Annotated in this window: 45 protein-coding genes; 13 read left to right on the top strand and 32 right to left on the bottom strand. The window is 59.3% G+C overall.

The genetic code is table 11. The features are described from left to right. Window positions 1-47: 47 nt before the first annotated feature. Genes H6F58_RS17375 through H6F58_RS17365 form a run of 3 tightly spaced genes read right to left on the bottom strand, consistent with a single transcriptional unit; the run spans window position 48 to window position 2,943 of the window. Window positions 48-920 (bottom strand): 3-hydroxyacyl-CoA dehydrogenase family protein, encoded by an 873-nt coding sequence (locus H6F58_RS17375; protein ID WP_195182235.1) that lies wholly within the window; start codon window positions 918-920, stop codon window positions 48-50. 2 nt (window positions 921-922) lie between these two features. Beyond that, on the bottom strand, window positions 923-1,717 hold the full coding sequence (locus tag H6F58_RS17370; protein WP_060702323.1) for an enoyl-CoA hydratase/isomerase family protein: 795 nt from the start codon (window positions 1,715-1,717) through the stop codon (window positions 923-925). Between the two features lie 2 nt (window positions 1,718-1,719). Continuing rightward, window positions 1,720-2,943 (bottom strand): acetyl-CoA C-acyltransferase, encoded by a 1,224-nt coding sequence (locus tag H6F58_RS17365; RefSeq protein ID WP_195182234.1) that lies wholly within the window; start codon window positions 2,941-2,943, stop codon window positions 1,720-1,722. Between the two features lie 137 nt (window positions 2,944-3,080). Here H6F58_RS17365 and H6F58_RS17360 point away from each other — a divergent pair, with 137 nt between their 5' ends. The 3 genes from H6F58_RS17360 to H6F58_RS17350 all read left to right on the top strand — a co-directional run bounded on the left by H6F58_RS17360 (window position 3,081) and on the right by H6F58_RS17350 (window position 6,160). Then, window positions 3,081-4,043 (top strand): 1,4-dihydroxy-2-naphthoyl-CoA synthase, encoded by a 963-nt coding sequence (locus H6F58_RS17360; RefSeq protein ID WP_060702325.1) that lies wholly within the window; start codon window positions 3,081-3,083, stop codon window positions 4,041-4,043. Window positions 4,044-4,071: 28 nt separating this feature from the next. After that, on the top strand, window positions 4,072-5,199 hold the full coding sequence (locus H6F58_RS17355) for an AMP-binding protein (protein ID WP_146275840.1): 1,128 nt from the start codon (window positions 4,072-4,074) through the stop codon (window positions 5,197-5,199). 76 nt (window positions 5,200-5,275) lie between these two features. Next, the gene (locus H6F58_RS17350) at window positions 5,276-6,160 is read left to right on the top strand and encodes a 1,4-dihydroxy-2-naphthoate polyprenyltransferase (RefSeq protein WP_146275842.1); all 885 of its coding nucleotides are present in this window, start codon (window positions 5,276-5,278) and stop codon (window positions 6,158-6,160) included. A 108-nt stretch (window positions 6,161-6,268) separates the two neighbouring features. Here the strand turns inward: H6F58_RS17350 and H6F58_RS17345 are convergent, their stop codons facing one another. Further along, a complete protein-coding gene (locus H6F58_RS17345; RefSeq protein ID WP_060702328.1) occupies window positions 6,269-6,559 on the bottom strand; it encodes a DUF4229 domain-containing protein in 291 nt (96 codons plus the stop codon). 53 nt (window positions 6,560-6,612) lie between these two features. Between H6F58_RS17345 and H6F58_RS17340 the strand changes: the two genes are divergently transcribed. After that, a complete protein-coding gene (locus H6F58_RS17340; protein WP_146275844.1) occupies window positions 6,613-7,056 on the top strand; it encodes a PLD nuclease N-terminal domain-containing protein in 444 nt (147 codons plus the stop codon). A gap of 271 nt (window positions 7,057-7,327) precedes the next feature. Here the strand turns inward: H6F58_RS17340 and ccsB are convergent, their stop codons facing one another. Genes ccsB through H6F58_RS17315 form a run of 5 tightly spaced genes read right to left on the bottom strand, consistent with a single transcriptional unit; the run spans window position 7,328 to window position 12,067 of the window. After that, a complete protein-coding gene (gene ccsB, locus H6F58_RS17335) occupies window positions 7,328-8,392 on the bottom strand; it encodes a c-type cytochrome biogenesis protein CcsB (protein ID WP_146275846.1) in 1,065 nt (354 codons plus the stop codon). Beyond that, window positions 8,385-10,013 (bottom strand): cytochrome c biogenesis protein ResB, encoded by a 1,629-nt coding sequence (locus H6F58_RS17330; RefSeq protein ID WP_060702331.1) that lies wholly within the window; start codon window positions 10,011-10,013, stop codon window positions 8,385-8,387. The genes ccsB and H6F58_RS17330 overlap by 8 nt, the downstream gene beginning before the upstream one ends. Next, window positions 10,013-10,768 (bottom strand): cytochrome c biogenesis CcdA family protein, encoded by a 756-nt coding sequence (locus H6F58_RS17325; RefSeq protein ID WP_146275848.1) that lies wholly within the window; start codon window positions 10,766-10,768, stop codon window positions 10,013-10,015. Before H6F58_RS17325 ends, H6F58_RS17330 begins: the two co-directional genes overlap by 1 nt. Before the next feature lie 8 nt (window positions 10,769-10,776). Next, entirely contained in the window at window positions 10,777-11,400 is a 624-nt protein-coding gene (locus tag H6F58_RS17320; protein WP_146275850.1) for a TlpA disulfide reductase family protein, read from the bottom strand. Between the two features lie 4 nt (window positions 11,401-11,404). Next, window positions 11,405-12,067, bottom strand: coding sequence for a histidine phosphatase family protein (locus H6F58_RS17315; protein WP_146275852.1), 663 nt, complete (start codon window positions 12,065-12,067; stop codon window positions 11,405-11,407). Between the two features lie 176 nt (window positions 12,068-12,243). Between H6F58_RS17315 and H6F58_RS17310 the strand changes: the two genes are divergently transcribed. Beyond that, the gene (locus H6F58_RS17310) at window positions 12,244-13,002 is read left to right on the top strand and encodes a hypothetical protein (RefSeq protein ID WP_146275854.1); all 759 of its coding nucleotides are present in this window, start codon (window positions 12,244-12,246) and stop codon (window positions 13,000-13,002) included. Between the two features lie 91 nt (window positions 13,003-13,093). Here H6F58_RS17310 and H6F58_RS17305 read toward each other — a convergent pair whose 3' ends face one another. Then, entirely contained in the window at window positions 13,094-13,729 is a 636-nt protein-coding gene (locus H6F58_RS17305) for a redox-sensing transcriptional repressor Rex (protein WP_195182233.1), read from the bottom strand. 66 nt (window positions 13,730-13,795) lie between these two features. Next, window positions 13,796-14,041: a glutaredoxin family protein gene (locus H6F58_RS17300; RefSeq protein WP_308219399.1), complete on the bottom strand. Its 246-nt coding sequence runs from the start codon at window positions 14,039-14,041 to the stop codon at window positions 13,796-13,798. Window positions 14,042-14,103: 62 nt separating this feature from the next. On the opposite strand from H6F58_RS17300, the gene H6F58_RS17295 reads away from it, so the two are divergent. After that, window positions 14,104-14,910 (top strand): HAD-IB family hydrolase, encoded by an 807-nt coding sequence (locus H6F58_RS17295; protein ID WP_060702336.1) that lies wholly within the window; start codon window positions 14,104-14,106, stop codon window positions 14,908-14,910. A 100-nt stretch (window positions 14,911-15,010) separates the two neighbouring features. Here H6F58_RS17295 and H6F58_RS17290 read toward each other — a convergent pair whose 3' ends face one another. The 5 genes from H6F58_RS17290 to H6F58_RS17270 form a co-directional block, all read right to left on the bottom strand. Next, on the bottom strand, window positions 15,011-15,109 hold the full coding sequence (locus tag H6F58_RS17290) for an AURKAIP1/COX24 domain-containing protein (protein ID WP_005504750.1): 99 nt from the start codon (window positions 15,107-15,109) through the stop codon (window positions 15,011-15,013). A gap of 139 nt (window positions 15,110-15,248) precedes the next feature. After that, window positions 15,249-15,473 carry a helix-turn-helix domain-containing protein gene (locus tag H6F58_RS17285; protein ID WP_022874253.1) on the bottom strand — a complete coding sequence of 75 codons (225 nt, stop codon included), beginning with the start codon at window positions 15,471-15,473 and terminating at the stop codon, window positions 15,249-15,251. A gap of 254 nt (window positions 15,474-15,727) precedes the next feature. Further along, window positions 15,728-17,071 (bottom strand): NADP-specific glutamate dehydrogenase, encoded by a 1,344-nt coding sequence (gene gdhA, locus H6F58_RS17280; protein ID WP_060703453.1) that lies wholly within the window; start codon window positions 17,069-17,071, stop codon window positions 15,728-15,730. A 188-nt stretch (window positions 17,072-17,259) separates the two neighbouring features. Continuing rightward, window positions 17,260-17,691 carry a metalloregulator ArsR/SmtB family transcription factor gene (locus H6F58_RS17275; RefSeq protein WP_075972610.1) on the bottom strand — a complete coding sequence of 144 codons (432 nt, stop codon included), beginning with the start codon at window positions 17,689-17,691 and terminating at the stop codon, window positions 17,260-17,262. A 100-nt stretch (window positions 17,692-17,791) separates the two neighbouring features. Further along, a complete protein-coding gene (locus tag H6F58_RS17270; RefSeq protein WP_195182236.1) occupies window positions 17,792-18,961 on the bottom strand; it encodes an acetoin utilization protein AcuC in 1,170 nt (389 codons plus the stop codon). 207 nt (window positions 18,962-19,168) lie between these two features. On the opposite strand from H6F58_RS17270, the gene H6F58_RS17265 reads away from it, so the two are divergent. Both H6F58_RS17265 and H6F58_RS17260 read left to right on the top strand, forming a co-directional pair. Beyond that, window positions 19,169-20,602: a potassium transporter TrkG gene (locus tag H6F58_RS17265; protein ID WP_195182232.1), complete on the top strand. Its 1,434-nt coding sequence runs from the start codon at window positions 19,169-19,171 to the stop codon at window positions 20,600-20,602. Between the two features lie 7 nt (window positions 20,603-20,609). Beyond that, the gene (locus H6F58_RS17260; protein WP_060703454.1) at window positions 20,610-21,266 is read left to right on the top strand and encodes a TrkA family potassium uptake protein; all 657 of its coding nucleotides are present in this window, start codon (window positions 20,610-20,612) and stop codon (window positions 21,264-21,266) included. 83 nt (window positions 21,267-21,349) lie between these two features. Here H6F58_RS17260 and proC read toward each other — a convergent pair whose 3' ends face one another. The 6 genes from proC to H6F58_RS17230 form a co-directional block, all read right to left on the bottom strand. Beyond that, a complete protein-coding gene (gene proC, locus H6F58_RS17255; protein ID WP_195182231.1) occupies window positions 21,350-22,192 on the bottom strand; it encodes a pyrroline-5-carboxylate reductase in 843 nt (280 codons plus the stop codon). 4 nt (window positions 22,193-22,196) lie between these two features. After that, window positions 22,197-23,021, bottom strand: a complete 825-nt coding sequence (locus H6F58_RS17250) for a sugar phosphate isomerase/epimerase (protein ID WP_146275860.1) — start codon at window positions 23,019-23,021, stop codon at window positions 22,197-22,199. Window positions 23,022-23,080: 59 nt separating this feature from the next. Continuing rightward, complete coding sequence (locus tag H6F58_RS17245; protein WP_060702342.1) at window positions 23,081-24,100, bottom strand: Ppx/GppA phosphatase family protein; 1,020 nt, start codon at window positions 24,098-24,100, stop codon at window positions 23,081-23,083. Window positions 24,101-24,132: 32 nt separating this feature from the next. Next, window positions 24,133-26,922: a type I DNA topoisomerase gene (gene topA, locus H6F58_RS17240; protein ID WP_146275862.1), complete on the bottom strand. Its 2,790-nt coding sequence runs from the start codon at window positions 26,920-26,922 to the stop codon at window positions 24,133-24,135. Window positions 26,923-27,070: 148 nt separating this feature from the next. After that, entirely contained in the window at window positions 27,071-27,721 is a 651-nt protein-coding gene (locus tag H6F58_RS17235) for a helix-turn-helix domain-containing protein (RefSeq protein WP_060703455.1), read from the bottom strand. A 23-nt stretch (window positions 27,722-27,744) separates the two neighbouring features. Beyond that, window positions 27,745-29,334, bottom strand: coding sequence for a methyltransferase (locus H6F58_RS17230; protein ID WP_146275864.1), 1,590 nt, complete (start codon window positions 29,332-29,334; stop codon window positions 27,745-27,747). 73 nt (window positions 29,335-29,407) lie between these two features. Between H6F58_RS17230 and H6F58_RS17225 the strand changes: the two genes are divergently transcribed. Then, window positions 29,408-29,986, top strand: a complete 579-nt coding sequence (locus tag H6F58_RS17225) for a GNAT family N-acetyltransferase (RefSeq protein ID WP_146275866.1) — start codon at window positions 29,408-29,410, stop codon at window positions 29,984-29,986. A gap of 71 nt (window positions 29,987-30,057) precedes the next feature. Here H6F58_RS17225 and H6F58_RS17220 read toward each other — a convergent pair whose 3' ends face one another. Next, the gene (locus tag H6F58_RS17220) at window positions 30,058-30,957 is read right to left on the bottom strand and encodes a rhodanese-related sulfurtransferase (RefSeq protein WP_075972611.1); all 900 of its coding nucleotides are present in this window, start codon (window positions 30,955-30,957) and stop codon (window positions 30,058-30,060) included. A 156-nt stretch (window positions 30,958-31,113) separates the two neighbouring features. Here H6F58_RS17220 and H6F58_RS17215 point away from each other — a divergent pair, with 156 nt between their 5' ends. Continuing rightward, window positions 31,114-31,770 (top strand): GNAT family N-acetyltransferase, encoded by a 657-nt coding sequence (locus tag H6F58_RS17215; protein WP_060702347.1) that lies wholly within the window; start codon window positions 31,114-31,116, stop codon window positions 31,768-31,770. A 100-nt stretch (window positions 31,771-31,870) separates the two neighbouring features. Continuing rightward, entirely contained in the window at window positions 31,871-34,201 is a 2,331-nt protein-coding gene (locus H6F58_RS17210) for a DEAD/DEAH box helicase (protein WP_195182230.1), read from the top strand. 14 nt (window positions 34,202-34,215) lie between these two features. On the opposite strand, the gene H6F58_RS17205 is transcribed toward H6F58_RS17210, so the two are convergent. The 7 genes from H6F58_RS17205 to H6F58_RS17175 all read right to left on the bottom strand — a co-directional run bounded on the left by H6F58_RS17205 (window position 34,216) and on the right by H6F58_RS17175 (window position 38,846). Next, entirely contained in the window at window positions 34,216-34,611 is a 396-nt protein-coding gene (locus H6F58_RS17205; protein ID WP_195182229.1) for an Rv3654c family TadE-like protein, read from the bottom strand. Further along, entirely contained in the window at window positions 34,608-34,943 is a 336-nt protein-coding gene (locus H6F58_RS17200) for a TadE family type IV pilus minor pilin (protein WP_060702349.1), read from the bottom strand. Before H6F58_RS17200 ends, H6F58_RS17205 begins: the two co-directional genes overlap by 4 nt. Before the next feature lie 3 nt (window positions 34,944-34,946). After that, the gene (locus H6F58_RS17195; RefSeq protein ID WP_195182228.1) at window positions 34,947-35,129 is read right to left on the bottom strand and encodes a DUF4244 domain-containing protein; all 183 of its coding nucleotides are present in this window, start codon (window positions 35,127-35,129) and stop codon (window positions 34,947-34,949) included. A 141-nt stretch (window positions 35,130-35,270) separates the two neighbouring features. Then, complete coding sequence (locus tag H6F58_RS17190) at window positions 35,271-35,807, bottom strand: type II secretion system F family protein (protein WP_195182227.1); 537 nt, start codon at window positions 35,805-35,807, stop codon at window positions 35,271-35,273. Then, entirely contained in the window at window positions 35,804-36,484 is a 681-nt protein-coding gene (locus H6F58_RS17185) for a type II secretion system F family protein (RefSeq protein ID WP_195182226.1), read from the bottom strand. Before H6F58_RS17185 ends, H6F58_RS17190 begins: the two co-directional genes overlap by 4 nt. Then, window positions 36,478-37,728: a TadA family conjugal transfer-associated ATPase gene (locus tag H6F58_RS17180; protein ID WP_195182225.1), complete on the bottom strand. Its 1,251-nt coding sequence runs from the start codon at window positions 37,726-37,728 to the stop codon at window positions 36,478-36,480. The genes H6F58_RS17185 and H6F58_RS17180 overlap by 7 nt, the downstream gene beginning before the upstream one ends. Further along, on the bottom strand, window positions 37,725-38,846 hold the full coding sequence (locus tag H6F58_RS17175; RefSeq protein WP_195182224.1) for a hypothetical protein: 1,122 nt from the start codon (window positions 38,844-38,846) through the stop codon (window positions 37,725-37,727). The genes H6F58_RS17180 and H6F58_RS17175 overlap by 4 nt, the downstream gene beginning before the upstream one ends. Before the next feature lie 87 nt (window positions 38,847-38,933). On the opposite strand from H6F58_RS17175, the gene H6F58_RS17170 reads away from it, so the two are divergent. Beyond that, window positions 38,934-40,583, top strand: a complete 1,650-nt coding sequence (locus H6F58_RS17170; RefSeq protein WP_195182223.1) for a bifunctional 3'-5' exonuclease/DNA polymerase — start codon at window positions 38,934-38,936, stop codon at window positions 40,581-40,583. Between the two features lie 11 nt (window positions 40,584-40,594). Here H6F58_RS17170 and H6F58_RS17165 read toward each other — a convergent pair whose 3' ends face one another. Together H6F58_RS17165 and nth are read right to left on the bottom strand one after the other, a co-directional pair. Beyond that, a complete protein-coding gene (locus H6F58_RS17165; protein ID WP_195182222.1) occupies window positions 40,595-41,272 on the bottom strand; it encodes a CoA pyrophosphatase in 678 nt (225 codons plus the stop codon). Next, window positions 41,269-42,045, bottom strand: a complete 777-nt coding sequence (nth, locus tag H6F58_RS17160) for an endonuclease III (RefSeq protein WP_195182221.1) — start codon at window positions 42,043-42,045, stop codon at window positions 41,269-41,271. The genes H6F58_RS17165 and nth overlap by 4 nt, the downstream gene beginning before the upstream one ends. Window positions 42,046-42,238: 193 nt before the next feature. Here nth and acs point away from each other — a divergent pair, with 193 nt between their 5' ends. Beyond that, the gene (gene acs, locus H6F58_RS17155) at window positions 42,239-44,242 is read left to right on the top strand and encodes an acetate--CoA ligase (protein ID WP_146275888.1); all 2,004 of its coding nucleotides are present in this window, start codon (window positions 42,239-42,241) and stop codon (window positions 44,240-44,242) included. Window positions 44,243-44,286: the final 44 nt, after the last annotated feature.

Below are 44,286 nucleotides of genomic sequence, written 5' to 3'. Positions count from 1 at the left end.
CGTGACCGGCGGGGACTGCGGCGTTCAGCGGCTCGGCTTGGCGACGCCTACCAGGAATAGAATCCCTGGCCGCTCTTTCGACCCAGCTTGCCCTGGGCCACCATGTCCTTGAGGATCTGCGGTGGCGCAAAGCGCTCGCCCAGCGTTTCGTGCAGGTATTCAGCAATTCCCAGGCGCACATCCAGTCCGACAATGTCCGTGGTCATCAACGGGCCGGTCGGATGCTTGTAGCCCAGCACCATGGCGTTATCGATGTCCTCGGCGCTCGCCACGCCTTCTTCAACCATGCGCATGGCCTCCAACGCGATGGCCACGCCCAGGCGCGATGAAGCAAAACCTGGAGCGTCATTGACGACGACGGGGGTCTTGCCCAGGGCTTGCACCCAACCGCGGGATGCCTCGACCAGATCCTTGCCGGTTTCCAGCCCAATCACCACTTCGATCAGCGTTGAGGCCGGAACGGGGTTGAAGAAATGCAGCCCGAGGAACTTGGCTGGGCGTGCCAGCTCCTTGGCCAGCCCGCTCACCGACAAGGAGGAGGTGTTGGAGGCCAGCACTGCCTCCGCGTCCAGCACCCGCTCCACCGCCTGCAATGAAGATACCTTCAGCTCCCAGATTTCCGGCACCGCCTCGATCACCAATTGCGCCGTGGCGAACTGCTGGTAGTCGGTGCTGACCGAGAAGCGCTGCAGGATTTCGCCCCTGGCTTCGCTCGCCAGCCCGCGGGCGATGGAGCGATCCACTGATTCGGCGACCCGCTCATAGGCTGCCTGCGCCGAAGCCTCATCGCGCTCAACGACGACCACGGTGCTGCCGCCCATGAGCAGGGCGTGGGCAATGCCAGCGCCCATGCGCCCGCCGCCAAGCACTCCGCAGCGCTGCGGCAGGTGGCCGGTGGCGCTATTGCTAGTTGCACTCATAGTTAGTTCTTCTTTCGATCAAGGAAGGCTTGCATGCGATCAAACTTGGCTTGGGATTCAAAGAGCATTCCCTGGGCCAGGGTGTCAATGACCGGGTGCACTTCGCGCGGGGCATGGAACACGGATTTGGTGATGCGCACGGCCAGCGGGTCTTGGGCCGCAATGCGATCGGCCAGCGCGTTGGCCGCGGGCTCAAGTTCCGTGGCCGGATGCAGTTCGGTCACCAGCCCAGCGGCCAGGCATTGCTCGCCGGTGAGCACCTTGCCGGCCATCAGGATTTCCTTGGCCAGCGGCTCGCCGACCAGTTCCTTGAGCCTCCAGGTTGCGCCGGCGGCAGCCATGATGCCCAGATTGGTTTCGGGGTTCCCCATGCGCAGCTCGGGGGTGCCGATGCGGAAGTCAGCTGCGTAGGCCAGCTCGGCGCCACCGCCCAGGGCAAATCCGTCCAGGGCTGCGATCACGGGCATGGGCAGCTTGGAGATGCGATCGAAAATCCCGGAGTTGATCCCGGCGAGCGCGTCATCGCGCCGGCGTTCGCGCAATTGCGAGATATCGGCTCCCGAGGCGAAAATCCCCTTGCTGCCCTTGGGATGCTCTTGGCTCGGCGCCTGGCTGGCGGTTCCGGCCAGGATCAGGATCTTCGGGTTCCTCTCCAGATAGGCGCATACGGCATGCAGCTCGTCCACCATTTTCTGGTCGATGGCATTGCGCACTTCGGGGCGGTTCAGGCGCACCCAGAGCCGGTCGTCGCTCTCCACCACCTGCAGGGTGTCAAAGTGTTCAGCGGTGCTATCCATGCTTACGCGCCTTCCAGGAGAATTGCCGAGCCTTGGCCAACGCCGACGCACATGGTGGCCACCCCGAGCTTGCGCCCAGCTGTTGCCAGCTCGCGCTCCATGCGGCCCAGCAGCGTGATCACGATGCGCGAACCGCTTGATCCCAGCGGATGGCCCAGCGCGATGGCTCCACCATCGCGGTTGACGATCTGCGGGTCTACCCCGAGTTCGCGCATGCTGGCCAAGGACTGGCTGGCGAAGGCCTCGTTGATTTCCATGGCTCCGATCTCGCCGATCGAAAGTCCGGCACGGTCGAGCACCTTGCGGGTGGCTGGCACCGGCCCCATGCCCATGATCTCTGGTTCCAGTCCTGCGGATTGGCCATCGATGATGCGGGCCCGCGCAGTCAGCGCGTACTTCTCCAGGGCCCGTTCGGAAACCACCAAAATGGCAGAGGCGCCATCGTTGAGCGACGAGGCGTTTCCGGCGGTGACAACGTGGCCGCCTGCAACCACCGGGCGCAATCCGGAGAGAACGTCCATGCTGGTTCCCGGGCGCGGGCCCTCATCGGTATCCACGATGGTTTCGCCCTTGCGATGCTTGACCGCCACGGGCACAATTTCGTCGCGGAAGCGCCCCTCTTCGATGGCTGCCATGGCTTTGGCATGGGAGTCGACGGCAAATTGGTCGCAATCCTCGCGGGAGATGCCGTAGACGCGGGCTACTTCTTCTGCGGTCTCCGGCATGGAGAAGGTTGTTTTGCCATCCCGGGATAGTTCGCCGGAGAGGAATTGCGGGTTGGTGAAGCGCCAGCCGATGGAGGTGTCGAAGACGGCTCCGGGCTTGGCAAATGGCTTATCCGGCTTTTCCATCACCCATGGGGCTCGGGACATGGACTCGACGCCGCCGGCTATGACAACATCTGCGGCACCGGCTTTGACCATGTGGCTGGCCATGGTGATGGCGCTCATGCCCGAAGCGCACAAGCGGTTAACGGTAATACCGGGCACGCTCACTGGCAGCCCCGCCAGCAAGGCCGCCATGCGGGCCACATTGCGATTCTCTTCACCAGCGCCGTTGGCGTTTCCGAGGATCACTTCATCAACCGCAGCCGGGTCGATCCCAGAGTCCTGGATGAGGCTGCGAATGGCCAGGGCAGCCAGATCATCGGGGCGCACAGCGCTGAGCGCTCCCCCATAACGGCCCACCGGGGTACGTACCCCGCCGACGAGAAATGCTTCAGTCATTTGTACTCCTTGCGCCAAAACTGTTCAGTGATCCTCAACACCTAAACTTACCGACCATTCGTTCAATAATAAAGTCATCGGCCCCAGCAATTTCCAGATTCTTAGAGATCGGAAGGAAACCGACTAGCATTCATAGGGTGAGTAGCCAGAATAAATCCGCATTGCCCCAGAAGGTTTCCGACGTATTCGATCCCACGCGTTGGCGAGTGATTGAGGGATTCGACTTCACCGACATCACCTACCATCGCCAGGTGGAACGCGATGAACTGGGCAACATCGTGCGCGATCTGCCAACGGTGCGCATCGCCTTTGACCGCCCCGAGGTGCGCAACGCTTTCCGGCCGCACACCGTGGACGAGCTCTACCGCGCCATGGATCACGCACGCATGACCAGCAATGTCGCCACGGTCCTGCTCACCGGCAACGGCCCTTCGCCCAAGGATGGCGGCCATGCGTTCTGCTCCGGCGGAGACCAGCGCATCCGCGGCCGCGACGGCTACCGCTATGCAGAGGGCGAGACCCGCGAATCCATCGACCCCGCCCGCGCCGGACGACTGCACATTCTTGAGGTGCAGCGGTTGATGCGCACCATGCCAAAGGTCGTCCTCTGCGTTGTCAACGGCTGGGCTGCCGGCGGCGGACACTCGCTGCACGTCGTGTCGGACCTGACCATCGCGTCGAAGGAAAACGGCAAGTTCAAGCAGACTGATGCCACCGTTGGTTCCTTCGATGCCGGGTATGGTTCGGCCTTGCTCGCCCGCCAGGTTGGCCAGAAGACCGCACGCGAAATTTTCTTCCTCGCCCGCGAATACTCCGCAGACGACATGGTTCGCATGGGTGCGGTCAACGAATCCGTAGAACATGAGCGCTTGGAAGAAGTGGCCCTGGAATACGCGGCAGACATTGCCAAGCAGTCCCCGCAGGCCATTCGCATGCTCAAGTTCGCCTTCAACCTGGCCGATGATGGCCTGGCCGGCCAGCAGGTCTTCGCCGGCGAAGCCACCCGCATGGCCTACATGACCGATGAAGCAGTGGAAGGACGCGACGCGTTCTTGGGCAAGCGCGACCCTGACTGGTCCGATTACCCCTACTACTTCTAAGCGGCGGCACCGGCAAAAGGACTACTACATGGACGCACTGCATCAGGAACTGCTCACGGCCTTGGCTGGCGCTGCCAATGACAATGGTCCGGCGGTCGAGGTCATCGCCGATGACACCAGCAGCGCTGGCTGGCGCATCGAGTACCTCGAGGCAGAAGATCTGCCAGGATTCGAGCAGCCCATGGCCGTGGTGCGCACTTCTGGATCAACCGGGCGGGCCAAGCGCACGGTGCTCAGCGTCGAAGCCCTGGCTTCCAGCGCCCAAGCGACCGCCGAGTATCTCGGTTTCGAAGGCCAATGGCTGTTGGCCCTTCCGGTTCACTATGTCGCCGGGCTCAGCGTGTTGACCAGGTCCCTCTTCGCTGGCACCAAACCGGTGATCATGGACTTGGATGGCAGCTTTTCGGCTACCGCGTTCACTCAGGCCGCCGGCCAGATGGTGGAAACCCATCGGCTCACCTCCCTGGTGCCTACCCAGCTGGCGCGATTGCTTGATAATCCGGACCCTGCCACCTTGCAGGCGCTCAAGCGGTTTGATGCCATCTTGCTGGGCGGGGCGCGAGCCAGCAAGGACTTGCTGGTGCGTTCCCGCCACCACGGGCTGAAGATCTTCCAAACCTATGGTTCCTCGGAAACCTCGGGCGGACTGGTCTATAACGGCACAGCCCTTCCAGGAGTTCAGCTGGCCGAGCATGATTCCCGCATCTGGGTTTCTGGCCCGATGCTGGCCGATGGCTATGCCAATGCTCCTGAGGCCACGGCAGAACACTTCGTCGAGCGCGATGGCCGCCGCTGGTACGTCACCGATGATTTGGGCAGCGTCCAGGGGCAACGGCTGAGCATTGTCGGCCGCGTTGACGACGTGATCAACACCGGGGGAATCAAGCTTTCAGCATCAAAAATCGAGGGCCTGCTCGAGGAATTCTTCACCCAGACCTTGGTTGTTTCGGTGCCGGATTCGCAGTGGGGCCAAAGCGTTGGCCTGGCCTATTCTGGCCCCACCAAGACCGACGAAGCCTTTGACGCGGTACGCCGTACGCTAGGCAAGGAAGCGGTTCCAAAGCATGTGCGCCACTACCCGCAGGGCCTGCCGTTGCTGCCCAACGGCAAGTTCAACCGTCGCTTGATCATTGATGAATTGGCGGTTCGGGACTAGCCCCGATTCGCCATGCCCGCATAATCGCGGGAAACTAGAGGGTACGAGTTTTTCTCTTGCCCTGAAAGGACTGAAAGTGGCCACACTTTCCCAATGGGTTTCCGGTGCCCGTCTGCGCACCTTGCCTATCGTCATTGCCCCGGTAGTCATCGGCACTGCGGCTGCACTGGGCGAAACCGGAACCATTCATTGGTTCCGTTTTGTCCTGGCCTTGCTCGTTGGCTTGTTGCTGCAAGTTGGCGTGAACTACTCCAACGACTATTCCGACGGCATCCGAGGCACTGATGATGACCGGGTTGGACCGTTGCGCCTCACCGGTTCCAAGCTCACCGATCCGAAGAATGTGCGCAATGTTGCCTTCGGCTGCTTTGGCCTGGCAGCAATCTGCGGATTGATTCTTGTCATCGTCTCGTCTTCATGGCCGTTGCTGCTTGTCGGTGTCGCCGCGATCTTTGCCGCGTGGGGCTACACCGGTGGCAAAAATCCCTACGGCTACCGTGGACTGGGAGATATTTACGTCTTCATCTTCTTCGGCTTGGTCGCGACCTTGGGTACGACCTTCACACAGATCAACGAACTGACCCTGACCTCGTTGTGGGGTGCAATTGGCACGGGATTGATTGGCTGCGCGCTGCTCATGGCCAATAACGTCCGTGATATTCCCACCGATAAAGAGGTCGGGAAAATTACTCTTGCGGTACGCCTGGGCGAAAGCAATGCACGGCTGAGCTACGTCCTGATGTTGGCCATAGCGATCTTGTTGCCGCTTTTGGCAACCGGAACGTTCCCGTGGCTGTGGCTGGTGCTGATCACGTTCATTCCGGCGATTGCACCTTCCATGCTCATGCTGCGCGAACACGAGCTTCCCAAACTGGTTCAGGTCCTGAAGCAGACGGGCATGCTGAACATGGTGTATGCCGTGTTGTTTGCCCTGGCGATCATTCTTGGCGTTTGGTTCTAAGCAACACAGAAGGCCATAGATCATAGAAAAAGCCTTGGCTTGTCAGTCCATTGAATTGGTACTGGCAAGCCAAGGCTTTTTCGTTGCAGGCAGTAGCACTCGGTGATTTTACTCGGCAGGTGGCTGCGTCTTGCGCCGGGACTCATCGAATTCGTCCTCGATGGCTTCTTCCGCCAGCTGCTTGCTGGTCTTGTTCGCAGAGGTCTTATTAAAAGCATTGCGCACATCTTCGTTGGCTTTGAGCCGAAGATTGTTGAAGAAAAGATAGGCAATGGCAAAGGCGAAAATCAGGCCAATAATTCCGGCGATGAAGATTGGCCAGCTCAGGCCAAGCCACAAGCCCAGGAACACTGCGCAGAATATGCCCAGACGAAGAACTGTATATTTCAGAAACTGCATAACTTCAAGTCTACCGATGAAGCTGTGAGCCGGATTATCACTAGAATGGAATCATGGTCCGCCTCCTTATATTCGCAGCAGTAGTTTCGGTCGCCTTGATGATTTACACGTTGATTGAATGCAGCCGTGCGCAGAAGCATCTCGTGCGGTCTTTGCCGAAGACAGCTTGGTTCGTGGTGATCATCATCCTTCCACTGATCGGTGCCATTTTGTGGTTCGTTTTGGGGCGTCCCGTGAACACCGGCAACCAGCCATCGGCACACCAGACGGCACCGGATGACGATGAGGATTTCTTGCGCCAACTCGAAGTCTGGCGACGACAGCAGCAGCGAGAAGAAGAGTCGAAGGCCCGTGAGCAAGAACTCAAATCCCAGGCCAAGGATCCGAAGAGGTCCGATTCGCCATCGAAGCCAGAGGACACAGGCTCAGCAGCTCCTGAGAAGCCCGAGCACAAGCCCGAGGACACCGACAGCGACGCTCCTGATTCCAAGGCCTAGAAGCTGGCTCCAGCCGCTTCCCAGCACAACCAGCCTCAAGCCCCGTGCCGATCTCCCCGCTCACCGATCTTGTGAGGGGGAACGCCGGGGCTTTCATGTACCCACGAGCGATGGATGCTTGACGGCCGTGGCACAGCCGCTTTGCGCCTAGTGGCCACGCGCTGCAGGAATTCCGATAGTGCACTAGCTCGCGTCCAAGCCATCCGCTTAAACGCAGGAAGCGATACCCCATCAGGGGTATCGCTTCCTGCTTGTCGAAGTTTTCTAGGCCTTAGACACCAGCGTAGGAGTGCAGACCATTGAAGAAGATATTCACAATAGTGAAGTTGAAGACCACGCACAGGAATCCGACAATGGACAACCATGCCGAACGTGGACCAGTCCAACCACCGGTAGCACGCGCGTGCAGGTAGCCTGCATACACAACCCAGATCACGAAGGACCAAACTTCCTTTGGATCCCAGCCCCAGTAGCGTCCCCATGCAGCTTCAGCCCAGATAGCGCCGGCCATCACGGTGAAGGTCCACATCACGAATGCAATGGTGTTGATGCGGTAGGCGAAGTTTTCCAAGGCGCCTGCACCCGGGACAACGCGCATGAAAGGCAGCTTGTCGCTCTGGCCGGTTGCCAAGCGGTTCATGCGGGAGTGCTGCAAAAGCTGAAGCACATTCATGGCAAAGCTGATGGCGAAGAGCGAGGAAGCCAAGACGGCGATGGACACGTGAATGACGATCCATGGCGACTGCAGCGCTGGAACCAGGTGGCCAACCGGAGTCGGGAATCCAATGGTTGCTGCGCACAGCATCAGGGTGACCAAGCCAGAGATGAATGAACCCATGAAGCGCAGATCCTTGATGATCAGCACTACCAGGTACACCAGGGCCACAACGAAGGCGCCGGTGGTCAGGAACTCATACATGTTGCCCCACGGCACGCGGTGGGCAGCTAGTGCGCGGGAGACCACGGCGAAGCCGTGCAGAGCAACTGCCAGCCACATCAGCACCACAGCCATGCGGGCCATTGGGCGCTTGGACGAGAACTCGGTGTAGTTCATCTTGTCGGTGACAATATCGTCGCTTATGTTGTCCGCACGCTCGCTCGCGCCGCGGCGCTTACGTCCGGTTCCGGCGACAGCGCCGTTGGCGCCAACCAGCATCTCTGCATCGCGCTTGAGGGCCGCGGAATCCATTTCCGTAATGGACTTGTTGGTCTTCGCCAAGTCGAGGGCGAAGATGATGAAGACAACCCCATAGACCATGGCTGCCAGCAGCATGAACAACTGGCTGTATTCACCGAGCGATTCATTAATTGGTGCTAATGCCCCAGCGTTACCCATTTACTGCTCCTTGGTTTTGCTCCTGGCTTGCCAGTGGCCAAGCCTTGTCAAAGATCTTCTGTAGTTCTGCCGCTTCGCGTTCCAGTCGCGGATCTTCGCCACGAGCCAACAATGCGTATTCGATACTACGCTTGCCATCCTGATGCTTCAGCTTGATCCAGACTCGGCGACGAGGAGTGAACAATGAAACTCCCAAGCCGAGCAGTGCCAAGGCCGCGAAGATGCCGATGGGAAGCTTTCCCGGATCGTAGTTCACGTCCAGTGCAACATAGCGCTTGAGGTCATCAAAGCTGATGCTTCCCTTGCCGTCGGGCAGCTGGTAGGTCTGTCCGGCTTCGAGGATGATGCCGCCGGCGTCAAGCTCGCGGCTATTGAGCGCCTTCATCTTCTCGGTGTCCAGAACAAAAACGTTCTGCGGATTACCGTTATCCAGCCCCAAATTCCCGTAGAAGGAATTCAAGTGCAGCTGCGGGTTGATGGCATTGGGGTCACCTGAAATGCCAAATCCATTTTCATCAACCAACGCGGTAGGAAGCAAGAATCCCTGGAAACCCAGCTGATCCGGGACAGCGTCAGGAACCTTCAGAACGAACATCGAGGTGTAGACCGAGTCCTGCGGGACCGATACTGCCGGGCCCGAGTAGGCGACGTTGCCCTTGCCATCGCGCACAGTGATCACCGGAGCATAGCCGTTGCCAACCAGATAGACGTCGGCGCCATTGATTCGCAGTGGGTGGTTCACCTTCAGATCCTGCTTGACCGGATCCGATTGGGCATCCTTGCGCACCTGGACGTGTGCGGTGAAGTCCAGCGGCTGCCCGAAGTGCGACTCGGATTCACGGTCAAAAATAATGTCGAATTTGTCGAGCTTGACAGAATATCCAGGCAGTTTATCCGCGTTGAAAGTCGTGCCCGGGGTGAAGGAATCATAGGCGACCAGCGAGTTGACGAAGGTCTCCCCCTCAACCAGCACACGCTGTCCGGTGTAGCCGAAGGCCCCGCCAATTGCCGCAGATACAAGGACTCCGATCAAGGAGATGTGGAAGAGCAGGTTGCCAATTTCGCGAGTGTATCCGCGTTCTGCCGAGACCGAGCGGACGCCGGCATCATTGCGCCGTTCCACGCGGTAACCGCGTTTCTTCAGAATCTTGAACGAGTCATCAATGACCTGATCCTCATCTGGGGTGTCCGCTTCGCCTTCCAGAATTTCATGCGACGCATACTGCGGCAGGCGATCTAGCCGGGCCGGGGTGCGCGGTGGAGGCGTGCGCAATGCCTGGGCATGCTTCTTCACACGCGGAACGATGCAGCCAACCAGGGAAACAAACAACAGGATGTAGATGGCAGAGAACCATACGGAGGAATACACCTCGAACATCTGGAAGCGGTCAAGCCATGGACCGGCAACTGGATGCTGGTCCAGATACTGCACAACCGTCTCTGGATTTGAAGCGCGCTGCGGGAAAATCGAGCCTGGCACTGCGGCGACGGCCAGCAGCAACAGCAAGAATAGTGCCGTAGACATGGACGTCAGCTGAGTCCAGATCCAGCGCATGAACCCTACAAATCCCAGCGCCGGAGCGTCCTGGGACCCTTTGAGTTTCCGTTGTTGTTTCGCCATTAAATTGGCAACCTCACTTCATTGGCAAACCAGTTTTGCAGTTCTGAAACCCATGTTCCCCATAGCCCGGTCACCATGACCAGGCCCAGGGCAATGAGCAGAGCGCCGCCAAAACGCATGATGAAAACCTGATGCTTCCGGAAAAACGCCAGAGCCTGCATTCCGCGCTGCAGTCCCAGCGCAATCAGGATGAAGGGCAAGCCCAGCCCAAGGCAATAAAACACAGTGAGCAAAGTTCCCCGGGCGACGTTGGCATCGGAACCGGTGGACATGATCAACACGGCGCTCAGGGTTGGCCCGATGCACGGCGCCCAGCCCAGGCCAAAGGTCAGGCCAAGGACAGGGGCGCCCCATAAACCGGCAGGTGGCTTCTTGTGGATCTTTCGATCACGCTGCATCCAGGAGAATCCGCCCATGAAGACGATGCCCATGAAAACAACGACAATTCCCAAAGCCTGGGTGACCCATGAACCGTTGAACCTCAGCCACGCGGTTGCCTGGCTGAAGAGAACCCCAGCGGCAATGAAGACAATGGAGAACCCCAGGACAAAGAGCAAGATGCCCAGAATTACTCGTCCACGGCGATGATCTTTCAGATCTGCGCCGGTCAAGCCGGTGACGTACCCAAGGTAGCCGGGAACCAATGGCAGAACACAGGGAGAGAGGAAGGAAACCAATCCCGCCAACATGGCCACGGGCGCGGCAAGCAGTAAAGACCCGTCCAGGACGATGTCAGCAAATGGGTTTGAGGTCACCGCCTGGATCACAGTTCTTCGGTCAAGGCGGTGTCGATCAGCGACTTCAAGGTGCTCGGGTCGACGGCGCCGATAACTCGGGCGCGGACGCGTCCCTTGCGATCGAGCACCAGAGTCGAGGGCACGGCTTGAAGCGGCACGTACTTGGTCATCGCCAGCTGCACGTCGCCGTTGGTGTCCTGAATGGATTCGTACGGCAGGTCAAAGGTACGCTCGAACGCCTTCGCGGCTTCTGCTTCGTCGCGAACGTTAACACCAATGAATTCGACCTTGTCGCCAAAGTTATTGGCGAGCTTTTTCAAGTCTGGTGCCTCGATGCGGCATGGTGCGCAGGCGGCGTACCAGAAGTTCATTACCACTGGCTTGCCCTGCCACTGGCTGAAATCAACGGCGGTCCCGTGGTAGGTCTCTGACTTGATTTCCACGGGTTCGCTGCGTTGGGAAACTTCGTATTCCTGTACGGCTCCGTCGCCGGCGATGTAGTTTTTCCCGTCACCGCTATTGGCTTGGGCGGTCAAGGAATCCTCCTTGCCGCTGCAAGCCGCCAAGGGAACAATGGCAGCAGCCACCATCAGGGAACGCAACATCGTGCGACGGCTCAGATTGCGAGGATTAGGCACAGGATCAGTCATTTCCTTAGGCTCCCGGAATATTTGCGGCACCGGCCAACAGCTCGGGGCATGGTTCGGTGTATCGCACGGAGACTAATTCGTCCCCTTCAAAATCAAAGCTGGTGATGGATGCCAGGGTGCACTCCCGCTGGCGAGGGTCATGCCATAGGGGCTTCTTCTCAGCTGCGCGGCGGGTTACCCAGATAGGCAACTGGTGGCTGACGATAATGACTTCGGCACCTTCGCCGTGTTCGGCAACAGCCGCCCGACGGTGGTCATCCATGGCTTCGCGCATGCGCTGCACCTGATCCGCATAAGGCTCGCCCCATGAAGGCTTCAGCGGGTTGACCAGCAGGGGCCAGTACTTCGGCTGGCGGAGGTGGTCTGCGACCTTGGACAGGCCCTGGAGCTTGTTGCCCGCTTCGATGACACGATCTTCAGTGTGAATCGGAAGGTCCAGGACGCGGCTTGTCGGTGCAGCGGTCTGCTGTGCACGGATCAGCGGAGAGGCTACAAGCCGGACCACATTGGCCCCGTCGGCTTGGCGCTGCGCGAAGAATTCGCCAGCAGCATCAGCCATCTTGAAACCGAGGTCCGAAAGCCCGAAACCGGGGATCCGTCCGTAGAGAATACGGTCAGGGTTGAAAACTTCCCCGTGGCGCAACAAATGGACGGTCGATAAAGGCATGCTTCCAGTGTCTCAAAAATTCAGTGCGAAATAGACATATTGTGTCCACCGTCAACTATTCACAGCGCATGCATGGGATTCCCATATGGAAAAACCATCCTTTCGGAGGGCTCGCTCACAAAGTTGTCCCACTAGGCTTGGGTATAAAGTCAAGACGAACCAAAGGACGATGAACCATGAGCAACTACGATCCAAATCAACCGGGCCAACCCTACAACCCGGAATCTGGGGCTCAGAACCCGAATCCGAACCCGTATGGCGAAAACCCCTACACGCAGCCGCAGCCGCAGTACGGGCAGAACCCCTATGGCCAGTCCCCCGTGGCACCTGGTTTCAACCAATACCCGGACCAGGGTGGCTATGCCGCCGTGCAGCCACCAGCTGAGCGGCCGAAGACCCTGCAGATTTCATTCCTGCTGATTCTGCTCTCAGGCATCGTCGGGGCAATTTCCAGCTGGATGATTTCCACCTCCAACATGTTTGGCAACATGGTTTCTTCCCAGTGGTCGATGGTTGAGCAAGAATTGCAGACCCAGATGCAGTCGACTCCTGAGATGGCCCAGGATCCCACCTTGCAGCAGATGATGAGCAGCCCAGAAGCGTTCATTTCCCAGGCCAACACCATGATGACCAGCTTTGCCCTGGTGGGTGCGGTCATTTCGGTGATTTTGTACTTCCTCGTCGGATTCTTTGTTGGCCGTGGTGTTGGCGCCATGCGCATCATCGCCACCATCCTGGCAGCCTTGTCATTGTTGGGCCTGTTCACGTCCGTGCCAATGATCAGCATGTTTGCCGATAGCCAGGCCGGGGCCTTGAACGCCGTCTATATTATCGGCATCCTCCTCGGCATCGCTGGCGTGGTCTTCGCGTGGTTGCGTCCTTCATCGGAATACATCGCGCAGCGCCGCATGGCGCGTCGAGCAGGCTACCGGTAAACGGAAGCTCAGCCCGAATCTTTAAGCAGCAAGCGGTGCCATTTCGTCAGCTTTGACGAAATGGCACCGCTTTTTGCGTACCGCCGCGGTCCTAGCCTTGGACCGCCAAGTAGGCCAAAATCTGGAGTTCCGTAGAAAGGTCGACCCGGCGCAGGTTCATGCCGGCTGGAACTTTCAATGGCTTTGGCGCAAATGAAAGCACCGAGCGCACAGATAATTCAGAAAGCGCATAGACCAGGTCTTGGGCAGCATCGCCGGGCACTGCGAGAACGACGATGTTGATTTCTTCACGGTCGATGACTGAGGCAAGGTCGCTAATGGATTCCACCCGCAGCTCACCGACTGGCTCGCCAATGAGTGCAGGATCAACATCAAAAATGGCCTTGACGTTGAAACCTCGCGAAGTGAATCCTGCATACCCGCTCAAGGCCCGGCCAAGGTTACCGGCGCCTACAATGGCGACTTTCCAATCCTGGTTCAGCCCAAGGGTCCTGCTGATGTGCTCTGCCAGCTCGCGTACGACGTAGCCGACGCCACGAGTACCGTAGGATCCAAGCCAAGAAAGGTCTTTGCGCAGGATCGAAGGGTTCACGCCCGCTTCCTTGGCCAGCACCCCGGAGCTGGTTCGTTCCAGCCCTTGGGCCTCCAGCGCATTCAGTGCCCGCAAATACTGTGTGAGTCGCGCCAAGGTGGCTTCAGGCAGGACACGAGCTTCAAGCTCAGACATCTTTGTACTCCTGCACTTTCCAATGGGCTAATCGAGCACAATGCGTAGTCAGCTTTGCCACCGCGGCTAGTTGCTGAGCAGACGCTCTAGCCGTTGCGGGTCGATAGTCCAGAAGTCTTTGACCTGCCCATCGATAAATAGCACCGGTACTTCCTCATGGTGCTTGGCCAGAAGTACTGGGTGCTCGTCAATGTCAAGTTCAGAAAATTCCATGTTCAAGCGGCTCGTTACCTCAGCAACTGTTGCTCGTGCCGCGTGGCAAAGATGGCAGTCCTTACGAACCAACAGCTGAATCTGATGCAATGTACTCACCTGACTATAATCTCACGAGCCGTAACCGCGCTTGAACTTTACGATGAAATAAACTGGATCAAATGCCTTCCACCGATAACGCCTCCGCTGGCACCGAAGCCCAAGCCCCTGGAACTGTTGCCGCATTTTTTGATGTGGATAACACCTTGGTTCGTGGTGCCTCGCTGTATTTGCTGGCCCGCAAGCTCCGTGAGCATCGCTTCTTCCAGCTTCGTGAGATCCTCTGGTTCGCGTTGAAGCAATTGCGCTTCGCCGCACGCGGCGAGCATCTGGGAGACATCCACCAGATTCGTGACCGGGCGCTGATGATGGTTCGCGGCATCCCCGTAGCCGAGATTGAACAAATCGGCAACGAGATATACGACGAATACATCGAGCCGAAGTTGTGGTCGGGCACGGTGGCGATTGCCCGCCAGCACTTGCGCGTCGGCCGTGAAGTTTGGCTGGTCACCGCTACTCCCCTGGAAGTGGCGAATGTCATTGCAGATCGCCTCGAACTTTCCGGTGCATTGGGCACCGTCGTGGAGAGCCGCGATGGTTTGTATACAGGAGCTCTGGCTAGCCCGATCTTGCATGCGGCCGAAAAGGCGCAGGCTGTCAGGTCCTTGGCCAAGGCGCGTGGCATCTCGCTGTCGCGATCTTGGGCATACTCGGATTCCTACAACGACGTGCCACTGCTGGAAGCTGTAGGGCATCCCGTCTGCATCAATCCCGATGCCCGGTTGCGCGCCTATGCCAAGCGTCGCGGCTGGCAGGTCTATGATTTCCGCACCGGTCAGCGGGCCGCAAAATTCGGTCTGCGCGCCGCTGGCGTGCTCGGTGCCTTGTGGGCTGCCAGGCGCTCAATTCTGCGTCGTTCCGGCTCGTAGCGGGCCCTGGAGCCTTTTGGATAAAGCAATCGCCACCGTTTGCAGGTGACCTGCGAATCGGTGGCGATGATTGCCTAGCGGCAAAATGCTCGAAGTAGATTTACTTCTTATTGCGACGCTGGTGGCGAGTCTTACGAAGCAATTTGCGGTGCTTCTTCTTGGACATACGCTTGCGGCGCTTCTTGATAACAGAGCCCATAGTGGTTCCTCACAAACTAATTAAATGCGTCAACCTAAAGCATCTGCTTGCAAGCAAGCAAAAAGACAAGGTTGACCGGACGTTAAACGTTCCTTAATAGATTACCCGCTTTTCGGCCATGCTCTGACCATCGCGCGGACTATCGACCGTAAGAACCGGTACCGTGCTGCGGATCAATAGCCGCAGCACTGAGGTAGGATTCCACAGCGTTCTCTGGAACGCGATAGGAGCGGCCGAACTGAACGGCAGGCAGATCGCCTGCGTGAATCAGCCGATAAACCGTCATTTTGGAAACGCGCATCATGTCAGCCACTTCGGCCACCGTCATGAAACGGGCTCCTGCAAAATTCTGTTTATCCGTCATGCGGGATATTCTCCTGACGCTGATCTCTATTTCGTCGCGTTACTAGCGAAGGTGAACTTACACGACTTTGGATCAACATCGGCGATCTGGTTCACGTTCGCTTTGTCCTAGTCTAATCGCACTTTAGTAACTTTTGCATCACGAAACACTTCAGGACTCTTCAGAATCAAAATTTTGTTGCCTAAACGAGACAATCCGCACGGCAAGTCCCAGCTCAACGAGGGATACCGTGCGGATCGCAACAAACTGTTTTCTTAGATCACGCCCTGCGCAAGCATGGCATCGGCAACCTTCACGAATCCGGCGATGTTTGCGCCAGCGACGTAATTGCCGGGAATGCCGTACTCGTCGGCGGTGGCGGCACAGCTGTCGTGAATACCGACCATGATTTCGCTGAGTCGGCGTTCGGTGTGTTCGAAGCTCCACGAATCACGGCTGGCATTCTGCTGCATCTCCAACGCGGAGGTGGCCACGCCACCGGCGTTGGCGGCTTTGCCTGGGCCAAAGAGCACGCCGGCACCCTGGAAGATAGCGGTGGCTTCGGCCGTGGTCGGCATGTTGGCGCCTTCTGCAACAGCGATGGTGCCAGCGGCGACCATCTTCTTGGCCGCTTCTTCGCCGAGCTCGTTCTGGGTGGCGCATGGCAACGCCACGGTGCCCGCTACGTCCCATACGCTGCCTCCAGAAACGTACGTGACATTGCTGGTGCCACGACGCTGCGCGTATTCAGAAATACGTCCTCGCTCGACTTCCTTGATCTGGCGCAGCAGTTCAAGATCAATGCCGCCTTCATCCACGATGAAGCCGGCAGAGTCTGATGCGGTGACAACTGTGGCGCCGAGGTCCTGGGCTTTCTCGATGGCATGAATGGCAACATTGCCCGAGCCCGAAACGACCACGCGCTGTCCGTCGAAGGACTGCCCGCGCGTCTTGAGCATCTCTTCGGTGAAGATTACAGCTCCATAGCCAGTGGCTTCTGGACGAACCAATGATCCGCCCCAGCTCAGCCCCTTGCCGGTCAAGACCCCTGATTCGTAGCGGTTGGTGATGCGCTTGTACTGGCCGAAGAGGTAGCCGATCTCGCGGCCGCCCACGCCAATGTCGCCGGCAGGGACGTCGGTGTATTCGCCGATGTGGCGGTAGAGCTCAGTCATGAAGGACTGGCAGAAGCGCATGACTTCGCCATCGGACTTGCCGCGCGGGTCGAAGTCCGAACCGCCCTTGCCGCCGCCGATTGGCATGCCGGTCAGGGAATTCTTGAAAATTTGCTCAAAGCCAAGGAACTTGACGATGCCCAGGTAGACCGAAGGGTGGAAACGCAGACCGCCCTTGTATGGGCCCAGCGCGGAGTTGAATTCAACTCGGAAGCCGCGATTGATCTGAACCCGGTTCTGGTCATCAACCCAAGGCACACGGAAAATGATCTGTCGCTCGGGTTCGCACAAGCGCTGCAGAATGGCGGCCTCGGCGTATTCAGGGTGCTTGAGCGAAACCGCTTCAAGGCTTTCAAATACTTCCGTGACGGCCTGGTGGAATTCTGCTTCACCGGGATTGCGTCGGAAGACTTCGTCGCGAATCGAAGCTAAGTGCTTGTCCAAGTTTCTCTCCTCATCATGGGACAGGAACAAGCGCCTGAGGAACCTCACACATGGCGTCACTGCCCCGTTCACGAGAATCCCACGCTGAGCACCGTGAAGAAAAATCCTCGGTTATAAATCGGAAACATGGCCGTAACGTGAATCACTGGCCACGCTGCCAGCAGCGCCAGCACAGTTGGAAGGACCAGCTAGCGACGGCGCCCAAAGCGAGGGAGCCGTTCCAGGAATTCTTGGGCTCGCCCGGTGACTTGTTCCAATCCGCGCCCGACGCTGCGGCCAATTTGCTGAGCCGTTGGATTCGCTGCAGTCGCAAGCTGCGAATTCGCTTGATGGCCGGCCTGCTGCTCTTCAGCTTCCGGAACGGGCACCAAGTCGGCGCACCAGTGCACCAAGTCCTCCAGCGCAGAAGTATCAATGCTGTAGATACGACGTTGGCCGGCAGCGGCCATGCTCACCAGCTGCGCCTCGCGCAATACCTTCAGGTGCTTGGACACCGTAGGCTGGGAAATCTCCAGCTCGGTGACCAGCGCACCCACGGCTTTTGGCTCATTCTTGAGCGCTTCAATAATCTTGCGACGGGTTGGCTCTGCCAACGCCGAAAAAACTTCATCAATTGCCACATACATAACCCTAACGGCATATGATCAAATGGTCATTGATTTGGCGATCCATTCCGCTATGAAATTCCAGGATCGATTGCTTGCGACCAAGTCATCCTGGCTAGTCAAACCACGGATCGAGACCATAGAGCGGGAAGATTTCCTTGCGCGTCGCAATAATTGTGCGGTCCACGGGGTCGGCGGGGTCGTATCCGACTTCCCAGTTTCTCCACCACAACTGCGCGTCGTCACCCATGAGATAAGGCACCGCGCGCCCGTAGTGTTCAAGAACGTGCCTGCGGAATGTCTCAGGCACATACGTGCGCAGCGGAACAGGCTTGCCAGCCACGATGGCGGTCAAATGGGTCCAGGTTCTTGGCACCACCGCAGTGATGTTATATCCACCGCCGCCGGTCGCCAGCCAGCGCCCCTCGCAGACATCGTCTGCAAGCTGGGCAATATCCAATGCCGCTTGGCGCTGCGCGTCAACCGAAAGCTTCAAGTTGGTCATGTCATCATCTCGATGGGCGTCACACCCATGCTGGGACACAATGATTTCTGGCTTGAAGGCGTGTATCAGCTGCGGAACGATTGCGTGGAAGGCCCTCATCCAACCCGAGTCCCCGGTCATTGCAGGCAAAGCCACATTCACGGCGCTGCCCTGGGCCTGCTCGCCACCAATTTCATTGGCGAACCCAGTGCCCGGGAATAGGGACAACCCAGACTCGTGCAATGAAATCGTCAGCACCCGATCATCATCCCAAAAGATGGATTCTGTGCCGTCTCCGTGGTGGGCATCGACATCGATGTAGGCCACTCGCTGCGCACCCTGATCAAGCATCCTCTGGATCGCGGCTGCCGCGTCGTTGTAAATGCAGAATCCGCTCGCCTTGTTCTTCGAGGCATGGTGCATGCCTCCGGCGAAATTCACCGCACGCACCGTGTCCTGGTCCATGATCGCTTGGGCCGCGATAACGGATCCTCCGACGATGCGCGCAGCGGCGTCGTGCATTCCGGAGAAGACTGGATCGTCTTCGGTGCCTAGCCCGAATTCTTCGGCTATCAGCGACGGGTCGTCGCTAACGCGCCGGACCTGATCAATGTAGCCCTGGTCGTGAACCGTGCGGATCACCGCATCGCCGGCAATCTCGGGCGCATGAATCTTAACGTTGTCTGCGTCCAGCACCTGAAGCTCTTCACTGAGCCGATAGGTCAGTTCGAGCCTGAGCGGGTGCATGGGATGCCAGTCGCTGAATTTGTACTTCAGGTACTGTTCATCCCACATGACCATTGTTGGCCGAGGGGCCTGTTGCGGATCTAACACTTTTTCAGGCTACCCGATGGTGATCCAACTCATGAATATATGGCGCTTTGGGCGACCCCACCATTCTTTAGGCCGGCAAGGCAAGCGTTTAGCGCAGGAAACGCGTAAATTACTAGAAGGACTTCAACTTCCACTCTCGTTATCCACCTGTCCCGAAGAAACAGCGAGTTACAGATGAGCACTGCCAGTGATCTGGGCCCTCGGTCCCGGGCAGCTGAACTGCGCGAACAGCATCGCAAAAGATGGCTAATGTTCCGCATGTCGATTGCCGACTTCACCGTGCGCTCCCCCGCACGCTTGACCCTCGGCGTCTTCGTCCTGGCCATCACCGTCTTCACCTCGCTGCTGGCTGCGCCTTTTTCCTCTTCAGCTGGAGAGGCCACACCGCTGCATGATGCGCTGTTTACCGCTGTTTCAGCAGTCTGCGTCACCGGCCTGACTACAGTCTCCACCGCCGTGCATTGGTCTTTCCTGGGCCAGCTGATCATGCTCATTGCCGCCTTTATGGGCGGCTTGGGCATCCTGACGTTGGCATCAATCATGTCCCTCGCGGTCTCGCGCAAGTTGGGCGTCAGGGCAAAACTCATGGCTCAAAAGTCCATGGACAGCTCCGGCGCCTCGGCGCTAGGCGAGGTCAGCTCGCTGCTGCGCATTGTCATCTTGACCGCCATCAGCCTGCAGGGACTAATCGCGCTGTTCTTGATTCCGCGTTTCTACATTTTGGGCGAAAGCGTCCTTTCGTCGATTTGGCATGGCATCTTCTATGCGGTTTCAGCCTTTAACAACGCTGGCTTCACTCCGCACTCCGATGGACTGGTTCCCTACGAGACCGACCTGTGGATCTTAGCCCCGCTGATGGGCGGAGTTTTTGCAGGATCCCTGGGCTTCCCTGTGATCATGGTCCTGCTGGCCCACAAGTTCAATATCAAAAAGTGGAATCTGCATACCAAGCTGACCTTGTTGGTCACCACAATCCTGCTCTTCGCAGGTGCGTTCCTTTGGCTCATCTTTGAGTGGTCCAACCCTCGGACCCTTGGCGACATGTCCGTGAGCGACAAGGTCATACACGCTTTATTTGCTTCGACCATGACACGTTCGGGCGGATTCAACCTGGTTGATCAAAACGACATCCATCAAGTCACGGTGCTACTGACCGATGCCTTGATGTTTGCCGGTGGCGGTTCCGCCTCCACGGCAGGTGGCATCAAGGTCACAACTATCGCCGTGATGTTCTTGGCAATTATGGCCGAGGTCCGAGGCGATACCGAAGTGAGGGCCTTTGGCCGCCAGATCCCGCAGGGCACCATGCGCGTGGCAATCTCCGTGGTTGCCATGGGTGGTTCCCTGGTGATGGTGGCAACTGGTGCCCTGGTCACCATCGACGAGTCCGTTGGTTTTTCCCGGGCCCTTTTTGAATCGATTTCAGCGTTCGCTACTGTCGGTTTGAGTACCGGCGTTTCCCAAGAAATGCCGCCAGCAGGAAAATACGTCCTCAGTGTTTTGATGTTTGCCGGACGCATCGGCAGCATCACCCTGGCCAGCGCACTGACCATGCGCCACCGCAATTCACTATTCAAGCTTCCGGAAGAAAGGCCGCTAATTGGCTGACAAGAATATGGACCACAATGCCCCAGTCCTCGTGATTGGCCTGGGCCGTTTCGGTGCGTCCGTTGCCGAGACACTGGTCAAGCAGGGCCGAGAAGTCTTGGCGATCGAACGCAGCCCCGAATTGGTACAGCAGTGGGCCAGCACTTTGACACACGTGGTGGCCGCCGACGCCACGAACATTGACGCGTTGCGCCAACTCGGCGCCCAGGAATTCTCTTCTGCCGTCGTTGGCGTTGGCACGTCCATCGAATCCTCCGTGCTGATCACGGTGAATTTGGTGGACCTCGGCATTGAACACTTGTGGGTCAAGGCAATTACTCCTTCACACGGCAAGATCCTGACCCGTATTGGAGCCAACCACGTAATCTACCCAGAGGCTGACGCCGGGGTCCGTGCCGCGCACCTGGTGGGCGGACGAATGCTGGACTTCATCGAATTTGATGATGGCTTTGCCATCGTCAAAATGTATCCGCCCAAGGAAACCCAGGGATTCACCCTTGCCCAGTCGCAGGTGCGCTCAAAGTATGGCGTGACCATCGTTGGCGTGAAATCGCCAGGTGAGGACTTCACTTATGCAGTCCCCGATACCATCGTGACGCGCAGAGACGTGCTGATCGTCTCGGGCCACGTGGATCTTCTTGAACGCTTCGCCGCTCGGCCATAGTTTCTGCTCTGAAAACAATCGTGGTCGGCACCCATCACTGATGGGTGCCGACCACGATTTTTTGTTGGTGTTGCTGCTGGCGACTAGCCGAGTTCTTCGCTGAGCTGTGCTGCACGGGCCGCCGCGGCCTGCGTACCAGCGGCAATGATCTTTGGAATGCCCTGCTCGTCAAAGGTCTTGATAGCCTGCTCTGTGGTGCCCTTGGGGCTGGTAACGGCCTTGCGCAGCTCTCCTGGGATGGCCTGCGGGTCAGAAAGCATCTTTCCGGCGCCTGCGACGGTGGCACGCGCCAGGTCGATGGAGAGCTTTTCGTCCAGCCCCATAGCCACTCCGGCATTGGCCATGGCCTCGGCCAGGTAGAAGGCATAGGCTGGGCCCGAACCGGAGATCGCCGACAAGGCGTTCTGCTGCGCTTCATCAATGACATGCACGTCGCCGGATCCGGACAGCAGCTCGCTCACCAGTCGGGTCTGTTCATCGCTGACGCTCAGTGCCGGGCTCAAGCCGACAACGCCGGCACCGACCATCAATGGAGTGTTGGGCATGGAGCGGATGACCGGCTGATTAGCTGGCAGGTGCGCCTGCATGCTTTCCAGCGTGATTGCGGCGGCGACGGAAACGACAACCTTGTCCGGGGTCAATGCTCCCGAGATCTCTTCGCACAGATCGGTGATGCCCACTGGCTTCACGCCAAGGAAGATGACATCCGTGCCGGCGGCGGCCTTGGCATTGGCCTCCGGATCTTGTTCGCTGACTAAGACGTTGATTCCAAGTGCGCGAAGTTCTGGCGCGCGCTGGTCGCTGCGCACAGTGGCGGTAATCAGCTTGGGGTCGTGGCCCGAAGCGATGATGCCTCGAAGGATGGCACCGTTCATCGAGCCAGCGCCGAGGAAGGACAGGGTCAGGTTCTTTGTTGCTTCACTCATAAGTTCATTGTTTCATTGGGTTGCGGTCATTGCTCGCAGATAAGTGCTCGCGGGCAAACTCAAGGGTCTTTCCCAGCCATTCTTCTTTTTGGCCAGCGTTCTTGGCCTTGCGTGTGGACACTTCCACAGCCAAGGTTCCTTCCCACGCGGCATCTCGCAAATATTGCAGGGATTCCGCCACCCTCTGAGTGCCAAGGCCAGGGACCAGGTGCTCATCTTTTCCGTTGTCCAGCCCATCGCAAAGGTGTACGTGCGCCAGCCGTTGTCCAAGATCTTCCACTGCTTGCCGCGAATCCATATTGGCGATGGCAGCGTGGGAGAAGTCCCAGGTGACGTGCTGATAGTGCTGCGGTACGGGGTTCCAATGCGGAAGGTACATTTTGGCCTCGCGACCGCGTGCCCGCCAGGGATACATATTTTCAACGGCAATTTTCATGCCGGTGGTGTCAATGAGCCGCTGCACTCCCTCGCCGAAATTTTCGGCATAGGCGCCTTGCCATCTGAAAGGCGGATGAGCGACAACTACGCTCGCTCCCACAGCTTGGGCCAGGATCACCGAGCGCTCAATTTTTGCCCATGCTGAGCCCCACACCTGCTGCGTGAGCAGCAATGTCGGGGCGTGGATGGCCAAGATCGGCAACTGGTACTTGTCCATTAGTTCTTTTAGTGCGCTGGCCGACTGGCTAGCGGCATTTCCGGTAACCAGTACTTCGATGCCGTCGTATCCGACGTCTTTGGCCATTGCGAAGGCATCATGAACGCTCAGCGGATAAACTGACGCGCTGGACAAGGTGACTGGCACCTTATAAGAACTCTTCTGGTCTTCCATGCCCTGCCTCCTGTTACCGTGGCCCTCGTGCAGAGGAACACCTGTATCACCGAGAAAGTTTAGTTGCTCGGCTCAGCGAGAAATTGATGTTTTTCATGAGCCAGCGCTACTTCTCCTACACCAACGCTACTACTGAGCGGTGTCGCGGAGTCAAACATCACGTGATCAAAACGTCGCAACATCAAACCTTCACGAATTGCCCATGGACAGATCCGCACAGATTTCAATTTCAGCGCGCTCATCGCCTCGTGGGCGACAATTGCCCCGGCCAACAGCTGCGGGGCACGAATCTCGGAGACGCCCGGCAATTCTGCGCGTTCGGCCCAGCTCATGGCCGTCAGGCGATTGGTCCACAGCTTGAGCGCTTCCCGGTTCAAGACTCGCTTGACGTAGGGTCCTTCATCGCTCGGTGCCGCACCGGTGATGCGGGCCAGCGAACGGAACGTCTTGGATGTGGCCGTGGCCAAGGTCGGTTTGCCGTATTGGCGAAGTTCTGTCGCCGGGTCGCTGAGCACGTCGCGGACGTAGGTGCGCAACTCCTTCACTTCCTTGATGGAAGGCAGATCGTTGGGCAGCCACTCACGCGTCAGGCGGCCAGCACCCAGCGGGACCGAATAGGCGGTCTGCGGAAACTCGTCGGTGCCCCATGCCAGTTCCAGCGAACCGCCACCCATATCGAGATTGAGGATGGACTCCGAAGACCAGCCGAACCAGCGGCGCACCGAGTAAAAAGTCATGCCGGCTTCTTCTTCACCGGTTAGTTCCAGCAGGCTCACGCCGGTCTCGGTTTTCACCCGGTCCAAGACGCTGGAGCCATTGGAAGATTCGCGGATCGCCGAGGTGCAGAACGCCATGAAGTCTTCTACCTGATGGCTGCCGGCGAACTTGACCGCTTCATTGATGAACGAAATCAGTTCCTGCTGGCCCTCTTCGGTGATGGCACCGTATTCGTTGAGGTAGCGCACCAAGGACAGTGGACGCTTGTGCGATGCATAGGGAACCGGTCGGGCTCCCGGGTAGGCATCGACGAGCAAAAGGTGAACGGTATTCGAACCGATATCCAGTACACCTAGTCTCATGGTGCGCTCCTCGTTTGGCCGTGCAAGGACTGTTAGTCAGTCTTTTTTGCGGTGGTCTTCTTGGCTGTGGTCTTCTTCGCGGGTGCCTTTTTAGCGGTGCTCTTCTTGGCCGGGGCCTTCGTAGCCGTGCGCTTGACCGGACCGCGGGCTCGCTTATCGGCCAACAGTTCGATGGCCTTTTCACGAGTCAGTTCTTCCAGCGACGTTCCGCGAGGAACGGTGATGTTGGTGATCCCGTCAGTGATGTACGGACCGAAACGGCCATCCTTGACCACGATGTTCTTCTCGCTGGTCGGGTCCACACCGAATTCCGCCAATGGCGGCACGGCGGCGCGGCGGCCGCGCTGCTTTGGCTGGGAATAGATCTCCAAGGCTTCGTCCAAAGTGATGGTGAAGATCTGGTCTTCGCTTTCAATGGATCGCGAATCACTGCCCTTCTTCAGGTAGGGTCCGAAACGGCCGTTCTGCACGGTAATCTCTTCACCTTCAGCGTCGGCGCCCAGCACACGTGGCAGGCTCATCAGTTTCAGGGCATCATCCAAGGTCACCGATTCCACGCTCATCGATTTGAACAGCGAGGCGGTACGCGGCTTGATCTTGACAGGCTTCTTCGGCGGTTTTGGCTTGCCGTTCTTGTAGTACTCAACAGGCAGCGCAGCCAAATCCTCGGCCGTTGGCTCTGGAATGATCTCGGTGACATAAGCGCCGTAGCGTCCATCCTTGGCCACGATCTTGCGACCGGTTTCCGGATCGTTGCCCAAATCCTTTTCAGCAACCTGGGCGGTGGCAAAGAGCTCTTCAGCTTTCGCTGCGGTCAGCTCATCAGGGGCAAGATCTTCTGGCACGTTGGCGCGCTGCGGTTCGGTGCCCTCTTCAGCGCCTTCCGGGATGGCGCGTTCCAGGTATGGCCCGAACTTGCCAACACGCAAGGTGATGTCATCGGTGACTCGAATCGAGTTGATGGCACGGGCGTCAATATCGCCGAGGTTATCGACCACGTGCTTCAAGCCCTCGGTCTCGGACTCTGCGCCCTTGCCGAAGTAGAACAGGTTCAGCCAGTCGGTGCGTGCACGGTGGCCCTTGGCGATTTCATCCAGGTCGTCTTCCAACCGGGCAGTGAAGTCGTAGTCGACGTACTTGGCGAAGTGCTCTTCAAGCAGGCGAATCACCGAGAAGGCAATCCAGCTTGGCACCAATGCCCCACCGCGCTTGGTCACGTAACCGCGATCCATGATGGTGGAAATAGTCGGAGCGTAGGTCGATGGGCGACCGATTTCGCGCTTTTCCAGCTCAGCGACGATCGACGCTTCGGTGTAGCGTGCTGGCGGGGTGGTCTCGTGGCCCAGCGCCAGCAGCTCGTCGCCCGCCAGGTGCTGTCCCACGGACAGCTGCGGCAGGCGGGCTTCCGCCTCCTGTGCGGCAGCTTCAAGGGCCTGTTCGTCCTTGCCCTCTTCGTAGGCGGCAAGGAAGCCGCGGAAGGTGATCACGGTACCCGATGCGGAGAACTCGGCAACACGGCTATCGCCCGCGGTGCCCTGCAGCTTGATGGTTGCGGTGAACCCCTTGGCATCGGCCATCTGCGAAGCCACGGTGCGCTTCCAAATCAGCTCGTAGAGCGCGTATTCATCCTTGGACAGCGACGAGCGCACGTCCTTCGGGCGACGGAACATGTCACCGGCGGGGCGGATCGCTTCGTGGGCTTCCTGGGCGGCATCGGACTTCGCCTTGTATACGCGTGGCTTGGCAGGCACAGAGTCGGCGCCGTACAGCTCGGTGGCCTGCTTGCGCGCCGCGGTGGTGGCTTCCTGGGAGAGGAACACCGAGTCGGTACGCATATAGGTGATGTACCCGTTTTCATACAGACGCTGAGCGATCTGCATGGTGATCTTGGAGCTCCAGCGCAACTTGCGGGAAGCTTCCTGCTGCAGCGTGGAGGTGGTGAATGGCGCTGCTGGGCGGCGGGTGTAGGGCTTGTCTTCGACCGAGGTGACGGCAAAGTCGGCATCGGAAAGATTCGCAACCAGCGACTGGGCCGAGTCCCGGTCCAGGTGCGCCAGCTTGTTGCGCGAGGCCTTGAGCTGTCCGCGGTCGTCGAAGTCGCGGCCCGAGGCAACACGGGCGCCGTCCACGGCGGAGAGCTTGGCTGAGAAGCTTTCGCCGCCGGCGGTGGCGAACTCGCCCTTGACGTCCCAGTATCCGGCGGGGATGAAGGCCATGCGTTCGCGTTCGCGCTCTACGACCAGGCGGGTAGCCACGGACTGCACACGGCCTGCGGAAAGGCCACGGGCTACCTTGCGCCACAGCACAGGAGAGATCTCGTACCCGTACAGCCGGTCGAGGACGCGGCGGGTTTCCTGGGCATCAACCAGGTCGGTGTCCAGCTCGCGCATGTTGTCCAGTGCGCGGGCAATGCCTTCCTTGGTGATCTCGGTGAAGGCCAGGCGGCGAACCGGAACCTTGGGCTTGAGCACCTGCAGCAGGTGCCACGCGATGGCTTCGCCTTCGCGGTCCGCATCGGTTGCGAGGTAGAGTTCGTCGGCCTCTTTGAGCTTGGCCTTCAACTCCGAAACACGCTTTTTCTTGTCCGGGTAGACCATGTAGTACGGCTCGAAGTCATTATCCAAGTCGACTGCGAACTTGCCCACCGAGGTCTTTTTAAGCTCGGTTGGAAGCTCCGATGGCTGTGGAAGATCGCGAATGTGCCCCACCGATGCATCAACGTCGAAGCCCTCGCCCAAATACTTGGCGATTGACTTCACCTTGGCAGGAGACTCTACGATTACGAGTTTCTTGCCAGTCTTTTCCTTGGCCTTGGGGGGCACAGCACTCCTTTATACAGTACGGATTCTCAGGACCATTATGTGGTCCATTTTAAATCCGCCATCACAGCTTCGTTCTTTGTGCCTACTCTATAGCCACATTTCCCGATGATCTTACACCGAAGAATTGCTGTGCTTTGAGCGAGGCAATTTATATTGTTGCCTCCACTGATGTCTGATATTCAGGAAGCAACGAGATTAAGTAGAACATACGACGCGAGTCAATACTGCGTTCCTCTGCAGTAGCTTTGGCCTCGTACTCGTAGACGAGGTCCAACATTCTGCGGTTGAACTCACGCTGCTTTTCTTCTGAAAGGAAGACCAAGCCGCTGGTGAGCATGGGTGGCCGATCCGGATCGGGGGTGATCCCAGCCTTCGCTTCCGCCTCGCGTCGCTGCACTTCAGCATTCAATCGCGTTCTAAATGCGTTCAATTGCACGTTCAGATATGCGGTTTTTGCGTTGGTCGAGTCGATCTGGGTATTCAGCTCCAGGCGTTCGCCGGCAGCGCGCCAGCGACGTTCGCGAGCATCACCCTCGCTCGCGGCGCGAATCACATACCCATACTTCTCCAGAGCCCGCAGGTGGTAGCTCATAGCGCTGGGCGTCAGCGCGCACAGCGAAGCCAACTCGGTTGCGGTACGGGTCGTCTGGGAGGCGAAGAGTTCATCCAAGACGATGAGTCGAGCGTCATGGGCCAACGCTCGAATGGCTTGCGGGTCTGTGATGGAGACGAGCTTGGGAATACCGCTCTCCACCGACGAGGCAACCTCCGCCTGTTCCTCAATTGTGTTGCGTGTCATAGGCAAAAACTTTAGCGCTTGTTTCACATTTTACGAAGCATGCCATGTAGCAAGAGGCGCTTCACTGCTTCATAAAGCCGATCAGCGAAGTCTTCCTGCCCCTCGCCGATCAACGAGTCCAAGGCGTTGACTAGCTGAAATACTGATAAATCACCGTCGCACGCCGAAACGAAACCAGCCTGAGCAGTGTCGAGCAACTCAGTCCTGCGAAGACCGGCTCCCTGCCGCAGCAGAATCACCCCAGGATGTTCCGCCCCGGGGCGCTGATGGCGTTCTTCGGTCACATCGTCGGCAACGAGCAGATGCCATTCCTTGAAGCCTTCTCCGGCGCGCCCCAATTCATCTGCCATGGCAATATCCCGTTGCAGTGTCGGAGCCAGAGGCTGCTCCACCGAATGATTAATCTGCTCGTAGCTTTGGATTACCGGACGCTGGCCATCGGGGCGCCGGAAGTACACGAGCCCAAAGCCGACGGCCGCAACATTCCTGGATTCGAAATCGTCGAGGTAGGCATTGTAGGCGGCGATATAGGATGCCTGGTCTTCAGTCTGCGAGGAGTCACGCAGCCAGGTTTCGGCATAGCCGCTTGGCGTGGCCTGTTCGCGTTCGATCACCCAGACATCCAGCTGATCGCCAAACCACTGGCGCACACGGGCATCCCATGGAGCATTTGAATCATCGTCCAGGCGAGGAATCTCCCAGTTGGAGAGCATCTGCATCGAGCCGCCGGGGTTCAAGAACTCGGGCGCCTGTTCTATGAGGGTACTGACCAATCGGTCCCCTGCCATCCCGCCGTCACGATAGGTGAAGCGGTCCTTGGCCCGCTCGGTGGAACTGCGTGGCGTAATCACGAACGGTGGGTTGCTGGCGATCAGGTCAAAGCGCTGCCCTTCGACCGGTTCAAACAAGCTGCCCTGAAGCAGCGTGACTCGGGACTCAAGGTTTTGCGGATCGAGCCCGAGCGTGCGGTGGTTCAGCAGCAGGTTGAAGCGAGCAAAGCCCAAGGCTCGCTTGGACAGGTCCGTTGCAGTGACGTGCTGCGCGTGGGAGAGCAAATGGAAAAGCTGGATGCCGCAGCCGGTGCCAAGATCAAGGGCTCGATCAACCGTGGAACGGATGGTCAGCTGGGCCAATGTGAGCGAGGCCTGCCCAATTCCCAATACGTGATCGGTGCGCAGAACTCCTGGGCGCTGATGCGCGCCCAGGTCATGGGCGACCCACAGTTCACCATCTGCATCCGAGGAATGCAGCGACAAGGCGAGCGTGGCGCGGAATCCGTTGGCCCACGCTTCAATCAATCCCAGCTTGAGCAGGCCTTCGGTCTTCAAGTTGCTGAAGGCCCGATTGATGGCAGATTCCGCTTCGGACTGCCCCAATTGGAAAAGGCGCACCACGGTGACCAGAGGCGATTGCGGCTTCTGGCGCTCTAGGACCCGCAAAGCAGGATGAATCTGATCCCGGTCAAAAGCAGCGGCCGCTTCCTCGCCAAGCAGTTCGGCTACCTTCTCGTAGCCGTAGCCGACATGGTTCAAATCCTTGGCAAGCATGTCAAGCAAGTGCTGGTCGGCACTTTGAGGAGTATCGTCTAGGGCAGAAAATTCGGCGGCATTCACGCGTGCAAGTCTACCTAGTCACGCCGCCGCCAATGGAAACGACCTGGCATGCTATCGACACTAGGATAGTGGCATGACTCAAGTGACGGTTACCTTTCTCCAGCAGCTGAGCGCCAGCGAAGTCATCCCTTCCAGCAGATCATTGCCGAAGAACGCGCGCGTCGAGCAGGCTCAGGACATCACCCCCGAATTCTCGCGATTCCTCTACCAAGGCGTCGGCAGCGAATTGCATTGGGCAGACCGGTTGGATTCGACTCGCGCCCAGTGGAACGAAGTCCTGCAGCGCCCCGGTTCAGAAACCTGGGTCCTGTATCTGGACGGTTCTCCCAAGGGGTATTTCGAGCTCGCCACCACTCGCTGCGATTCCGGCAGCGAGGTAGAAATCTTCTACTTCGGGCTGTTCCCTGAAGCCACCGGTCGCGGGTTGGGCGGCGTTCTGCTTACAGAAGCGCTCAGCCGGGCCTGGGATCTGGCCTCGCGCTGGCCCGAGTTGCCAGAAGTCGCCCGCGTTTGGCTGCATACTTGCTCCTTGGACGGGCCAGCGGCCCTGCCGAATTATCAGGCCAGGGGCTTGAAAATCTATCGCACCGAAGACGAAGAATCACAGATACGCGATGCCTCGCTGGGTTTGTGGCCTAGCGCAGCCGACTAGTCCAGCAGCGAAAAACTCGGCACCAGCTTTCATATGAAGGCTGGTGCCGAGTCAAAGGTCCGTCTGCGCTATCAGGCGTCGACGCTGCTGCAATCCGGGCAACGTCGCAGTTGCTCATCTTGTGCGCAGTCTTCGCAGAACAGTCGCAGGTTGCGGCAGGTTGGGTTCGAGCAGTTCTCGAACTTGTTCGTAGGGCCTTCGCAGCCAACGCATTTGCCGATAGTCGTCGCGTTCTCGGAGAACTCGGTGTGCATGCGCTTGTCGAAGACGTACAGGGAACCTTCCCACAGGCCTTCGTCGGCGTACTTCTCTCCATAGCGGACGATGCCGCCCTGCATCTGGTAAACCTCTTGGAAGCCGCGCTTGACCATCAGTGCCGACAGCACTTCGCATCGGATACCGCCGGTGCAATAGGTAACGACAGGCTGATCCTTCAGGTGGTCGTATTTGCCCGAATCGAGTTCAGCGACGAAATCGCGGGTGGTGTCCACTTCAGGAACAATAGCGTCCTTGAACTTGCCGATCTGCGCCTCGAAGGCGTTGCGCCCGTCGAAGAAGTGCACCTTTTCGCCGGACTTCTTCTTGGTGTCCACCAGCTCGTGCAGCTCTTCGGGACGCAGGTGGGTGCCGCCGCCAACAACACCGTTCTCATCGACTTCCAGCTCACCCGGTGCGCCGAAGGTGACGATCTCGTCGCGGACTTTGACCGAGATGCGAGGGAAGTCTTCGGCCGAGCCTTCGGACCATTTGATGTCCATCTTCTTGAAGGCAGGTAGTTCGCGTGTAGCTTTGACGTAGGCCTTGACGGCCGAGATTTCGCCACCGACGGTACCGTTGATGCCGTCCTTGGAGATGATGATGCGTCCGCGCAATCCCCAGCGCTCCAATAATGAACGCTGCCACAAGCGGATAGCTTCGGGGTCAGGAAGCGGAGTAAATGCGTAATACAGAACAATGCGATGAATGGCCACCATACAATATTAGTAGCTTTTGGCCGCGAAACGCCGAGTAAAAGAGCAACGTCACAATGATTAGTCGTGATTTCTCGGGCAGTCCAAGAGTTTCAAGTAGGCAACGATTAGTTCAATGTCAGCGAATTCCTAGGAAAGACAAGGTAGGGTCAAATTATGGCATCAAACGCAAGCGATGAACTGATCGGCACCTGGGTAACCGGCTGGGCAGGAGCCCGTGGCTATGAAACTCGCAACGAGGGACGAGTCCACGCTGCCCTGCGTCACGACACCACTGAAGACTGGGAATACGTAATTTACGGCCCGTCCAAAGAGGAACTGGCCGCGGTTGCCGAGACCCTGAAAAAGCACCCTAACCGTCGACTCACCGCCTTCGACGATTCGGCCGAAAGCCTGGTCGCAATCGCCAATGAAGTTGGCCTTCAGGTCACGGCCGACGACGAAGCACTTATGGTTACCGAACTTGCCGTGCATGACGTTGAGGTCCCACTTCCTGCTGACGGTTTCATCTTCCAGATTGAGCGCGATGGCACCCACGCATACGTGTCATTGCACCCCGAGGACGACCAGCAAGTTGTTGCCGCGTCCGGCCATGTATCTGCCGTTAATGGCTTCGCCATTTTCGACCGCATCATCACCGGCGCAGATTTCCGTCGCCGCGGCCTGGGCACACTGATCATGCGCGCATTGGCGTCCCTGGCTCAGGAACATGACGTTGAGGAAGGCCTGCTGATCGCGTCGGTTGACGGACAGCAGTTGTACGCATCCTTGGGGTGGACTTCACTAGGCAAAGTTGTGATGTTCAAGGCCTAAGCCATTCAGAATTTCCCTCTCGCCGTACCCGACAGATCAAAGTGTTGGGTACGGCGATAGTCTTTAACTTCAGCAATTCATGGTTCCGAAAGGCGTTTACGTGAAGTCAGTGCGTTCCTTGTTGGATCCGAATGACCGCAGCAATGACCCCGAAGCCGTATTGCATCGGCGTTCCCGGCCAGCCAAGGATGAAATCACGAGCGATTGGCCGCAATGGCTGAGCCATGAACTGGTTGAAATCTTCCAGGGCTTGGGAATCCAGCGCCCGTGGTTGCACCAGGCCCAAGCAGCGAATCTCATCCACGAAGGCCAGCACACGATCGTGTCCACTGGCACGGCGTCCGGCAAGTCGATGGCCTATCTGATGCCTGGCTTGGACGCCCTCTACAACTCCCGCGATAGCGGATTTAATGACGCGGATGCCGCCGCGTCTGTACTCTACATATGCCCGACCAAGGCCTTGGCTGCAGATCAGCTCTCTGCGGTGCAGGCCCTCGATGTCCCCGGCGTGCGCGCGTCTGCCTACGATGGCGACACCGACCAGGCCACGAGAACCTGGGTTCGCCAGCACGCGAATTTTGTCTTCACCAACCCGGACATGCTGCACCGCGGGATCATGCCGAATCATCCTGCCTGGTCTCGGTTCTTCAAGCGGTTGCGCTACATCATCATCGATGAAGCTCACTCGTACCGGGGCGTTTTCGGGGCACACGTGGCCAACCTGATGCGACGCTTGCGACGGATTTGCGCCCACTATGGCGCCTCCCCCATTTTTATTGGAGCTTCCGCGACTAGCTCCGACCCGGAAGAATCATTTGGCCGGCTCATTGGCGCGCCGGCCAAGGCCGTAACCCATGACTTCTCTGCCAGTGGTGAGCTTGTCATTGGCTTGTGGGAGCCTCCTTTGACGGAACATCGAGGAGAAAATGGAGCGCCGGTACGCCGCACGGCTATCGCTGAAAGCGCGTCAATTCTTACCGATCTCATGGCGGATCACACTCGAACCATTGTTTTCATCAAGTCTCGTCGTGGCGCGGAAACCATCGCAGCACTCACCCGGAAGCATCTAGAACGATTCGCCCCCGAACTCTCTGTACGATTAGCCGCCTACCGCTCCGGCTACCTGCCGACTGAACGCAGGGAAGTGGAAAGGCAGCTGCGCAGCGGCGAACTTCTTGGAGTCACCTCGACCTCTGCCCTGGAATTGGGTATCGATATTGCTGGGCTGGATGCCGTAGTCGTTGCCGGGTGGCCCGGGACTCGTGCTTCGTTCTTCCAGCAGATCGGTCGCGCGGGGCGCTCTGGCCAAGATGCCTTGGCCATCTTTGTGGCTGCGGAAGATCCCTTGGATACCTATCTGGCCCACCACCCCGAGGCTATTTTCGATTTGGGTGTGGAAGCCACGGTTTTTGATCCGCACAATAAGTACGTGCTCAGCGGGCACCTTTGCGCCGCCGCCCAGGAATCTCCGCTGCGCCCCGAGGAACTCGGGCTCTTTGGCCCGCGCACCGAAGAACTGCTGGAGTCCCTGGTTCAACGAGGTTATCTGCGCCGGAGGCCAGCTGGCTGGTTCTGGACCCACCCGCAACACGCTGCTGCGATGTTTTCCATCCGTGCCGACGGCGGCGGCCCCGTTGACATTATTGATGCTGAAACCGGTGCCCTGCTGGGAACCATGGATTCTCCGCAAACTCATTATCAGGCTCATCCCGGAGCCATTTATGTCCATCAGGGAGCGAGCTACCACGTTGAAGAATTGGACGAGCAAAACCACGTAGTGGTCGTGACCCGGGTAAACCCTGACTACTACACCACTGCCCGGGATCTAACCACTGTGGCAGTAGATTCGGAAGAGCGGAAAAGCAGCCACCAGGAGCTGAATATCCACTTCGGCGAAGTGACCGTCACGACTCAAGTTGTCTCGTTCCAGCGAAAATCCGTCGCATCCAATGAGGTGCTCTCTGAGGAACCGTTGGAACTTGAAGCACGCGATCTGAACACCAAATCGGTATGGTTCACGATGACGGAGCAAAGGCTGCTACGGGCCGGGCTCACCGTGGATCAGTTCCCAGGGGCGCTGCATGCCGCCGAGCACGCGATGATCGGCTTGTTGCCGTTGGTGGCAACAAGCGACCGATGGGATATCGGTGGTGTCTCTACCGCATTGCATATGGATACCGGGCATCCGACCATCTTTGTCTATGATGCGCAGCCCGGTGGAGCAGGGTTCGCCGAGCGCGGGTTCGAACGGTTCACCGACTGGGTGCGTGCAACCAGGGATGCCATCGAATCGTGTGAATGCCAATATGGGTGCCCTAGCTGCGTCCAGTCTCCGAAATGCGGCAATCGGAACAATCCACTGGATAAGGCCGGAGCGATCCTCTTGCTGAGCGCCGTCCTGGACGATGTCGAGCCGCGCCACCACCGCTAGTTTAGTGCTGGCTGCTATTCGGTCTGGTCTAGTGGCGGTGCTCCTGCCCGGGCTTTGGCCCTAGCGGCATACAGTTCGATTCCCAGGGCATGGAACGACACTGGGACTTTTGCCGAAACTGCCACCGTTTGGCCATCGGGCTCGACGATGCAGGACTCCAGCAATGCGCTATTTGCCTGGGCAAGGGATCGCGCGACGCCGCAGGGGTCTCCCGGGCGCAGTCCGCGTGCCGTATCCGCGCCAACTAGGGCTGCCAGATCCGCAGCTGCCGCCGCGTTCATTGCGGCATGCACGGCAGCGACCCACGCAAGAAGCACCCCGGCCAACAGCAAAGCCATGATCACCAAGGCGGTGGTGACCACGGTACCGCTGCCTCGCTCAGAAGCCAGATGTGAAATTCGTTGATTCATTCGACAGCCACACTCGCCTCGCCGCGTATTTGAACACTGCCCACGAGGGGCACCTGAACCGATTTGCGGACGGTGACTTTTGAAAATCCGCCTCCGGTGGAAATAGCAAAACTCGCCTTGTTTCCCGCTAGCCGAACCCCACTGGCTTGCGCGGTTGCCCGGTCTTCACCGCGGGCCAATTCCCTGGCCATCGCTCCCGCGGCTTGTTGTACCTGTATCTGTTGGATGCCCAGAGCGCCAAAGCACAACAGCAACGACAGCATCAACGCGACCGCGGGGAGCAGCACCGCAAATTCTGCGGTGCTGCTCCCCTTGTCATCACTGAGCTTCATGACCTACAACGACAAGGCTTTGGTGATCAGGCCCATCAGCATTCCACGCACATCGCCGCTGGAAAGGATGCTGATCAGCAGCCCGGCGAATGCCACGGCAGCCAGGGTGACCATGGCGAATTCGGCGGTAGTGGAACCTCGCTCGTCCTTCAGCTGGTCCATGATCTCGCGGAATTGTCGGTTCATTGTTTTGACCTTTCTCAATATCTTTTGTCGACGGCCTCGGTGCCGTTGACGGTGTGATTTCACTGTCAGCCATTTGCCGCTGGCCGGGCTCCGGTTCGCGGCGATCTGGGTATAACTCATCGATCAAAAGCTGCAGGTCCGCTACATGCTGGGGAACAACGCAATGATCAGCGGAACAACACCTAGGGCGATGAATGCCGGCAAGGCGCAAGCGCCTAGGGGCAGGACCAGCCTTGTACCGAATTGCGCGCCAAGACGAGCCACTTTCTGCGTGTGTTCTCGACGCTGCAGCGCCGCAGTGTTGCGCAGCAAGGTTGCGGCTGGCGCACCCGTGGCATGGGCGAAATGCAATGATTTTCGCAGAGGAGCCAACCAGCTTGGTGCCGCTTCCCACGCTTTGTCCCACGGCAGATTCATTTCCAGACACCGGGCGACACTGCGCAGGACCTTGCACTGGTCGATGCTGCTTCCCAATAAGTCGAGAATGTCTGTAATGGGCATCCCTGATTCCAGCAGGCTGGCGCTGAGGTCCAGCACCAATTCGATGGGCTGATGTTGAGTCTGGCCATGGTCTTTTGCCTTTGCGGGGCTACCGCGGTTCGAAGCCCGCTCTGATGCGCCCGTGCCCAGCATGAAAGCTGCGGCAAGGGCTGCGCAAAGCAGAATCAGGAGATTCATGACAGTGCCTGGGCCGAGGTCGAATGCATCAGCCGCTGGCACCACACCCTATTGGCAATCCAGAGTGCCGCGCCGATGACGACGCTTAGTTGCGCAGCCCATGAGGAGAGAAGTGTCCCGAGAACGTCGATGCCTACCAGCAGGCCAAAGCCGAACCCCACTAGTGGCAGCCAGGTGAGCAGCTTCGTCGTAGCCCTGGGCCCGGCCATGGCGGCATCGAATGACTGCTGGGCGACCGAGGCTGATTCCAAGTCCTCGGCTAGGCGTTCGAGAACTTCTGCCAAGGTTGCTCCGCTGCGCTGCGAGATCTGCAGGCACCAGTGCAGCCGCTGGACGGCGGCATGCTCTGGAAGGTTATCTCCCTTGGTGTCGTAGCTGTTCTGGTTGTTCAATCGATGGACTGCCCGCAGGTCTTTCAATGCCTGGACAATATGGCCCGTGCCATTTTCAACTTCCAATAATGCGTCCAGCGCTGGGTGGAATCCGAGGCCGCTGCGAAGCAAGGCCGAGAGTTCTCGAATTATTCGGGCGTCGTCGTTCAGCGTGTGCATCGGTTCATGGTTGTGCCAGCTGAGGCCGCGCCACATCATCCATTTTTTCGTTGACAAGCTTGCCTCGCCGCTCATGGCGGGCAACCAGAGCCACAGGGCTGCGGCGCTCAGGACCAATATCAGCATGGTGATTCCCCTGCACTGCCCACCGCTGCTAGTTCGTTTTCCAGATCCTCTGCGAGAGCATTTCCGAACTTCTGTTTCACCATCTGCCGGCCATCCGCGGTCAGAGGACGATTGCTGTGCAAGTCAATCAGGGTGCTCATGCGCATGCGCCCCGCCTCATCTGTTTCTAGGCATCCCAGTCCAACCGGCCCGCGCCGTCCGTGCTCACCGCGGCTCATGTGGATGACCAGGTCCAGCGCACTCGACGCTTGCAGTGAGGTGGCCTGGACGCTCCAGCCTGCCAAGGCGCCGAGCGCAGCAAGCCGGGCGGGAACCGACGCCGGATTATTGGCATGCAATGTACCGGCAGCGCCTTGATGGCCGGTGTTCATTGCTGCCAAGAAGTCCCTGATCTCTTCACCGCGGCATTCCCCGACTATCAGTCGGTCTGGGCGCATGCGCAGGGCCTGGACGACGAGGTCCTTGAGCTGTACCCGCCCAGCTGATTCCACATTTGCTGACCTGGTTTGCAACGAAACCGCATGCGGGTGATTGATTTGCAATTCCTGGGAATCCTCCACAATCACCAACCGCTGTTGTTCATCGGCTTGGGCAAGCATGGCCTGGAGCAGTGTGGTTTTGCCACTGCCGGTTCCCCCGGTCACCAAGAAATTCAATTGCTTCTCAATGACTGCTTTCAAAAGTGGAACCCAAAATGGCAAGGAAGACTGCAAGACTTCTTCAAGGCCGAGGCGGGCTGCATGCTTGACGCGTATCGAGATCAGCGGCCCTTGCGTGGCAATCGGCGGAAGCACGGCATGCACGCGGTAGTTCTTCAGGCTCATGTCCATGAACGGGCTAGCTGAATCAAGTCGTTTCCCTGCCAAGGTCGCCAGGTGCACGGCTAATTCTCGGACTCGTTCCGCCGAGGGAAACTTGAAATCCATCAGCTCCAGTCCGCGAGGCGAATCGGTCCAGACCTGGCCTTGTCCGTCAACGAGCACATCGGTGACATCGGGGATCCTGGCGAAAGGTTCCAGGACCGATAACCCTGCGACCTCGTGCTGCAATCTCTCCAGCGACTGAGCGGCGCCTTGCGATCCCAGCGCTGCCCCGGAATCGTGGACCGCCCCCGCCAGCGCGATCGCGTCCAATTGCCCTCCGGATTGCAAGGCCCTTTCCCGCACGGATTCCAAAATTTTGGCGTTCAGTGCGTGACCGGAAAAGATCATCCCGCTGTCTTTGCTGTGTCGCCCGGAGTTCATGGTTTCTGGCCTTGAAGTTGCGGGAGCAGGCGCAGGTTTGCCAGCGACTGGCGCAAGCCCCGGGATTTGAAGCTATCGAACAATTCGCCGCGGCTTTCGGCTTTGATGATGCGTGAAGAAGTTGGAAAGGTGCCAAGTATTTCTGCGCTGGAGGCTGGTTCGTACCGCGGTTGCTGTTTTCCGCAGAGCACCACCTCGCCTTGTGCAGGAAAGCTTGAGCCATGCGCCGTGTACACCTGCCGGTTGATGAATTGGTTGATAACGCCCTGCTGCGGATGAGGGTAGCGCCCGGCATCCAGCACCACGAAGTCGAAGCCTTGGCGCGCGGCAGCCAGCAGGCGGATCATGAGTTGTTCTTCCACTGCTTCGTGCTCGGTTGCCTGGGACCAGGTCAGCACGGACGTAGTGCGCAACTGCGGCAAGGTCTCGGCTAGTTGATGTGCCGCAAGCCTGCCTCCGGAATGCTGCAGCTCTTCCCACCCGATACCTGTTGGCGGCCGTGCAGTGGCCCGCGGCCACAAACCCTGGGAATGCGGATCCAGGTCAACGACTATGCTGCGCAGCCCGCTGAGTGTTCCGGCATGGGCCAGCAGCAACGCAAGGGTGCTGGTTCCCAGTCCACCGGCGGTCGCCCCCAAGGAAAGGGTATGGCCGTGACCGGCACGCATGGCCCACAGTCCCAGATATTCTCCGAGCCACTGTCCTGCCGAAGGCAGGAGCGCCACCCGCGCTTTGGGGAACCTGCTGGCCAGCGACCACAACTCGCTGGCCGCGGTTTCGAGCCCTGCCAGGACATCGACCCTGTGCCCGGCATCGCCTGCCAGCCCAGCCATGTCGCTGCCCCAGAGCACTGGCCCGGTAGCAGCCCGGTTCAAGTCCTGCGGATCAGTGCATTGAACAATGCGCACCGCGGCGCCAACCGCAACGGCTGCGCACAAGTCCACGATCTGCGGATCGCTGCTGACGATGGTGCAGACCGGTTCATCAGCAGCTCCAGGCCCGCTTCCAGGCACATGATCCGCCGGCAAGACGGTCCTCAAGTCATCAAGCTGCGTCATCACGAAGCGGTTGTTGTGCTGCTCTTGGAGCGCGGATGGGGAGCCAGTTAGCCATTTCATTTATCGATCGTGGCATTTGCGCACCGTGCTGATCCCCGGGTGCAAGCCAAATGGGGATATCTGCTCCCGGCACGGCACAATGTACATATGAGTGCCATTGCCTTTCTCGCGCCTGATCCTGATGGCTACGCCCTCATAGACATCCGCGACAGCGATTCAGCTCAGCCTTTGAGAGCAGTTTTTCCGGTCTCGCGAGAGGATTTTGCACAGGTTGTGGCCCAGACCGAAGCCGAGCTCGGGCCCCGCTGGGCAATGCTTCGCACGACCCCGTGGATGCAGCCGCTGATTTCCGCTGGCGTTTATCTTGCCAAGGCCCACGTATTGTCCTTGGCCCAGCGCATCATGCACCGCTCGCCCATGGCCAGTGGGCAGCTCGCCGATTTTGACCTTGAACATCCAGTGGCCGCTGCTGGACGCATTGACCAGGATGCCCTCTTTGATACGCCGGCCTTTGGCGAATCGCTGGCTGACCTGATCCAGCTCTATGCCCAGCAGCGCGGTGCGCTGCCGCAAGACGCGGTGGCCCGCAAGCGCCTCGAGCTGCTGGTTCACGCTGAATCGGTGGGCGCGCTGATCGCCTGCGAGATGGAGCATGCGGGGCTTTCATGGGATGAGTCCGGCCATCGTGCCTTGCTGCGCGAGCAGCTGGGCCAGAAGGTCTCCGACTATGCGCGCCCTCCAAAGCTGGCCGCCAAGGCCCAAGAGCTGGCGATCGCGCTGCAGAGCCCCGGTTTGAACCCCGATTCACCGCAAGAATTGCTCAAGGCTTTGCATAAGGCCGGTTTTGCGGTGCGTTCGGCCCGTGCCTGGGAACTGGAACAGATCAGCCATCCGGTGATCCAGCAAGTTCTGGATTACAAGAAGCTCTCCCGGTTGGCCAGTGCGCACGGGGATACCTGGCTGGACCAATGGGTGAAAAATGGCCGTTTCCATCCCCACTACGTCTTGGGCACTGTGGTCTCCGGACGGTGGGCAGCTTCTGGCGGCGGGGCGTTGCAATTGCCTCACGCCATCCGCCAGGTAGTCCGCACCCAGCCGGGACGGACCTTTGTCGTGGCAGATGGACGCCAGCTCGAACCGCGAATTCTGGCCGCAATCTCCGGCGATCAGCAATTGCAGCAGGCCGGCCAGCAAGATGACCTGTATCAATGGCTCCTGGATTCCAGGTTGGTGTCCACCCGCCAAGAGGCCAAGCTGGGAATGCTGTCGGTCATTTATGGCGGTGGCGGAGGCGCCAGCGGGGCGGTTGGAGCGGCGCTCACCAGGAGTTTTCCCGCGGCGATGCGCTTCGTCGAGCAAGCGGCGCAGGCCGGGCAGCAAGGAGCTGGCGTCCGGAGCTTTTTGGGACGCGGCTGTCCACCGGCCGACGAGCAGTGGATGCGGGCGCAAAGGGATACCGCGGATGAAGGTTCCCAGCGGGCTGCAGATGCTGCGGCCCGGGCCCGCGGCCGTTTCACCAGGAATTTTGTGGTCCAGTCCACCGCGGCCGAATGGGCCTTGGTGTGGATGGGCCATGCCCGCCATCTGATTCATCAAGCTGGCTGGGGCGAGCTGTGCCAGCAGGTATTTTTTGTGCATGACGAAATCGTCTTCGAATGCCCTGTTGAACGTGCCGACCAGCTCAAGCAGCTGATCCAGCAAGCCGCGATGCTGGCCGGACGCACCCTTTTTGGGGCCGCGTCCCCGCGCTTCCCGGTGAGCGTAGCCATCTGCTCGAACTATGCAGAGGCCAAATAGGCGCTGAGACTTCAGGCCATGCGCATTTCCCGGTGCCGGTTCCAGGCGCGCGTCCACCCCAGTTCCGTGAAGAGCCGGTCAAGCACGATCGCGGTGAACCCCCAAATGATCCGGTCGCCAAATTCGAAGGCCGGCGAGGTGAACTTCTGCTGGTTCCGCTGCACCACCCCGGTCAGCCGGTTCCTGGGATCGAGAAGCTGCGCCACCGGTGCCCTGAAAACTCCGGCGCTTTCGGCGGGGTCAACGGCATGGACCGGCGATTCGGTATGCCACCAGCCCAGCACCGGGGTGACCAGGAAGTTGGTGACCGGCAGTTCGGTCTCGCTCAAATTGCCGAGCACCTCGACGCCGCTGGTATCCACACCGGTTTCCTCCCAGGCCTCGCGCAGTGCAGCGTCTGCGGCGCTCGAATCGGCCTGGTCTATGCCGCCGCCGGGAAAAGCGATCTGCCCGGCGTGCTTGCGCAGCGTGGCGGCCCGCTCGACAAAAAGCAGGTCCAGGTCCTGGGCGCGGGCCTGGTCGGCAAGCGGTGCGTTGCCGGCAGCGCCAAAGAGGACCAGCACCGCGGCCCGGCGGGCCGGGTTGCTGTCCAAATCCATGTTGATCCACTGGTTGGGCAGCTTTTGGGGTGCTCCAGCGGTGGCTCGATGTTTTGCGACGACCTGCTTCAACTCGCTGCGTGCGCTCATGCGTCTAATCCATATCCTTCGGCTCTCAGCTGCCTCCGGGTCGCACCTGCTTGCATTTTTGCCAGAAGATCCTCGCGCCCGGGAGCGAGCTCATACTTGAGCAACTGTTTTGCCTTGGCAGGTATTTCCTCGCCGAGGCCGAACGAGGGGCACAGCTTGGCTACCGGGCACACCCCGCAGGCGGGTTTGCGGGCGTGGCAGATCCTCCGGCCGTGAAATACCACGCGGTGGCTGAGCATGGTCCAGTCGCGCTTGTCGAACAGCTCCCCTACCGCATGCTCGACCTTCACCGGGTCGGTTTCATCGGTCCATCCAAAGCGGTTGGCCAGGCGTCCGAAGTGGGTGTCGACGGTGATCCCCGGAACGCCGAAGGCGTTGCCCAGCACCACGTTTGCGGTTTTGCGCCCGACCCCGGGCAGCTTGACCAATTCCCCCAGCTCCGGCGGGACCTGCCCATCGTGGCGCTGAACCAGCGCGGCCGAAAGGCCCAGGAGCGAGTCGGTCTTGGCGCGGAAGAATCCGGTGGGCCGAATCAGCTCCTCGACTTCGCTGCGTTCGGCTTGGCTCATGGCTAGCGCGTCCGGGAACCTGGCAAAGAGCGCCGGGGTGATGGCGTTGACCCTCACGTCGGTGGTCTGGGCCGAGAGCACCGTAGCGACCAGCAGCTCGAAGGGGTTCTCGAAATCCAGCTCCGGGACCGCATAGGGGTAGGTATCGGCCAGCACCCGGTTGATCTTGCGAGCCCGCCGCTTGAGCCCCAATTCGGTTTCCATTTTTGCTTTATTCGCCACGCTTAGATCGTGCCATGAGTACCTGCACTTTTCACCCTCGGACACCGCGATCCGATGCAGTTCGTCGCGGCACGATGACCACTCGGCGCAGAATTCACCCGGAATTCCCCTTGCTGGTGACACAAACCACTGCCGCCGACCGCAAAGCATGTAACTTTGATCACAGAGAATATCTATGACTACGCGGAAGGATGCGAAGCCCGTGAGCGATTCGAAGACCTTGGATAACCTGTCGAATGAAACCCGTGCCTTTGCCCCCAGCAAAGAGTTCAGCGACCATGCGGTGGCCAGTTCGGCCAGCTATGAGGCAGCTGAGGCTGATCGCTTGGGCTACTGGGCGGACCAAGCCCGCAAGGTGCTGACTTGGGATACTGATTTCACGCAAACCCTGGACTGGTCGCAAGCGCCGGTTTCCAAGTGGTTTGTCGGAGGCAAGCTCAACGCGGCCTACAACGCGCTGGACCGGCACGTGGAAAACGGCCTGGGCGACCGGGTCGCGATCTACTTCGAGGGCGAGCCAGGCGATACCCGCACCTACACGTACGCCCAGCTGACCGAGGAGGTCAAGAAGGCCGCCAATGCCTTCGAGTCCCTGGGCGTGGCCAAGGGCGATCGGGTGGCCGTGTACCTGCCGATGATTCCCGAAGCAGTGATCACCATGCTGGCCTGCGCCCGCATCGGCGCCATCCACTCGGTGGTCTTCGGAGGGTTCTCCGCCGACGCATTGCGCAGCCGCATCGACGACGCCGACGCCAAGCTGGTGGTCACCGCCGACGGCACCTGGCGCCGCGGCAAGCCATCGGCCTTGAAGGCCGCAGTGGACGGCGCGCTGGCCGCTCCAGGTCACACCGTGGAAAATGTTCTGGTGGTCAAGCGCAACGCCGAGCCAGTGGAATTCGGCCCCTTGGACAAGTGGTGGCATGAGGTGGTGGACGCAGCCTCCACCGAGCACACCGCGGTAGCCCACGATTCCGAGCACCCGCTATTCGTGCTCTACACCTCGGGAACCACCGGCAAGCCCAAGGGCATCGTCCACACCACCGGCGGCTTCCTCACCCAGGGCGCGGTCACCCATCGCGACACCTTCGACCTGCACCCGGAAACCGACGTGTACTGGTGCACCGCCGATATCGGCTGGATCACCGGCCATTCCTACGTCACCTATGCCCCGCTGATCAATGGCGCGACCCAGCTGATGTACGAGGGCACGCCGGACACCCCGCACCAGGGCCGCTGGTGGGAATTGGTGGAAAAGTACGGCGTCTCCATTTTGTACACCGCGCCTACGGCCATCCGCACCTTCATGAAGTGGGGCCGCCAGATTCCCGATGGCTATGACCTCTCCTCCCTGCGCGTGCTGGGTTCGGTCGGCGAGCCGATCAACCCCGAGGCCTGGATGTGGTACCGCGATGTCATCGGCACCAACAACGGCAAGAATGGCGAGCGCAAGGAGCACCCGACCCCGATCGTCGATACCTGGTGGCAGACCGAGACCGGCGCGCACATGATCGCTCCGCTGCCCGGCGTCACCCACACCAAGCCAGGTTCCGCGCAGGTCGCGGTTCCGGGCATCAGCATCGATGTGGTGGATGAAGCCGGCGAGTCGGTGGGCAACGGCGAAGGCGGATTCCTGGTGATCCGCGAGCCGTGGCCTTCGATGCTGCGCGGCATCTGGGGCGACATGGAACGCTACAAGGAAACCTACTGGTCCCGTTTCGAGAACATGTACTTCGCCGGCGACGGAGCCAAGAAGGACGACGACGGGGACCTGTGGCTGCTGGGCCGCGTGGATGACGTGATGAACGTGTCCGGCCACCGCCTGTCCACCACCGAGATCGAGTCCTCTCTGGTCGCGCACCCCTATGTGGCTGAGGCTGCAGTGGTGGGCGCCAAGGATGAAACCACCGGCGAGGCCGTCGTCGCCTTCGTCATCTTGCAGACCGAGCCTGCCGAAGGCGAGGATGTCGTTGCCACGCTGCGCAACCATGTGGGCAAGGACATCGGCCCGATCGCCAAGCCGAAGCACGTGCTGGTGGTCCCCGAATTGCCAAAGACCCGCTCCGGCAAGATCATGCGCCGCTTGCTCAAGGACGTGGCCGAGGGACGAGAAGTGGGTGACGCCACCACGCTCTCGGACTCGACCGTGATGAGCCAGATCGCTCAATCCATGGGCAAGTAGTCCGCACCGGACCGCCCGCGCTGCCGCCGGGCAGAACGCTGTTC

Source organism: Glutamicibacter sp. FBE19, from assembly GCF_015524875.1.
GTDB classification, from domain to species: Bacteria; Actinomycetota; Actinomycetes; order Actinomycetales; family Micrococcaceae; genus Glutamicibacter; species Glutamicibacter halophytocola.
The sequence above is the reverse complement of the archived record's forward strand: the minus strand, read 5'-3'. Positions and strand labels throughout refer to the sequence as shown.

Excerpts from the sequence above, each read along its gene's own strand:
- H6F58_RS17375 (WP_195182235.1), bottom strand. The coding sequence starts at position 920 with ATGAGTGCAACTAGCAATAGCGCCACCGGCCACCTGCCGCAGCGCTGC.
- H6F58_RS17370 (WP_060702323.1), bottom strand. The coding sequence starts at position 1,717 with ATGGATAGCACCGCTGAACACTTTGACACCCTGCAGGTGGTGGAGAGC.
- H6F58_RS17365 (WP_195182234.1), bottom strand. The coding sequence starts at position 2,943 with ATGACTGAAGCATTTCTCGTCGGCGGGGTACGTACCCCGGTGGGCCGT.
- H6F58_RS17355 (WP_146275840.1), top strand. The coding sequence starts at position 4,072 with ATGGACGCACTGCATCAGGAACTGCTCACGGCCTTGGCTGGCGCTGCC.
- H6F58_RS17345 (WP_060702328.1), bottom strand. The coding sequence starts at position 6,559 with ATGCAGTTTCTGAAATATACAGTTCTTCGTCTGGGCATATTCTGCGCA.
- H6F58_RS17340 (WP_146275844.1), top strand. The coding sequence starts at position 6,613 with ATGGTCCGCCTCCTTATATTCGCAGCAGTAGTTTCGGTCGCCTTGATG.
- ccsB (WP_146275846.1), bottom strand. The coding sequence starts at position 8,392 with ATGGGTAACGCTGGGGCATTAGCACCAATTAATGAATCGCTCGGTGAA.
- H6F58_RS17330 (WP_060702331.1), bottom strand. The coding sequence starts at position 10,013 with ATGGCGAAACAACAACGGAAACTCAAAGGGTCCCAGGACGCTCCGGCG.
- H6F58_RS17320 (WP_146275850.1), bottom strand. The coding sequence starts at position 11,400 with ATGACTGATCCTGTGCCTAATCCTCGCAATCTGAGCCGTCGCACGATG.
- H6F58_RS17315 (WP_146275852.1), bottom strand. The coding sequence starts at position 12,067 with ATGCCTTTATCGACCGTCCATTTGTTGCGCCACGGGGAAGTTTTCAAC.
- H6F58_RS17310 (WP_146275854.1), top strand. The coding sequence starts at position 12,244 with ATGAGCAACTACGATCCAAATCAACCGGGCCAACCCTACAACCCGGAA.
- H6F58_RS17305 (WP_195182233.1), bottom strand. The coding sequence starts at position 13,729 with ATGTCTGAGCTTGAAGCTCGTGTCCTGCCTGAAGCCACCTTGGCGCGA.
- H6F58_RS17295 (WP_060702336.1), top strand. The coding sequence starts at position 14,104 with ATGCCTTCCACCGATAACGCCTCCGCTGGCACCGAAGCCCAAGCCCCT.
- H6F58_RS17290 (WP_005504750.1), bottom strand. The coding sequence starts at position 15,109 with ATGGGCTCTGTTATCAAGAAGCGCCGCAAGCGTATGTCCAAGAAGAAG.
- H6F58_RS17285 (WP_022874253.1), bottom strand. The coding sequence starts at position 15,473 with ATGACGGATAAACAGAATTTTGCAGGAGCCCGTTTCATGACGGTGGCC.
- H6F58_RS17270 (WP_195182236.1), bottom strand. The coding sequence starts at position 18,961 with ATGGTCATGTGGGATGAACAGTACCTGAAGTACAAATTCAGCGACTGG.
- H6F58_RS17265 (WP_195182232.1), top strand. The coding sequence starts at position 19,169 with ATGAGCACTGCCAGTGATCTGGGCCCTCGGTCCCGGGCAGCTGAACTG.
- H6F58_RS17260 (WP_060703454.1), top strand. The coding sequence starts at position 20,610 with ATGGACCACAATGCCCCAGTCCTCGTGATTGGCCTGGGCCGTTTCGGT.
- proC (WP_195182231.1), bottom strand. The coding sequence starts at position 22,192 with ATGAGTGAAGCAACAAAGAACCTGACCCTGTCCTTCCTCGGCGCTGGC.
- H6F58_RS17250 (WP_146275860.1), bottom strand. The coding sequence starts at position 23,021 with ATGGAAGACCAGAAGAGTTCTTATAAGGTGCCAGTCACCTTGTCCAGC.
- H6F58_RS17245 (WP_060702342.1), bottom strand. The coding sequence starts at position 24,100 with ATGAGACTAGGTGTACTGGATATCGGTTCGAATACCGTTCACCTTTTG.
- H6F58_RS17235 (WP_060703455.1), bottom strand. The coding sequence starts at position 27,721 with ATGACACGCAACACAATTGAGGAACAGGCGGAGGTTGCCTCGTCGGTG.
- H6F58_RS17225 (WP_146275866.1), top strand. The coding sequence starts at position 29,408 with ATGACTCAAGTGACGGTTACCTTTCTCCAGCAGCTGAGCGCCAGCGAA.
- H6F58_RS17215 (WP_060702347.1), top strand. The coding sequence starts at position 31,114 with ATGGCATCAAACGCAAGCGATGAACTGATCGGCACCTGGGTAACCGGC.
- H6F58_RS17205 (WP_195182229.1), bottom strand. The coding sequence starts at position 34,611 with ATGAATCAACGAATTTCACATCTGGCTTCTGAGCGAGGCAGCGGTACC.
- H6F58_RS17200 (WP_060702349.1), bottom strand. The coding sequence starts at position 34,943 with ATGAAGCTCAGTGATGACAAGGGGAGCAGCACCGCAGAATTTGCGGTG.
- H6F58_RS17195 (WP_195182228.1), bottom strand. The coding sequence starts at position 35,129 with ATGAACCGACAATTCCGCGAGATCATGGACCAGCTGAAGGACGAGCGA.
- H6F58_RS17190 (WP_195182227.1), bottom strand. The coding sequence starts at position 35,807 with ATGAATCTCCTGATTCTGCTTTGCGCAGCCCTTGCCGCAGCTTTCATG.
- H6F58_RS17185 (WP_195182226.1), bottom strand. The coding sequence starts at position 36,484 with ATGCTGATATTGGTCCTGAGCGCCGCAGCCCTGTGGCTCTGGTTGCCC.
- H6F58_RS17180 (WP_195182225.1), bottom strand. The coding sequence starts at position 37,728 with ATGAACTCCGGGCGACACAGCAAAGACAGCGGGATGATCTTTTCCGGT.
- H6F58_RS17175 (WP_195182224.1), bottom strand. The coding sequence starts at position 38,846 with ATGAAATGGCTAACTGGCTCCCCATCCGCGCTCCAAGAGCAGCACAAC.
- H6F58_RS17170 (WP_195182223.1), top strand. The coding sequence starts at position 38,934 with ATGAGTGCCATTGCCTTTCTCGCGCCTGATCCTGATGGCTACGCCCTC.
- H6F58_RS17165 (WP_195182222.1), bottom strand. The coding sequence starts at position 41,272 with ATGAGCGCACGCAGCGAGTTGAAGCAGGTCGTCGCAAAACATCGAGCC.
- nth (WP_195182221.1), bottom strand. The coding sequence starts at position 42,045 with ATGGAAACCGAATTGGGGCTCAAGCGGCGGGCTCGCAAGATCAACCGG.
- acs (WP_146275888.1), top strand. The coding sequence starts at position 42,239 with ATGACTACGCGGAAGGATGCGAAGCCCGTGAGCGATTCGAAGACCTTG.